General features: G+C 72.1%; 42 protein-coding genes and 1 pseudogene (2 of these 43 cut by a window edge). 13 read left to right on the top strand and 30 right to left on the bottom strand.

The window, feature by feature from the left end; all coding sequences use genetic code 11:
* Nucleotides 1-931 carry the 5' portion of a type VII secretion integral membrane protein EccD gene (gene eccD / locus ACZ7DL_RS31150; protein WP_470779269.1) on the bottom strand. Its footprint begins 569 nt before the window's first position, so 931 of the gene's 1,500 nt are visible here — the first part of the coding sequence; it begins with the start codon at nt 929-931; its stop codon lies beyond the left edge, outside the window.
* A 300-nt stretch (nt 932-1,231) separates the two neighbouring features.
* On the opposite strand from eccD, the gene eccCa reads away from it, so the two are divergent.
* Nucleotides 1,232-5,197 carry a type VII secretion protein EccCa gene (eccCa, locus tag ACZ7DL_RS31145; protein ID WP_470779241.1) on the top strand — a complete coding sequence of 1,322 codons (3,966 nt, stop codon included), beginning with the start codon at nt 1,232-1,234 and terminating at the stop codon, nt 5,195-5,197.
* A gap of 75 nt (nt 5,198-5,272) precedes the next feature.
* Nucleotides 5,273-5,623 (top strand): hypothetical protein, encoded by a 351-nt coding sequence (locus ACZ7DL_RS31140; RefSeq protein ID WP_470779239.1) that lies wholly within the window; start codon nt 5,273-5,275, stop codon nt 5,621-5,623.
* 1,025 nt (nt 5,624-6,648) lie between these two features.
* Here the strand turns inward: ACZ7DL_RS31140 and ACZ7DL_RS31135 are convergent.
* From ACZ7DL_RS31135 to ACZ7DL_RS31115, 5 genes are all read right to left on the bottom strand, one after another.
* Nucleotides 6,649-6,951, bottom strand: coding sequence for a WXG100 family type VII secretion target (locus tag ACZ7DL_RS31135; protein WP_470779237.1), 303 nt, complete (start codon nt 6,949-6,951; stop codon nt 6,649-6,651).
* Between the two features lie 37 nt (nt 6,952-6,988).
* Entirely contained in the window at nt 6,989-7,330 is a 342-nt protein-coding gene (locus ACZ7DL_RS31130) for a WXG100 family type VII secretion target (RefSeq protein WP_470779235.1), read from the bottom strand.
* 112 nt (nt 7,331-7,442) lie between these two features.
* A complete protein-coding gene (locus ACZ7DL_RS31125) occupies nt 7,443-8,576 on the bottom strand; it encodes a S8 family serine peptidase (RefSeq protein ID WP_470779233.1) in 1,134 nt (377 codons plus the stop codon).
* A 162-nt stretch (nt 8,577-8,738) separates the two neighbouring features.
* The gene (locus ACZ7DL_RS31120; protein WP_470779231.1) at nt 8,739-10,562 is read right to left on the bottom strand and encodes a hypothetical protein; all 1,824 of its coding nucleotides are present in this window, start codon (nt 10,560-10,562) and stop codon (nt 8,739-8,741) included.
* Complete coding sequence (locus ACZ7DL_RS31115) at nt 10,559-11,023, bottom strand: hypothetical protein (RefSeq protein WP_470779229.1); 465 nt, start codon at nt 11,021-11,023, stop codon at nt 10,559-10,561. Before ACZ7DL_RS31115 ends, ACZ7DL_RS31120 begins: the two co-directional genes overlap by 4 nt.
* Nucleotides 11,024-11,533: 510 nt before the next feature.
* On the opposite strand from ACZ7DL_RS31115, the pseudogene ACZ7DL_RS31110 reads away from it, so the two are divergent.
* Nucleotides 11,534-11,870 (top strand): annotated as a pseudogene (locus tag ACZ7DL_RS31110) (hypothetical protein); the annotation flags it as partial.
* A gap of 55 nt (nt 11,871-11,925) precedes the next feature.
* Here the strand turns inward: ACZ7DL_RS31110 and ACZ7DL_RS31105 are convergent.
* From ACZ7DL_RS31105 to eccB, 4 genes are all read right to left on the bottom strand, one after another.
* Complete coding sequence (locus tag ACZ7DL_RS31105) at nt 11,926-12,129, bottom strand: hypothetical protein (protein ID WP_470779227.1); 204 nt, start codon at nt 12,127-12,129, stop codon at nt 11,926-11,928.
* 105 nt (nt 12,130-12,234) lie between these two features.
* Nucleotides 12,235-12,525: a hypothetical protein gene (locus ACZ7DL_RS31100; RefSeq protein ID WP_470779226.1), complete on the bottom strand. Its 291-nt coding sequence runs from the start codon at nt 12,523-12,525 to the stop codon at nt 12,235-12,237.
* Entirely contained in the window at nt 12,513-13,766 is a 1,254-nt protein-coding gene (mycP, locus tag ACZ7DL_RS31095) for a type VII secretion-associated serine protease mycosin (protein ID WP_470779225.1), read from the bottom strand. The genes ACZ7DL_RS31100 and mycP overlap by 13 nt, the downstream gene beginning before the upstream one ends.
* Nucleotides 13,767-13,798: 32 nt before the next feature.
* Nucleotides 13,799-15,328: a type VII secretion protein EccB gene (gene eccB / locus ACZ7DL_RS31090; RefSeq protein WP_470779224.1), complete on the bottom strand. Its 1,530-nt coding sequence runs from the start codon at nt 15,326-15,328 to the stop codon at nt 13,799-13,801.
* Between the two features lie 197 nt (nt 15,329-15,525).
* Between eccB and eccE the strand changes: the two genes are divergently transcribed.
* The 3 genes from eccE (at nt 15,526) to ACZ7DL_RS31075 (ending at nt 21,748) form a co-directional block, all read left to right on the top strand.
* A complete protein-coding gene (gene eccE, locus ACZ7DL_RS31085) occupies nt 15,526-16,863 on the top strand; it encodes a type VII secretion protein EccE (protein ID WP_470779222.1) in 1,338 nt (445 codons plus the stop codon).
* A 20-nt stretch (nt 16,864-16,883) separates the two neighbouring features.
* Entirely contained in the window at nt 16,884-17,648 is a 765-nt protein-coding gene (locus ACZ7DL_RS31080) for a hypothetical protein (protein ID WP_470779267.1), read from the top strand.
* A 281-nt stretch (nt 17,649-17,929) separates the two neighbouring features.
* A complete protein-coding gene (locus ACZ7DL_RS31075; protein ID WP_470779220.1) occupies nt 17,930-21,748 on the top strand; it encodes an SCO5717 family growth-regulating ATPase in 3,819 nt (1,272 codons plus the stop codon).
* A gap of 99 nt (nt 21,749-21,847) precedes the next feature.
* On the opposite strand, the gene ACZ7DL_RS31070 is transcribed toward ACZ7DL_RS31075, so the two are convergent.
* The 9 genes from ACZ7DL_RS31070 to rimP all read right to left on the bottom strand — a co-directional run bounded on the left by ACZ7DL_RS31070 (nt 21,848) and on the right by rimP (nt 34,785).
* Entirely contained in the window at nt 21,848-22,795 is a 948-nt protein-coding gene (locus tag ACZ7DL_RS31070; protein WP_470779211.1) for a bifunctional riboflavin kinase/FAD synthetase, read from the bottom strand.
* A 164-nt stretch (nt 22,796-22,959) separates the two neighbouring features.
* Nucleotides 22,960-27,342, bottom strand: coding sequence for a trypsin-like peptidase domain-containing protein (locus tag ACZ7DL_RS31065; protein WP_470779209.1), 4,383 nt, complete (start codon nt 27,340-27,342; stop codon nt 22,960-22,962).
* 313 nt (nt 27,343-27,655) lie between these two features.
* Nucleotides 27,656-28,561 (bottom strand): tRNA pseudouridine(55) synthase TruB, encoded by a 906-nt coding sequence (gene truB, locus ACZ7DL_RS31060; protein WP_470779207.1) that lies wholly within the window; start codon nt 28,559-28,561, stop codon nt 27,656-27,658.
* A complete protein-coding gene (gene rbfA / locus ACZ7DL_RS31055) occupies nt 28,558-29,016 on the bottom strand; it encodes a 30S ribosome-binding factor RbfA (protein WP_470779205.1) in 459 nt (152 codons plus the stop codon). The genes truB and rbfA overlap by 4 nt, the downstream gene beginning before the upstream one ends.
* 40 nt (nt 29,017-29,056) lie before the next feature.
* The gene (locus ACZ7DL_RS31050; protein WP_360739639.1) at nt 29,057-29,350 is read right to left on the bottom strand and encodes a DUF503 domain-containing protein; all 294 of its coding nucleotides are present in this window, start codon (nt 29,348-29,350) and stop codon (nt 29,057-29,059) included.
* A gap of 305 nt (nt 29,351-29,655) precedes the next feature.
* Nucleotides 29,656-32,751 carry a translation initiation factor IF-2 gene (gene infB, locus ACZ7DL_RS31045; protein ID WP_470779202.1) on the bottom strand — a complete coding sequence of 1,032 codons (3,096 nt, stop codon included), beginning with the start codon at nt 32,749-32,751 and terminating at the stop codon, nt 29,656-29,658.
* Between the two features lie 145 nt (nt 32,752-32,896).
* Nucleotides 32,897-33,193, bottom strand: coding sequence for a YlxR family protein (locus ACZ7DL_RS31040; RefSeq protein ID WP_470779200.1), 297 nt, complete (start codon nt 33,191-33,193; stop codon nt 32,897-32,899).
* 90 nt (nt 33,194-33,283) lie between these two features.
* The gene (gene nusA, locus ACZ7DL_RS31035; RefSeq protein WP_470779197.1) at nt 33,284-34,270 is read right to left on the bottom strand and encodes a transcription termination factor NusA; all 987 of its coding nucleotides are present in this window, start codon (nt 34,268-34,270) and stop codon (nt 33,284-33,286) included.
* A 2-nt stretch (nt 34,271-34,272) separates the two neighbouring features.
* Nucleotides 34,273-34,785 (bottom strand): ribosome maturation factor RimP, encoded by a 513-nt coding sequence (gene rimP, locus ACZ7DL_RS31030; protein ID WP_470779195.1) that lies wholly within the window; start codon nt 34,783-34,785, stop codon nt 34,273-34,275.
* Between the two features lie 373 nt (nt 34,786-35,158).
* Between rimP and ACZ7DL_RS31025 the strand changes: the two genes are divergently transcribed.
* The 4 genes from ACZ7DL_RS31025 (at nt 35,159) to ACZ7DL_RS31010 (ending at nt 37,997) form a co-directional block, all read left to right on the top strand.
* Nucleotides 35,159-35,656: a hypothetical protein gene (locus tag ACZ7DL_RS31025; RefSeq protein ID WP_470779193.1), complete on the top strand. Its 498-nt coding sequence runs from the start codon at nt 35,159-35,161 to the stop codon at nt 35,654-35,656.
* Nucleotides 35,653-36,153, top strand: a complete 501-nt coding sequence (locus tag ACZ7DL_RS31020) for a DUF4439 domain-containing protein (protein ID WP_470779191.1) — start codon at nt 35,653-35,655, stop codon at nt 36,151-36,153. The genes ACZ7DL_RS31025 and ACZ7DL_RS31020 overlap by 4 nt, the downstream gene beginning before the upstream one ends.
* Nucleotides 36,154-36,283: 130 nt before the next feature.
* Nucleotides 36,284-37,183, top strand: coding sequence for an aminoglycoside phosphotransferase family protein (locus tag ACZ7DL_RS31015; protein WP_470779188.1), 900 nt, complete (start codon nt 36,284-36,286; stop codon nt 37,181-37,183).
* An 85-nt stretch (nt 37,184-37,268) separates the two neighbouring features.
* Nucleotides 37,269-37,997, top strand: a complete 729-nt coding sequence (locus ACZ7DL_RS31010) for a hypothetical protein (RefSeq protein WP_470779185.1) — start codon at nt 37,269-37,271, stop codon at nt 37,995-37,997.
* Nucleotides 37,998-38,055: 58 nt separating this feature from the next.
* Here the strand turns inward: ACZ7DL_RS31010 and ACZ7DL_RS31005 are convergent, their stop codons facing one another.
* The 6 genes from ACZ7DL_RS31005 to dxr form a co-directional block, all read right to left on the bottom strand.
* Complete coding sequence (locus tag ACZ7DL_RS31005; protein WP_470779182.1) at nt 38,056-39,759, bottom strand: proline--tRNA ligase; 1,704 nt, start codon at nt 39,757-39,759, stop codon at nt 38,056-38,058.
* Nucleotides 39,760-39,833: 74 nt separating this feature from the next.
* Entirely contained in the window at nt 39,834-40,364 is a 531-nt protein-coding gene (locus ACZ7DL_RS31000; protein WP_470779180.1) for a GNAT family N-acetyltransferase, read from the bottom strand.
* A 23-nt stretch (nt 40,365-40,387) separates the two neighbouring features.
* Nucleotides 40,388-41,236 (bottom strand): GNAT family N-acetyltransferase, encoded by an 849-nt coding sequence (locus tag ACZ7DL_RS30995; protein ID WP_470779178.1) that lies wholly within the window; start codon nt 41,234-41,236, stop codon nt 40,388-40,390.
* Between the two features lie 192 nt (nt 41,237-41,428).
* Nucleotides 41,429-42,586, bottom strand: a complete 1,158-nt coding sequence (ispG, locus tag ACZ7DL_RS30990) for a flavodoxin-dependent (E)-4-hydroxy-3-methylbut-2-enyl-diphosphate synthase (protein ID WP_470779176.1) — start codon at nt 42,584-42,586, stop codon at nt 41,429-41,431.
* 171 nt (nt 42,587-42,757) lie between these two features.
* Nucleotides 42,758-44,059 (bottom strand): M50 family metallopeptidase, encoded by a 1,302-nt coding sequence (locus tag ACZ7DL_RS30985; RefSeq protein ID WP_470779174.1) that lies wholly within the window; start codon nt 44,057-44,059, stop codon nt 42,758-42,760.
* On the bottom strand, nt 44,056-45,327 hold the full coding sequence (dxr, locus tag ACZ7DL_RS30980; protein WP_470779172.1) for a 1-deoxy-D-xylulose-5-phosphate reductoisomerase: 1,272 nt from the start codon (nt 45,325-45,327) through the stop codon (nt 44,056-44,058). Before dxr ends, ACZ7DL_RS30985 begins: the two co-directional genes overlap by 4 nt.
* 176 nt (nt 45,328-45,503) lie before the next feature.
* Between dxr and ACZ7DL_RS30975 the strand changes: the two genes are divergently transcribed.
* Nucleotides 45,504-45,962: a lamin tail domain-containing protein gene (locus ACZ7DL_RS30975; RefSeq protein WP_470779170.1), complete on the top strand. Its 459-nt coding sequence runs from the start codon at nt 45,504-45,506 to the stop codon at nt 45,960-45,962.
* Here ACZ7DL_RS30975 and ACZ7DL_RS30970 read toward each other — a convergent pair.
* Complete coding sequence (locus tag ACZ7DL_RS30970; protein ID WP_470779168.1) at nt 45,959-47,896, bottom strand: acyl-CoA dehydrogenase family protein; 1,938 nt, start codon at nt 47,894-47,896, stop codon at nt 45,959-45,961. The genes ACZ7DL_RS30975 and ACZ7DL_RS30970 overlap by 4 nt on opposite strands.
* A 274-nt stretch (nt 47,897-48,170) precedes the next feature.
* On the opposite strand from ACZ7DL_RS30970, the gene ACZ7DL_RS30965 reads away from it, so the two are divergent.
* Together ACZ7DL_RS30965 and ACZ7DL_RS30960 are read left to right on the top strand one after the other, a co-directional pair.
* Entirely contained in the window at nt 48,171-49,220 is a 1,050-nt protein-coding gene (locus ACZ7DL_RS30965; protein ID WP_470779166.1) for a LacI family DNA-binding transcriptional regulator, read from the top strand.
* Nucleotides 49,221-49,336: 116 nt separating this feature from the next.
* On the top strand, nt 49,337-51,376 hold the full coding sequence (locus tag ACZ7DL_RS30960; RefSeq protein WP_470779164.1) for a glycoside hydrolase family 31 protein: 2,040 nt from the start codon (nt 49,337-49,339) through the stop codon (nt 51,374-51,376).
* Between the two features lie 42 nt (nt 51,377-51,418).
* On the opposite strand, the gene ACZ7DL_RS30955 is transcribed toward ACZ7DL_RS30960, so the two are convergent.
* The 4 genes in view from ACZ7DL_RS30955 to ACZ7DL_RS30940 are tightly spaced (at most 35 nt apart) and all read right to left on the bottom strand, a layout consistent with a single transcriptional unit that may run on beyond the window.
* Nucleotides 51,419-52,132, bottom strand: coding sequence for a glycoside hydrolase family 12 protein (locus ACZ7DL_RS30955; protein WP_470779162.1), 714 nt, complete (start codon nt 52,130-52,132; stop codon nt 51,419-51,421).
* A 35-nt stretch (nt 52,133-52,167) separates the two neighbouring features.
* Nucleotides 52,168-54,363, bottom strand: coding sequence for a glycosyl hydrolase family 95 catalytic domain-containing protein (locus tag ACZ7DL_RS30950; protein ID WP_470779159.1), 2,196 nt, complete (start codon nt 54,361-54,363; stop codon nt 52,168-52,170).
* A complete protein-coding gene (locus tag ACZ7DL_RS30945; RefSeq protein WP_470779157.1) occupies nt 54,360-56,330 on the bottom strand; it encodes a beta-galactosidase in 1,971 nt (656 codons plus the stop codon). Before ACZ7DL_RS30945 ends, ACZ7DL_RS30950 begins: the two co-directional genes overlap by 4 nt.
* Nucleotides 56,327-57,671, bottom strand: partial view of a WD40/YVTN/BNR-like repeat-containing protein gene (locus ACZ7DL_RS30940; protein WP_470779155.1) — the 3' portion only. 860 nt of this gene lie beyond the right edge of the window; only the last 1,345 of its 2,205 coding nucleotides appear in the window; its start codon lies beyond the right edge, outside the window — the gene reads right to left on this strand; its stop codon occupies nt 56,327-56,329. The genes ACZ7DL_RS30945 and ACZ7DL_RS30940 overlap by 4 nt, the downstream gene beginning before the upstream one ends.

Genomic DNA, 57,671 nt, shown 5'->3' with positions numbered 1-57,671 from the left:
CGCTGCTGGGATTCTCGAAGCCGATCGGCAGCCGGGCGAAACGCATGGACATGCTGGGCAGGAAGGCCAGGGCGCCGACGGCGACGGGGGCGCACAGGCCGGCCATCTCGGTCGGGGCCCAGTTGGTGAGGGTCGCGACGAAGACGACGACGAGCGCGATCGCGGAGGCGAACACGAAGGCGACGAAGGGGCCGTCGCCGTGCGGTGAGCTCAGGGCGAGGACCAGGGCGGCGACCAGGACGGCCGCGCACGCCAGCAGGAACTGGAGTCTGCCGATACCCTCGCCGCCGCTCAGCGGAAGCAGTCCGCTGCCCGCGACGCCGATGTTGGGCAGCGCGCCGAGGCCCAGGGCGACGGCCGAGCCGCGGTCGTCGTAGACGCGGGCACGGACCGCGGAGAGCACGACCAGGAGGATGCCGGTGACGGCGGCGAGTATGCCGGCCAGGCCGTGCATGTCGTGGCGCGGGTCGGCGGTCCAGGCGACGAACGCGAGCAGCGCGGGCAGCACACCGCCGCCGACGAGGCCCGCGGCCCGGGTCAGGTCGCCGCTCCACAGCGCGTGCTGCTTGGTCACGGCGGAGGCGACGGCCTCGGCGACGTCGTCGAAGACGGCCGGCGGCAGGGACTCCGCGAACGGGCGCAGGGTGAGGAGCTCGCCGTCGAGAATGCGCTGGGCGGCGAAGGAGCGGGCGCTGTCCAGCACGGTGCCGTCGGTGCGGACGAGGTGGTAGCCGACCGGGGCGCCCGACTCGGGACTCTGCTGGGAGAGCCGGAGGATTTCCGGATAGAGGTCGGCGACCGGAACGTCGTCGGGCAGTGCCACGTCGATACGGCTGTCCGGCGCGACGATGGTGACCCGGCAGAAGCCGAGTCCGGTGCCGGACCCGGAAGGGGCTCCCGTCCCGGGTCCGCCGGTGGCGGCGGCCGTCATGCTCACCTGCTGCTCCCCCTCAGTGGTGGTGGTGCGTCTATGTCGTGAAGGTCCCGTGCCGATTTGCCCGGTGCTCGGAGACACGGGTGCCGTACAGCCGGGTTCCGGGGTCTTCCCGCCCCTTGATTGAGGGGTTTGTCCCGGTATCCCCAGCCCGCTCGGCGTGTGCTCACCCGAACATCCGGCACCCTACCGCTCACCCGCCTCACGCGAACTCAGTAGGATCACGCGGCGGCCTACGCTCGCCGGACACGGGGCGGCGGGCGGAATGCCTGGGTCGGGCAAGGGAATTGGTGAGCGGTGAGCCAGATTGTCGTCAAGCGCCCCCCTAGGGCGCTGCCGTCCGAAGTGCCCACGGAAGAGGTCGCTGTCCAGCCACCTCCCGAATTGCCCCGGGGGCACCAGGAGAGCGTGCTGATGCAGCTCCTGCCCACCCTGGGCATGGGCGGCTCGGTGGTCTTCTTCTTCACGAACGGCCAGCCGTTCATGAAGATCATGGGAATGATCATGATCGCCTCGACGGTGGCGATGTCCATCGCGATGGTGGTCCGCTTCCGCCGCGGCTCCCAGGGCCAGCTGGCCGACATGCGCCGCGACTATCTCAGCTATCTGTCCCAGGCGCGCAGGTCCGCCGTGGCGACGGCGAAGGCGCAGCGGGACGCGCAGTACTACCTGCACCCCTCGCCCGAGCAGCTCTGGGCGCTCGTCGCCGAGGGCAGCCGCGTGTGGGAGCGGCGGCCCGGTGACGAGGACTTCGCGCACGTGCGCATCGGCCTGGGCCCGCAGCCACTGGCCACCCCGCTCGTCGCCCCGGAGACCGGACCCGTCGAACAGCTGGAGCCGCTGACCGCGGGCGCCATGCAGCGGTTCCTCGCCGCGCACAACACCGTCGGCGACCTGCCCATGGCCGTGTCGCTGCGCGCCTTCTACCACGTCACCGTCAGCGGTGAACCGCAGTCCGTACGGGCCTCGGCCCGCGCCCTGGTCGGCTCGCTGGCCTCGCTGCACTCCCCGCAGGACCTGGTCATCGCGGTGGCCGCGGGCCGGGAGGCGCTGCCGCACTGGGACTGGGCGAAGTGGCTGCCGCACACACAGGCAGCAGGTGCGGTGGACGGCGCCGGTGCACGCCGGCTGATCGGCACCGACCCGCGCGAGCTGGAGGACCTGCTGGCCACCCGGCTGACCGGGCGGCCGCGCTTCCACCCCGCCGCGGCACCGCTGCTGGACGAGCCGCACATCGTGCTGGTGCTGGACGACCTGTCCCTGCTGCCGGACTCGGTGCTCGCCAACCCCGAGGGGCTCCAGGGCGTCACGGTGGTCGAGGTGGTGCCGGGCGAGCTGAACACGGCCGGCGGCGACCTCTCCATCGTCGTACAGCCCGGCCTGCTGCGCCTGGAGTCCGGGCACGGCGAGGTGTACGAGGGCAGCCCGGACGCCCTCTCCTACGAGTCCGCCGAGGCGCTGGCCCGGCAGCTGGCGCCGCTGCGCGTGGTCTCGGGCGGCGACGACGACGAACCGCTGCTCGCCAACCTGGAGTTCACCGACCTGCTGGGCCTCGGCGACGCGGCGTCCGTCGACACCAAGCGGACCTGGCGCCCGCGCGCGCTCGCCGAACGGCTGCGGGTGCCGATCGGTGTCGGCGAGGACGGCCGGGCCGTGATGCTGGACCTGAAGGAGGCCGCGCAGGAGGGCATGGGCCCGCACGGCCTGTGCGTCGGCGCCACCGGTTCCGGCAAGTCGGAGCTGCTGCGCACCCTGGTGCTGGGCCTCGCGGTCACCCACTCCTCGGAGACCCTGAACTTCGTTCTCGCGGACTTCAAGGGCGGCGCCACCTTCGCCGGCATGGCACAGATGCCGCACGTGGCGGCCGTCATCACCAACCTCGCCGACGACCTGACCCTGGTCGACCGCATGGGCGACTCGATCCGCGGCGAGCTGAACCGCCGCCAGGAGCTGCTGCGGGACGCGGGCAACTACGCCAACATCCACGACTACGAGAAGGCGCGCGCGGCGGGCGCCCCCCTCCAGCCGATCCCGTCTCTCGTCCTGGTGATCGACGAGTTCAGCGAGCTGCTGACCGCCAAGCCGGACTTCATCGAGATGTTCGTGCAGATCGGCCGTATCGGCCGTTCGCTGGGCGTGCACCTGCTGCTCGCCTCGCAGCGCCTGGAGGAGGGCCGGCTGCGCGGTCTGGAGACGTACCTCTCCTACCGGATCGGTCTGCGCACCTTCTCCGCGGCCGAGTCCCGCGCCGCGCTCGGCGTCCCCGACGCCTACGAGCTGCCCAACGTCCCCGGTTCCGGCTTCCTGAAGTACGGCACGGACGAGATGGTCCGCTTCAAGGCGGCGTACGTCTCCGGCGTGTACCGCTCGGGGGCGCAGCGGGCCGCCCTGCCCGGCGGGCAGTTGCCGGTGGACCGGCGGCCGGTGCTGTTCACGGCCACCGAGGTGCCGGTCCGGTACACCGCCATCCCGCAGCAGCGCACGCAGTCCGAGCCCGAGGTGGACGAGGCACTGGCCGACACCGTCCTCGACGTGATCGTGCGCCGGCTGGAGGCCCAGGGCCCGGCGGCCCACCAGGTGTGGCTGCCGCCGCTGGAGAGCCCGCCGTCGCTGGACGCGCTGCTGCCGGGGCTGGCAGCGGTGCAGGGCCGCGGTCTGACCCAGCCCGGCTACGAGGGCGCGGGCCACCTGGTCGTCCCGGTCGGTCTGGTCGACAAGCCGTACGAGCAGCGCCGCGACCGGCTGATGCTGGACTTCTCGGGCGCCGCGGGCCACATGCAGATCATCGGTGGTCCACAGTCCGGCAAGTCCACGCTCCTGCGCTCCCTCATCTGCTCCTTCGCGCTCACTCACACGCCGTACGAGGTGCAGTTCTACGGCCTCGACTTCGGTGGCGGCGGTATGGCCGCGGTGGGCGGCCTGCCGCACGTCGGCGGTGTCGCCTCGCGCCTGGACCCCGAGCGGGTGCGCCGTACGGTCTCCGAGGTGTACGGCGTCCTGACCCGACGCGAGGAGTACTTCCGCACGGCGGGCATCGCCTCGATCGCCGACTACCGCGCACGGCGCGCCCGCGGCGAGATCTCGGTCACGGACCAGCCCTGGGGTGACGTCTTCCTGCTCATCGACGGCTGGGGCAACTTCCGTGCGGACTACGAGGCCCTGGAGACGGCGGTCCTGGACATCGCCGCCCGCGGCCTCGGCTACGGCATCCACGTCATCGTCACGGCGTCCCGTTCGATGGAGGTCCGGGCGAACCTCAAGGACCACCTGATGAACCGCCTGGAGCTGCGGCTGGGTGACGTGATGGACTCGGAGATCGACCGCAAGGTGGCGGCGAACGTCCCCGCCGGCGTCCCCGGCCGCGGCCTCTCCCCGCAGAAACTGCACTTCATGGCCGCGGTCCCGCGGATCGACGGCCTCACCTCCGACACCGACCTGGCCGAGGCCACGGCCGCGCTCACCACCGAGGTCGGCCGCCACTGGCAGGCGCCGGGCGCCCCCCAGGTACGGCTGCTGCCGCGCCAGCTGGAGGCGGTCAAGCTGCCGCCGGGCGACCGCTTCCCGCAGCGGGGCGTCGCCTTCGCCCTGGACGAGGACAACCTGGAGCCGGTGTTCGTCGACTTCGACCAGGACCCGTTCTTCCTCATCTTCGGCGAGAGCGAGTCCGGCAAGTCCAACCTGCTGCGGCTGCTGCTCAAGCAGCTGTCGCTGCGGTACGGCGGCGACGAGGCGAAGTTCTTCGTGGTGGACAACCGCCGCTCGCTGCTGGACATCACGCCCGCCTCCCATCTGGCGGAGTACATCCCGATGTCCAGCCAGATGGACCACCACATGGCGGCCCTGGCCGATCTCATGCAGCGCCGCACGCCGACGGCCGACGTCACGCCGCAGCAGCTGCGGGACCGGAGCTGGTGGCGGGGCCCGCAGGTCTTCGTCGTCATCGACGACTACGACCTGGTCTCCACGTCCAGCGGCAACCCGCTCAGCGGCCTGACGGAGATGCTGCCCTTCGCCCGGGACGTCGGCGTCCGCTTCATCATCGCCCGCTCCTCCGCCGGTGCGGGCCGCGCCTCCTACGAGCCGTTCATGCAGCGCATGAAGGAACTCGGCGCCCAGGGCATCGTCCTGGCCGGCGACCCGGCCGAGGGCGACATCCTCAACGGCGTCCGCCCGCGGCCGATGCCGGCGGGGCGGGGCGTCTTCGTGTCCCGGAAGCGGGGGAAGCCGTTGGTTCAGACGGGGTTGGTGGATGTGGAGTACTGAGGCAGATCGACGCCGGTAGCCTGCCGAGACTCCGCCCCCTGGGCTGTGCACCGGGAGAGCGGGGAGGAGCCGCGCGTGGCATGGGACGAGTGGGAGCAACTGAAGGCAGCGGCCGTGGGGGGTCGGGCGACACAGATGCGCCTCGACCAACTGGCTCCCGGCGGTGGAGGTCCGCTCGGTGACCTCACCGTCCACCAGAAGGACCTCGCCGCTATCGGTTCCGCCGCACACGATCTGTTTCGGGACTTCGGTCGCTTCAGCGACCATGCCCGCATCTCCTCCATGAAGGCGGCCGGAGGACTCAAGAGCGAAGGCCTCGCCATCGGAGCCGCCCTCGATCACGTCGCCGAGCGCTGGGTCGGCCGCGCTCCCCACGGGCTAGCCGAACCGCTCTCCGGACCACAACCCTGGTCGCGGCCCCCGTGATGCTCGCGGCGACCGGCTGTCAGGGCGGGGAGGTGAAGTCCGGGAGCCCATCGGCCGGGCAGCCCGCGCGGGCGTCGTGCGACGAGGTTCTGAACGCCCGGACCAAGGCGGCCATGCTCCGGCTCGCCCACATCCCCGCATCGGCGAAGACCGATTACCTGGGCGACCCCCAGCGGACGGCCGACCAACTGGCCGGGCAGTACTCGACGGGCAAGGCCGATCAGAAGAACTTCGCTTTCTGTGGCGCCTACAAGAGCGCGTCCGGAGTCGACTCCGTAAGGGTGCAGTTCTCGTTCACCCAAGAACTTCCCCGGAAAGGCGAAGCCGCGCCGACGTTCGAGGAATACCGCATGGGCAAAGCAGCCCTCGTCGGCACCAGGGCCGCTGTGCTCTACTTCGAGTGCTCCAGTGCGAAGTTCGAGGGCACCGCCCAACTGGTGCGGGCGGAGGTGCGCAGCCGATACGTGGTCACGGAAGCACCCGCCGCGGCAAAGGAGGACAACCTCCGCATCTTGCACGACTCCAGCCGCGCACTGTCCGGCCTGCTGCGGTGCAAGGCGGGCTCCGGCATCACCGGATCGTTCACCATGCCGCCGGCGGCATATTGCGGGTCGCCGCCACCAACTCGCCCATGCTGTCCGGCACGGTCTCCCGGGCCTGGGGCCTGGCATGAGGTCTGCCGTCACCGAGTGGTCAGCACACCGGGAGCGCCGACAAGGTGTCCCGATTCCGACGAAGGCCCGGTTACCGGCCGACGTTCTGGAGGTGCACGGTGTGCCTTCCGTCCGAGTCGTCGATCGACGGTGGTCCGCGAGCGCTTCGGCAGCGACACAGTCCAGCGGATCTTCGCATCGGAGCGGCCCACCGCGCGCGGCCGGTGTTCCTTCATCGAGGATGCGGCCGCCGGTGACGTACCGGTGAAGGTCAGGTCTTCTGTTCCGGCTCCGGGCATGACAGGGGGGTGGGCACCTCCCGTGCGTGCCCACCCCGGTGTTGCTTCCTGCCCGTCGGCTCTGGTGCGAGCCTTACATGTAGTAGCTGGCGGCCTTCTTGTCGCCACCCTGGTAGTCACCGCCTGCCGCGTGCACGACGCGACCGATCGCGAGCAGGGCCTCGTGGATGCCCGTGGCCTCGCGGTCCCAGGCAGCCTGCTGCTCGGTGTACGCGGTGTGGGCCTCGCCCTCCCACATGCTGGCTACGCCGGCGACCTTCTGCTTGATGGCCTCGAGGCTCTCCTCGAGCCGCTTGGCGTGGTTCGCCAGCTGCGTGGCGGTGTGGTCGAGGTCGTGGTACGAGACTTCGAGGTCACCGATGTTCTGACCGCTCATGATTTCTCCGTTGCTGAGAGTTGTGGCCTGGCCGGGATCAGTAGCTGGACAGCGCGGAGTGCGAGCCGCCGTAGTTCACGTCGATGCTCTGAACCTGCGCGCGCACCTCGTCTTCGGTGCCGTCCTTGATCTTCCGGGTGGCGCTCATGGCCTCGATGAACTTGGCGAGGATCTTGCCGATGCGGACCATGCGCTCGTTGATCTCGGTCTGCTTGGCGTTGAACGCGCCGGCACCGATGCCCTTCCAGTGACCCTCGAGGCTGTCGATGATGCTCTGCAGCTCCTTGAGCTGACCCTTGATGCCCTCGAAACGGTGCAGAAGCTCCTTTTCGAGGGCGATGATGTCCTTGTCGCTTACTTTCTGACGCCCTGTCGCCATTGCGATGCCTTTCTTTGTGAACTGACCTTGCCATCCGCTGGCTCAAGCGCCGGCGCTGCTGGCAAGCGGACTTCTGCTCACTCGGCGAATGAACAGGTATGCGGGAGACCGCTCAGGCGTTACGGCGTGCGCGCAGCACGGCGAAACCGGCGCCTCCGATGACTAGTACGGCGGCTACGGCGCCGATGATCACCCAGGTCTGGGTGTTGCTGCCGGACTCGGTGTCCTTCGCGGCGGCGGAGGTGGGGCCGCTGGAGGAGCCGGCGTCCTTGGCCGGCTTGCCGGAGGGGCTCTTGGCCGAAGGGGTGGGCTTCGCCGCTGTGCCGTCGTTGTTCTCGTCGGCGAGGGGGTCCACGTTGGCCGGCCCGGGGTTGATGTCCTTGTCGACGAGTACCCGCCGGGGGCGGATGCCGCCGTAGCCGAGGTATTTACTGGGCTTGCTCTTCGGCCAGGAGCGCCCGGCGGTGTCGATGAGGGTCCGCAGGACCTGGTTGCCCGTCCAGTCCGGGTGAGCGGACCAGATCAGGGCGGCGGATGCGGAGGCGATGGCCGATGCGGGGCTGGTGCCCTGGGTGTCGCAGTACTCGGTGAACGTGCCGTCGCACCAGGACGGAATGTTCAAGCCCGGAGCTGCGAGGTCCACGTAGTTCCCGTACGAGGAGAATTTGCCCACGGTTCCGGCTTTGTCGACCGCGGCGACGCCGATCGCGCCGGGGTAAGCGGCCGGGTAGGACGGCATGTTCCCCTTGTTTCCCTCGTTGCCAGCCGACACGAAAATCAACTTGCCTTTGGACGCCGCGTACTTCATAGCGGCTTTCACTCCGTCGTCAGGGACGATGCCCCCGAGGGACATGTTGATGATCTTTGCATCACTGCCTGCAGCTGCTCGTATCGCCTCAGCTTCGTCGGGTGTCTTGCTGATTTCGTCAGCACCCTTCAAGCCCGCCGAATTAATACGAAAAGGAATGATCTTGACATCCGGAGCAAGACCTTTAATCCCGCCGCCGGCTCCCGTACCCGCGATGATCTCGGCCATGGAAGTGCCGTGCCCCGAGTTGTCATGAGTGACGTGATAGGCCACGGACTTAGGCACTTCATCGACCAGCACTTGGCCTTTGAGAGTTGAAGTTGCCGGATTGACTCCACTGTCAATCACGGCAACTTTCACCCCCTTGCCCGTGCTGATCTTCCACATCTCCTGGGCACCCATCGCATCCAGGTACCACTCCTTCGACTGCACGTCCACAGCGGCAGCTTCGGGAGCGAGCGTTGCCGACGTGACGGCCAGCGCGCCGAGTGCCGAACACACAGCAGCCAGCCGTCTCGTGTTACGCCTCGTCAGGAGGGCAGTCTTCATGCCGCGCCGGCGGGTACCTGGCTTCATGACTCTGAATGTCCTCGTTCGGGTTCAGTCGCTCTTCTGTGGCGCGTCGCGCCGCTGCTGCGACGGGTGGCGCTGTTCCTTCTCGGCAGTGCCGCCGGTACGGCCGGCCTCACCACCCGGGCCCTGACGGCTGCCCAACGCACCGCGGCCGAGCCCCGCCCTGCCGGACTCCGAGTCCTTCGCGGAGTTGCGGGGCGCGCCGATGACGCCCTCGGGGTTGCTCGCCGAGCGCAGCACCGCCTGACCCGCGTCGGGTTCCGCCTTCGCCATAGGGGCACCGACGACTCCCCGCTGCCCGACAGCGCCCCTCGACGGCGTAGAGGAGACCGGCTCCTCGGCGCCGACGACCGTGCCGCGTGGCATACGCGGGTTGGGGCCGGTACTGGTCGAACGACCCGGGACAGGCTTGCCGCCCACGACGCCGTTGCGGACCGGACCGGTGGTACCGGTTGTTCCGGCACGTCCGCCAGTCGTGTTGGGCGTTTGCGGCGTTCCACCGGTGACAGGGCGCCCCATCGGCGAGCGCCCGGGCTGACCGGTCCCCCGTACGCCCGGCTGACCCGCCGGAGTCGCGCGCCCCGTGGCACGAGCGGGCTGCCCCACCGGACCCTGCGACACTCGGCCACCTGGGACGGAACGCCCTGCCTGACCCGTCGGGCCCTGCGGCACTCGACCGCCCGAGACGGTACGTCCCGGCTGCCCCGTGGGTCCCTGCGGCACTCGACCGCTTCCGGTTCCCAAAGGCCCGGTACGCCCCTGCCCGGTCACGGGGAACCTGCTGGTCGGCCCATAGCCGGGAGTGCGACCGGTGGTCGGCGCGATGGGAGGGCCCATCGGTCCCGGAGGGAGCGGGGTCGTCTGCCCCCCGCCGGCAGTCGGCAGAGTGGGCGCCGGAGAACTGGGCGGGGCGGCAGGCGTCTGAGGAGGCAGCGTGGTCGTCGTATTGATTTCCGTGCCGACGTCGCGACCCGAGGGCGCGCCGGGCTCGTGGACTTCCTTGAGAGGCGGCACGGGCGCGTGTCCCGTGGCCCCTGTGCCGCCCGACGTAACCGTGCTGGAGTGGCCTTCTCCGAGATCCCCTCGGACCGCAGCCGTCGACGCCGACGCCGACGACGGCCCCGAACCGTACCGGCGACTTTGGTCGTCACCGCCAAACGTCTGCGGTACCCCCACGTTGGTGATCGGCTTGAGCGGTTTCGGCTCCTCCTGCTTGCTCAGGTCCGTCGCCGCAACCTTGTAGTACGAGGCCAACCGGTTCATCTGGTTGATGGCCTCTTGCCGGTTCTTCTCGACCTTCACCGCGACCGCGTAGTCCGGGTCGCCGTCGACCTGCTTGGTCTTGGGCAACTCCGTGGGCTTCTTCTGCTCGTCCGCGGGCCGGGTGTCCCTCGGCGGCATCGAGACTCGGGCGGAGGCGAGACCGGTGGCCGCCACAGAGATGTGGGTGCCTGCCTGATCGGCGTAGCCCGCAAGGTCATGGGTGTACGTGAGGAGGAGCTTCGTCCAGTTGTGGAACTCCTCGGCCCCCTCGCCCTCCCAATCGACCCCGACGTGTTGCTCCAAGTCCTTCGCGGCCTTACGGATGGCCTTGCCGGCGTCGAACAGGGCCTTGCTGGTCAGTTCAAGGTCCTCAGGCTTGGCATGCTCGACCAGGTCGATCATGTCGTTGAGGCCGTGTTCCTCGAAGTTCGTCGATCCGACGAGATTGACACGAAACCCACCGAAGAACGGCATGTTCGCCAGCACGTCCTGCGCGGTCGTGATGGGCTTGACCTCGCGGTCGACCGTCTTGTCGACCTGCTGTACGTCGGACTTGTACTCCGGCTGCTTCTTCCAGTCGTCGCTCACTGGAAACCCGTCCCCGTCGACTTGTTGTTACCGCGCGGCTTGTCGTTGTGGTCCGAACCCTGCTTGTGAGCAGTGCCGGCCTTCTTCACTTCCTCCTCGTACTGCGCGCCGAGCTGCATCCTGATCTTGTGGAACCGACGCCAGACCTCTTCCTCGGTACCGTCGTAGGTGACATCAGCCGCATGCGACGCGAGCTTCAGAGCCTCGATGTGCAGACCCAGAGTCTTCGAAAGGTGGACAAGGCGCGAGTGCACCGTCTCGTACGCCGTGTGCAGGTCATTCGCCTCGTCGAACCGAGCCTTCGTGCCACCGAACGACGCACGGCTGAGCTGTTGCTGCGCGATCTTCGACGGACCGCCCTCGCCGCCCTCGAAGTCGGCCAGCGCGTCGTCGAGTTTGCCCTTGAACTCCTTCAGCGCGTCGATGCCGCGCCTCATACCCGAGCCGCCACCACCGCTCACCGCGACCCCTTCCCCGTTTCCCCGTTTGGTACAGCTGGACAGACCAGGCGGCGCACGGCCGCATCATCCGATCTATCGCTGACCACTGTAGTCACTGTGCACAGGGCGGCCAACTGAACTCTTCGACAGTTCAGTTGCGATGCTGTCCCGAAGTGACCGACTCACGACCGCCCGAGACCGACAATGCGGTCAATAGCGGCAGATGGTGTCGGGTATCTACGCAGAAGCTTCACACGTACGGACGGAGGGGATGCTGGAGGCACCCTTGAGGGGAACTTTGCAACCACACAACGTCACCCCCTGGGAGTTGAACCGGCGTTACCGAACAGTTCGGGCCGGGCCTCGGCGCAAGTTCGGCCGGCAAAGGGCTCGCCGGTCGACCGGCGAGCGCACCCCTGCCGAATTTTCATATCCGACACATCACGCATAGCGGACATGGCGCAAATTCTCCTCAGCACCGGTTGCTAGCTTGACTCGGCACCGGAGCAACCACGGGCGAAGGGTTCTTCCATGGCATGGGACGAATGGGAACAGCTGAAGGTGCAGGCCGCCGAGGGGGCGTCGGCGCACATGCAGCTCAACCATGTCGACGGGGGCGGTGGCACGTACGGCCCCTATGTCATCCCCAGCGAGACCGGTGACCTCAAGGTGGGCCACGGCGACCTGGTGAAGATCGGCAGCGCCGCCCACCACCTCTACGACCAGCTCTGGGACAAGGCCCGCGTGGCGACACCCAGCAGCGACAGCGCGGCCGGCGACCTCTCCCAGCAGGGCTTCGCTCGGCACCGGGCTCCAGCACGTCTCGAACCGCCGGGAAGAGCAGCTGAAGTCCCCGATGGACGCCTGCGACTCGGCGACTTCGAGCGGCGGCCCCGTAAGCCTGTGCGGCGTGGGCTCGTCCCTCAGCACTCGTCCTTCCGGCTCGTCACGCTGAACACATACGCCCGTTCCGGGTACGACTTGCCGGCGATCCCCGGTGCCTCGTAGTCGCCGCTCTTGTCGCGTCTCACCGTGACGTGCAGGCAGAACGCCGAAGGAGTTCCGTCGGCCGTGATGGTGTAGTACGCCTCGTCGGACGCATCCGGGTCGGTAAGGGTGGCGTTCACATCCCAGTCGGGGGCGTCGTCGCCGCCGTGTGCGGCTACTTCGACCTCGATCTTCAGGGCGTACTCGCCGTTGAAGTCGGCGGGAACGCCTTCGTGGGGGCCGGCCTAGGCGACGTCGCCGCCCAGGGCGTCCGTTGCGCCGCTGACCGCTCTGGTCAGTTCTTCGCCGCTCCACGCCGCGTCGTCGGTGAAGGCGATGCTCTGGAAGCCGTAGTAGATGCCGAACGCGGCCATGACGAGGAGGGTGGTCCGGGCCACCGCGAAGGCGGAGTCGGGGACGTCCGGGGCCGAGGGGTTGAGGGCCTCCCGCCAGGCGCGTCCGCGGTCCGACTTGACGCAGGCCATGACTATGAGGACTGCGGAGAGGGCGAACAGGAGGACTGTCATGGACTCCATGCCCGGCTCTCCACCGTCCGGCGCCTGCGCCGGGCGTCCCTGAGTGCCACTGCTCCCCCGCTCAGCCCCGCCACCAGTACCGCCACGCCGACCGCGACGTATGTGGCGATGCGGGCCCTGCGTTCCTCGGGGGTCTCGCCGAGGGTGAGTTTCGCGGGGGTGGGGGCCTCCGCGTGGGTGAGGCCCGCGTCGGGGTGGGGGGACTCGATCGGGTGATCGTCCTCCGTGAGGGCGCGGACCGGGTCCACCACGCCCCAGCCGACCAGGCGGTCGTGGCCCGCGATGGAGCGTTCCGCGGTCTGTTCGATCTGGGCCGCCACCTCCTGCGGTGTCCAGTCGGGGTGCTTGGCCTTGATCAGTGCGGCCACGCCGGCCACGTAGGGGGCGGAGAAGCTGGTGCCGTTGTCCGAGCAGTGGCCGCCCTTCGGGACCGTGGAGATCATGTCCACCCCCGGGGCCGCCACGCCGACGAAGTCGCCCGACTGGGAGAAGGCCGCGCGTTCGTTGTTGCGGTCGGAGGCGCCCACGGCGAGGACGCCGGGGTAGGACGCGGGATACGTCTTCTTCGAGTTGCCGCCCACGCCGTCGTTGCCCGCCGAGGCGACCACGACGATGCCGGCGTCCAGCGCCTCGTCGACCGCGCGCTGAAGGTCCTTGTCCGGGACTACGGCGTTGGCCGTGTCCTGGGAGATGTTGATGACGGCGGCTTTCTTCGTGACCGCGTGCCGGATGGCCTGGGCGAGGGTGAGGGCCGTGCCGTGGCCGTCCGCGTCGTTCTGTTTGATCGGGATGATCGTGGCCTCGGGGGCGAGGCCGACGAAGCCCGTGCCCTTCATGGGGCGGGCCGCGATGATGCCCGCCACGCGGGTGCCGTGGCCGACCGTGTCGGTCGTGCCCTTGGCGTTGCCACGGTCGATGGGCTCGCCCTTCTTGTCCTTGCGGGGCAGGAAGTTGGCGCCCAGGGAGGCGTCGACGGCTCGGGTGAGCTGCGGGTTGGCCGTGTCGACGCCCGTGTCGATGACGGCGACGCGGACGTCCTTGCCCTTCGACTCGCTCCACAGCTCGTCGAGGTTGACGCGCTGGAGCGACCAGGGCGTGCCCGTGTACTTGTGGTTCGTCTTGGAGAACGTGCACTCGTCGGAGCCCGGGGCCGCCGTGGCCGCCGGTGCCGCCAGCAGGGTGGTGGCCATGGCCAGGGCCGTCGTCGCCACGGCCGTGCGGGCGCGGAGCGCGGGCGTCATCGTCGTACCCCTCAGGAGCATTGTCGTACCCCTCAGGAGCCCTGCGGCTGGCGGGCCGCCGCGGTCGACAGGCGGGGGCCGGTGGGCAGGAACTTCGACCAGGGCGCGGGGATGGGGGCGGGGTTGAGGTCGGCGTAGCCGAGGCGGGTCTGCGCCAGCTTGGCCTCCTGCTGGAGCTGCTTGCGCTGCTTGGCCGACGTGCCGATGCCCTTGTCGTCCGTGGCGCTGTCGTCGTTGGACTGGAGGGCGTAGCGCAGGCCGGTGTCGGTGACCAGGAACACGCCGCCGACCTTGGTCTCCGTGCCCTGGAACTGGCGGTAGAGCTGGCCGGAGCCGGCGGTGACGTACGCGCTGGAGGAGCCGGTGGGCAGCACCGCGGGGAAGTCGGTGCCGGCCCAGGTGGTCAGCGTGGTCTCGCCGTTGTCGGGGTCGACGTGGTGGAGGACGTTGCAGATGGTGTTGCGGCTGCCGTCGGCCGTGGAGGGGCTGTTGACCGCGCTGGGCTTCTCGGTGGGCCACTTGTGGTCGGCGGCGAACGGTTCGCCCCGGCTGATGGCGCCCGCGCTGACCTCCTGGGGGTGTCCGGCCTGGCCCAGCTTCACGAGGTCCTTGCTGGCCAGGAGGAGCTGGGCGACGAAGTCGGAGACGGGGGCGACCCGGCGGGGCAAGACGACGAAGTACTGCTCCTGGTTGTTGACCGGTGCCCTGAGCACCATGCCGACGCGGTTGGCCTGCTCGTCGAGCTGGCCGGGGGCGTTGGCGGCGGCGCCCGGGGCGCCCGTGATCGGCGGGAAGCTGATCTCGTCGCCCTCGTGCAGCGTCTCGATCCACTCCTTGGTCACCCGCTGCGGGGTGCGGTCCGCGCCCACGAGGGTCTGGAGCAGCAGGCTGTCGGAGGTGTCCACCGGGTACACCCGGCCGTGTGCGTCGACCACGTACTGCTTCTTGTCCGGGGTGGTGACGTAGAGGAGTTCGCCGCCGTGCAGCTTCTCCTTGGTGCCCTGGAGCTTGCCCTGGTCGCGCTCGGCCAGGACGAAGGCGGCCTTCTGGATGGAGCTGCCGCTGCCGCTCGGGCGTTCGCAGACGGCCCACTGCTTGGCCGCGCCGGCCTCCTTGCCGGAGGGCAGCCGGTCGGGGGCGTAGGGGATGCCGATGGTGACGCCGTGCGGGATCTTGCCGTTGTCGAGGATCGACTCGTCGACGGTGACGACGTCGACATCGCTCTGGGTGTCCAGGACGAGTTTGGCGGACGCCATGTTGAGGACCGGGTGGAGCTGGACCTTGCCCTTGGTCTTCAGGACGACGTACCGGGTGGTGGACTTGCTGGCGATGATCACCTTCTGTCCGGGGTCGTCCCAGCCCTGCGGTGCCGTCGGCTTGAACATGCCCCAGGCACCGAAGGCGGCCAGGACGACCACACCGACGATCGCGCCGGGCACGATGGCGCGCAGCGGCCGGGGTGCTCCCTCGTCGGAGGCATCCGGTGACGACTGCACGAACGACGCGAGCATGCGTCGCTTCGCGAAGGTGTAGGCGTTGAGTTGGTCCCGCCGAGATGCCATCTGTGCCCGTTTCTCCCCGTGTCTCACGCGGAGCGCGCTCGGGGACCACGCTCCCCCGCCCTCCGTTGTCGGACCCGGCCCCTACTATGCCTGGTACGGAGCGAGTCTCGTGGAGCGGGTAGGGTACCTGGGCCCTCAAGGGCCTTGTTCAGTGGCCTGGTTCCAGCGAGTTGTGAACAAATCGGGGGGATGGAGTGATGGCTTCCGGAACGCGGACGCGAGCGCGCGGCCGGTCGGCGGCACGAGATCGCGCGGCCGGCTCCGGGACGCCGCCGCGCAGGACGTCCGCCCAGCGCGGCGCGGAGCGGCAGCAGGTCACGCTCGGTCTCAGGCAACGGCCGGGCCGGGCAGGCTCGTTCCGTTTGCAACGGCTCGTGCTGGTGGAGCTGGCGGCGGCCGTGCTGCTCGTCGGCTGGGCCGTCGGTATGGCGGCCCTCGTGCCGGCCGCGGTGGTCGCGCTGGCGCTGGTCCTGCTGGCCTTCGTACGGCGGCGGGGCCGGTCCCTGCCCGAGTGGCTGGGCACCGCGCGGGAGCTGCGGGCGCGGCAGAAGCGGGCCGCGACCACCCCGATACCGCCGGGCACGGAGCCCGGACTGGTCCCGGCGGTCGAGTGCGAGCCGGCCTTGCGTACGTACTCGTACGGCGCGCGGGACCGGCGCCCGGTCGGGATGGTCGGGGACGGCACCTTCGTCACCGCCGTGCTCCAGGTGGAGGCCGACGCGACCGCGCTGCGGGCCGAGCGCAGCCGGCAGCCACTGCCGCTGGGCCTGGTGCGGGACGCGCTGGAGGTGGACGACATCCGCCTGGAGTCGGCCCAGATCGTGCTGCACACGCAGCCGGCCCCGGCGCTGCACCTGCCCCAGCAGTCCGTGGCCGTCTCCAACTACCTCCCGCTTCAGGAACAGACGGGCGCCCCGGCCGTGCGCATCACCTGGATCGCCCTCAAGCTCGACCCCGAGCTGTGCGCGGAGGCCGTGGCCGCGCGCGGCGGCGGGCTGCCGGGCGCACAGAAGTGCGTCGTGCGGGCCGCGGACCATCTGGCGAGCCGGCTGACCGGTGCCGGGTTCCGGGCGCGGCTGCTGGACGAGGAGGAGCTGGTCGCCGCCCTCGCCACCTCGGCCTGCGCCAACCCGCTGGTCACCGCCGAGGCGGGGCGCAGTGAAACCCGGGAGCGGCGCACGGAGGAGTCCGGGCGCAGCTGGCGCTGCGACAACCGGCGGCACACGACGTACTGGGTGCGGCGCTGGCCCTCACTGGGCGGCGACCGGGGCGAGTCCCTGCCGCAGTTCGTGGCCCGGGTCACGGCGATACCGGCCCTGGCGACGACCTTCAGTCTGACGCTCGCGCGTGGGGAGCGGCAGGAGGTGTCGCTGTGCGGGCACCTGCGGGTGACCGGGCGCAGCGACGACGAACTCGTGGCGGCGCGACGGGCCCTGGAGGGCGCGGCCCGGCAGTCCGGGGCGGGCCTGGCCCGCCTCGACCGTGAGCAACTGCCCGGCATGCTGGCCACTCTGCCGCTCGGAGGTGCGCGGTGACGACGATTCCGACGACCCCCATGGCACCGGGTACGACGACACGAGGGGCGCAGGAGCCGTCCGGGCCTCGGCTGATGACCGAGCGGCTGCGGCACGGGCTCGGTCTGATCGGGGCCCGGCACGGCCGGCACGGGCTGTCCGCGCAGGAACTGGACGCGCTCGCCCTGCCCATCGGGGACGACGGGGTGGTGGCCGGTGTCGACGCCGAGGGGCAGCCGGCCGTGCTGGGCATCAACCGGCCCACGCCGTACGACGTCGTCCTGATCGGCGGCCTGTGGACGGCGCAGGTGCTGGCGTTGCGTTCGGCGGCCACCGGTGCCCGGGTCGCCGTGGAGACCGGGCGGCCGCAGGCCTGGATGCAGATGGTGCATGCCATGGGCGGCGGGCAGAACGGGCTGTCCGTGTACGACGTCGGACGGGTGCCGCCGCAGGGTGCCTCCGCCGGTACGCCCGTGCTGGTGGTGCGGGACTGCGGTATGCGGCCCCCGCGCGGCCGGGTGGTGTCCGGGCCCTGGCAGTCGGTGCTGACGCTGCTGCCGTATCTCAGCCCGGTCGCGCCCCGGCTGCTGCGGCAGGCGCGGCTCACCGGTATCCAGCGGGTCTCGCCGGACGAGGCGGCCGAACTGGGGCGCACCATGGGACTGTCGCGGACCGAGGTGGAGTCGCTGCCGGCACTGCCCGACGGCGTCACCCTGTGGTGCACGGACCGTGACCGGCAGTATGTGCTGACGCAACCCACCGATGCCGAGATCGGATTGTTGGGCACACCGCGACGGATGGACTGAACCGACCTTATCCGTCCCTTTTGTTCAGGCCGTGCTGTGCGGCGCGCTCCTTCTCGGTGACCTCGTGGACGGGCGCCGAGAGGTGGGCGGGCCTGCCGAGGGGTGGCTCGTGGTGATTAGGCTGGGAGCGGGCGCGATGGCAGGACCCGTGGACCGGGCGTCGGAGTCCCGGGGGAAGGGCCGGTGAATCGGACTGCCCCGAAGACTACGGACGATTCGGTACGACACGACATGGTCGCCCCGGCACGGCATGAGGGTGCTCGACCACACCAGGAGGAACTGTGAGCAGCGATCGGGACGGGATGCGCGGGGGCTGGGACACACCCGGCGATGACCAGCCCGACGCGGAGGCCATCGAGACCACCGGCGAGTTCACCATCGACTACGCTCCCCCCGCCTGGTACACGCAGAACGCGTCCGGCACGTCGGGCGGCTCCGGTGGCGTGAGCGGTTTCGCCGGGTCGAACGGCTCCGGTGCTGCCGGTGACCCGGGTGCTCCGGCCGCGTCCGGGCCGACGCCGTTCCCGACGGGGTCGCCGGTACCGGGCCCGACGCCGCCCCCGCCGGGCGCCCAGCCGACAGGCACCCCTCCGCAGGGCACGCCGTTCACTCCGCAGCAGGGGACTCCGTACGCACCGCCCGCCCCGCCCGCTCCGCAGGGCGCTCCGTACGCACCGTCGGCGCCCGCAGAGGGCGCGCCGTTCGCTCCGGCCGCGCAGCCCGCTCCGCCGGTCGGCAACCCCGTGCCGATGCCGAGGCTGCCCGACGGGTTCGAGCTTCAGCAGCCGCAGCCACCTGCTTCGCAGGAAGCGCCGGCCGCTTCCGCCGCGGTCGAACCGGAGACGCAGAACGGGGACCTGGAGAGCGGGGCGACCATGCGGTTCTCCGCCGTCGCCCTGAAGCGCCAGATGGCCGAGATCGCCGAGCGCGCGGCTGCCACCACGAAGCCGGCCGAGACCGCCGACGAGGGCTCCAGGTCCGCCGACGAGGGCTCCGCGGCAAGCGCGGCTGCGGCGGGCGAGGACGGCGCGGGGGCCGCTGCTCCCGAGAGCACCTCGGACGCCGAGGGCTCCGCCGGTTCCGCGGGAGCCGTTGCCGCCGAGGGTGGCTCGGCCGAGGTGGCCGCCGACGGCGCGGGCGCCGACGATGGCACGCCGGCTGCCTCCGTGCTGCCGGGCAGCCCCGCCGAGAGCGCCGAGGAGTCAGGTGAGACGGCTGCCGGGCAGGAGGGTTTGGTGGCGGACGCCGCCGGCCCGGAAGGCTTCGCCTCCGGCGGGAACGAGGAGCCGGGCGAAGGCGGTCCGGACAAGGCGGGTCGGAGCGAGGCCGCGTCCGAGGACAAGGCCGTGTCCGAGGACAAGGCCGTGTCCGAGGACAAGGCCGTGCCCCAGGGCAGGGCTGCGTCCGAAGGCGGGGAGACGGCCGCCGCAGAGGAGGGGGCGGCCGACGTCGTCCACTCCGACGTGCGGGACGGCTCCGCCGACGGCGGCCGGTCCGACGCGCAGGTGGCTTCCGCCGGCGCCGCGCAGCCCGGTGCGTCCGAGGCTGCGGACGCCGCGGCCGTGAACGCCGCGGCCGTGGACGCCGTGGCAGCCGGTGCCGTGGCGCAGGAAAGCGAGCCTCAGCCGGGCGCGTCGCAGGGCGGCGGCTCGGACACCGGTGCGGCGCAGACCGGCGGTTCGGACACCGGTGCGCAGCAGGCCGGCGCTCCCCAGCCCGCCGTATCGCCCGCTCCCCCGGCCCCCCAGGCCCCGCACGGCGCCCAGCCCGGCTGGACCCCGCCGCCCGGGCCACAGAGCGGGGTGCCGCCGCTGCCGCCCTCGTACCAGCCCGCCCACCCGGCAGCCGGGACCCAGTGGCCCGCACAGCCCGCGCCGCAGCAGCCCGCACAGCCCGGCCCCATGCCCGGTCAGCAGCCGCAGCCGCAGCCGCAGGCCGCGCAGGGTCCGGTCGGCGTGCCCGGTCAGCAGCCGCCGTTCCAGCCGCAGGCCCCGCAGCCGGCACCCGCCGCGTGGAACCAGCCGAACCAGCCGAACCAGCCGGGCCGGCCCGGCGCCCCCACCGCGCCGGGCCCCGCACCGGCGGCAACCCCGCAGCCGGCTCCCAACGGCCCCACGCCGCCGAACGGCTACGGCTTCCCCCAGCCCGGCACCCCGAACCCCCAGGCTCAGCCCGGTGGTTACGGCTTCCCGCAGCCCGGCGGCCCCCAGCCGACCCCCAGCGGTCCGACCCCGCCCAGCGGGTACGGCTTCCCGCAGCCCGCTGCCCCGCAGCCGGCTCCCAACGGCCCGACTCCGCCCAGCGGTTACGGCTTCCCGCAGCCGGGCGCGCCCACCCCTCCGGCACAGCCCAACGGCTACGGCTTCCCCCAGCCCGGCGCCCCCAACGCCTCGGCCCAGCCCGGCGGTTACGGCTTCCCGCAGGCCCCGCAGAACCCGGACTCCGCCCCCGCCCCCGACGCGCCGCAGGCGCCGCAGGCCCCCGTCGACCCCCGGTCCGGGGCCGCGTGGCCGCAGCCTGTGCAGCATGACCAGCGGCAGCCGACCAACCCCGGTGCCGCGCCGCTCGGTTACACCGCGGCCGTGGAGCTGTCCTCGGACCGGCTGCTCAACAACAAGCGGCAGAAGGCGAAGAGCGGGCGGCCCGCGGCGGCGGGCGGCCGGTTCAAGATCGGTGGCAAGAAGGAGGAGGCCGAGCGCCAGCGCAAGCTGGAGCTGATCCGTACGCCGGTGCTGTCCTGCTACCGGATCGCGGTCATCAGCCTCAAGGGCGGTGTCGGCAAGACGACCACGACCACCGCGCTCGGCTCCACCCTCGCCACCGAGCGGCAGGACAAGATCCTCGCCATCGACGCCAACCCGGACGCCGGTACGCTCGGGCGGCGGGTGCGCCGGGAGACCGGGGCCACCATCCGTGACCTCGTCCAGGCGATCCCGTTCCTCAACTCGTACATGGACATCCGCCGGTTCACCTCCCAGGCGCCCTCCGGTCTGGAGATCATCGCCAACGACGTGGACCCGGCCGTCTCGACCACGTTCAACGACGAGGACTACCGGCGGGCGATCGACGTGCTCGGCCGGCAGTACCCGGTCATCCTGACCGACTCGGGCACCGGTCTGCTGTACAGCGCCATGCGCGGGGTGCTCGACCTAGCCGACCAGCTCATCATCATCTCCACGCCGTCCGTGGACGGGGCGAGCAGCGCCAGTACGACGTTGGACTGGCTGTCCGCGCACGGCTACGCGGACCTGGTCTCCCGGTCCCTCACCGTGATCTCCGGGGTCCGCGAGACCGGCAAGATGATCAAGGTCGAGGACATCGTGGCGCACTTCGAGACGCGGACACGCGGAGTCGTGGTCGTGCCCTTCGACGAGCATCTGGCCGCCGGTGCCGAGGTCGACCTCGACATGATGCGGCCGAAGACGCGCGAGGCGTACTTCAACCTCGCCGCGATGATCGCCGAGGACTTCACCCGCCACCAGCAGGCGCAGGGGCTGTGGACGAGCGACGGCAACCCGCCGCCGGTGGCCGCCCCGCCCATGCCGGGCCAGCCGCTGCCGGTCGAGCTGTACGGCACCGGCCAGCCGTACCCGCAGGCTCCGGGCCAGGAATATCCCCAGGCCCCGGGTCAGGGATACCCGCAAGCCCAGGGCCAGGGATATCCGCAGGCCCCGCAGGCTCCGGGCCAGGAATATCCCCAGGTCCCGGGTCAGGGATACCCGCAAGCCCAGGGCCAGGGATATCCGCAGGCCCCGCAGGCTCCGGGCCAGGAATATCCCCAGGTCCCAGGCCAGGGATACCCGCAAGCCCAGGGCCAGGGATCCCCTCAGGCCCCGCAGGTCCCGGGTCAGGGATACCCGCAGGCCCCGCAGGTCCCGGGTCAGGGATACCCGCAGGCGCCGGGTCAGCCGTACGCCCCCGGCCAGCAGCCCTTCCCGGCGCAGCAGGGCCAGCCGGGCCAGCAGCCCTATCCGGCGCCGCCCGGCTACCCGCAGCAGCCGGGGCAGCCCCAGCCGCAGGCCCAGCCGCAGGCCCAGCCGCAGCCGCAGGCCCAGCCGCCGCACGGCCAGCAGCCGCCGCAGGCTCCGCCTCAGCAGTAGGACCGCGAGACGCGAAAGGGCGGCCGGTGCTCACCGCACCGGCCGCCCTTTCCGTCGGAACAACTGGAACACAGCTGAAACAGCTGAGACAGGGAACGACTACTCCTCCGCCGCCACGATCTCCCGGCAGCGCTTCACATCCGCGGCCATCTGCTCCAGCAGGGCCTCCAGCGACTCGAACTTCGCCTGGCCGCGCACGTACGCGAGGAAGTCGACGGCGACGTGCAGGCCGTACAGGTCGAGGCCGACGCGGTCGATGGCGTACGCCTCCACCGTGCGCTCGGTGCCGTCGAACTGCGGGTTCGTGCCGACGGAGATCGCGGCCGGCATGACCTCGCCCTGGGCGTGCAGATAGCCGGCGTAGACGCCGTCGGCGGGGATGGCGGTGTGCGGGAGGGTCTCGACGTTGGCCGTCGGGAAGCCCAGTTCCCGGCCGCGCTGGGCACCGCGGACGACCACGCCCTCCACGCGGTGCGGACGGCCGAGGATCTCGCGGGCGCCCGCGAGATCGCCCTCGGCGACCAGGCGGCGGGTCAGCGTGGAGGAGAACGGATCCCCGCCGCCGGCCGCGCCGGTGACGTACAGGTCGACGACATCGACCTCGAAGTCGTAGATCTTGCCCTGTTCGGTGAGGAACTCGACGTTGCCGGCCGCCTTGTGGCCGAAGCGGAAGTTCGGGCCCTCCACGACCGCCTTGGCGTGCAGCTTGTCGACCAGCACCTTGACGACGAAGTCGGCGGGCGACAGCTTCGAGAACTCGGTGGTGAAGGGGAGGATGAGGACCGCGTCGACGCCCAGCTCGGCCATCAGTTCGGCGCGGCGGTGGTGCGGGGCGAGCAACGGCGGGTGGCTGCCGGGGCGGACGACCTCGCTGGGGTGCGGGTCGAAGGTGACCACGACGGCCGGTACGCCCAGTTGCCGGGCGCGGTCGACGGCGTGCTTGATGATCAGCTGGTGGCCGCGGTGGACGCCGTCGTAGGAACCGATGGTGACGACGCTGCGCCCCCAGTCCTGGGGGATGTCCTCCAAGCCACGCCAGCGCTGCACTGTGACCGCTCCTCGAACCCTTGTCCGTGTCCTGCCTTGACCTCGTGGTGCAGGTCTAAGGGTGCCATGCCGGGTGCTCCGCGCCAGCATCGGCATGGGGGCTGTGACGGGGCGCACGTTCCGCTGTGCTGGTCGCCCGCGGGCGCGTGTGCTCGGCACCGCGTTCAGGCCGGTACGCGTACGCCCGCCAGGTTCTCCAGCATGCGTCGGGTGCTGGGGCCGACCACGGCGGCCCAGTCGTCCGGGGTGTCGGTGAGCCAGCGGGCCATGCGTGCGGCGAAGCCGGGGACGTGCCGGCCCAGGTCGACCAGTCCGCGGTCGAAGCGGGTGGCGCCCTCGGGCGTGCGGACGAGGAGCAGACCGGTGCGGTGGACGAGGCCGCGGACCTCTTCCTCCCGGCCGTCGCCGTGCGCCGCGGCCGCGTGCAGGACGGCGTCCAGGACGGACGGTTCCTGCTCCCGGGCGAGCAGGAACTCCAGCAGCTCGCGGCGGAGCGGGCGGGAGGCGGGGGCGCCGGGGGCGGCGAGGACGGTGGCGAGGGCGGCCCGGGCCTGTTCGGGGCCGCCGTCGAGCAGGCCGGTGATCAGGGGCAGCAGGACCGAGCGGGCGGTGGGGCCCTGTTCGAGGCGGCGGTCGACGTACCCGGCGACGTGCCCGGCGGTCTCCGGGCGCAGCCGCACCGCCTCCTGGACGAGGGCGGCGACCCGGGGGGCCAGGGCCGGGGTGGTGACGTCGGCGAGGCTGCGCAGGGCCGCACCGGTGTCCGGGCCGCCCGCGTCGGGGGCGCGCAGGCGGGCCCGGAACGCCTCCAGGACCGGCTCGGGATGCGTGGTCAGGGCCGGGACCAGGGCGCTCGGCGGGAACTGCGGGTCGCCGTCGGTGAAGTGGCGCAGGGCCGCGGGCAGGTGCCGGTCGCGGGTGTGCGGGTCGCGGACCAGCAGGGCCAGGGCGCCGCCGTGCAGGGTGCAGTCGGCGGGGCGGGCGAGCAGGGCGAGCGCGGTGTAGCGCAGCAGTTCGCGGTCCGCTTCGGCACGGACGTGCGGGGCCGCGCGCAGCCCGAAGGCCACCGCCGCGACCCGGCGGGCGGGGTGCTCGTCGTGCGCCCAGCGGTCGACGGCCCGGCAGACGGCCGACGGCTCCTCTTCCGCGAGGACGGTGAGCAGTTCCTCGGCACGCCGGTGCGCACAGGCGACCAGCACCTCGGTGAGCTGGTCCAGGGCGCCGTGCCGGTGGGTGTGCAGCAGCGCCTGCGCGGCGGTGGCCACGGTGGCGTGCGGGGTCGCGGGCAGCGACCGCTCGTCGGCGAACCAGCGCGCGAGCAGGGGCTGTACGACGGCGGGGGCGGCGGCGAGCAGTGCGGCGACGGCGTCCAGGTAGCGGTCTCCGGTCGCGGGCGGCGCCGGGTCCGCCAGCACGAGCCGGCGCAGCAGGTCGAGGCGCTCGGCGTCGGAGACGGGCAGCGTGGTCCAGAAGGCGGGGCCGAACTCGGCCGGTACGGGGCGCTGAGCGCGGCGCCAGGCCACGATGCGGTCGGCGAGCAGGTGCAGGACCTCGGTGTACGGCGCCGCGTCCGGGACCTGGGCCAGGGTCCGGGCGAGCAGCCGGGCGGCCCACCAGGAGCCGGGGTCACGCTCCAGCGCGTCGACCAACTCACGCAGCTGCCGGGCGAGTTGCCGGGGACCGTACTGGCGGCCGAGCAGCAGCAGGGACTGTACGACGGGGCCGACGCGGTGGTGCGGCACCGGGGCGGGGCGGGGCTCACGCGCCACGCCGGCGCGGTGCACCAAGGCTCGCAGGGCCTCGTCCAGGTCCAGGTGCATGCCCTGGATCCAGTCGGCCAGCTCCTCGTGGGCGAAACGGTAGCCGCCGCCGGCCGGCACGAGGAGACCCTCGGTGAGCACGGCGGAGGCCCAGCCGGTACCACCGCCGAGCCGGGCCGGGGCGCATCCCCAGGGGAACAGCGCCTCGAACGACTCCCGGTCCAGCTCGCCCTGCCCCGGTCCGAGGCTGCGCCGGGCGGCCTCGTGCACCTGCCCGGCCACCCGCGCCGCGAGCCGTCGTACGGCCGTACCGCGCAGGCCGCCGGCGGCGGCGAGGCGGACCGCGACGCGCAGGCACATCAGGTCGAGGTAGGCGGCGAAGACGTCGTGCCGGTCCACGGGGCCGTCGGCCGGGGCGTCCGGGACGGCCGCCCTGATCTCGGACAGCAGTCGTAGCGTGAGTGGATGCCGGGCGTCGGGCTCGACCACGGCACCGTCCGGAATCCCGTACCGAGCACGGGCCCGCCGCCCCTCGTCGTCAGTGAGATCCCCGATCCGCACACAGGGAGGAAGCGGGTCGGCGGGGGTCCGGGGCCCCTGGCCGGGCCGGTTGGGGGCGGCGAACGGGGCGTCGGACGGAGTCGCGTGGGGCGATGGCGTGCCGGGGGCGAGTGTGGGGTCGGGTGGGGCCGCGGGGGCGATCGTGGGGTGCAGCGGCTGGGCGCCGTCGGTCAGGGCGGTGGGGGCGGCCAGGGTGCGCAGGGTGTGGACGGTGTCTGCCGAGGCGGCGGAATCGGCAGGGACGCCTTCAGCCGGGACGCTGTCGGTCAGACCGGCCGGGACGCGCAGGGTGTGGGCCCTGCCAGCCAAGGCGGTGAGATCGGCGGAAGCGCCCTGGGCCTGGACGCCGTCGGGCAGGGCGGCCGGGACGCGCAAGGTGTGGGCCCTGCCAGCCAAGGCGGCGGAATCAGCGGGAGCGCCCTGGGCCTGGGCGCTGTCGGGCAGGGCGGCCGGGACGGCCGGGCTGCGGAACGGCTCGGCATCGCCGCCCGAACCACGCTCGGTGTCGCGCGCCGAAGCGCGCTCGGCACCACCCGCCGAACCACGCTCGGCACCGTCCGCCGAACCACGCTCGGCGCCGTCGGCCGATGCGCAGGGCACCGTCCCGCGGCCCACCACGGCGTGCAGCGCATCGCCGGAACCGGCCGGGGCGAAGGCGGACAGCGCAGCGCCGGGCAGGATGCAGTCCGGGTCGGTGGCGCAGTCGGGGTCGGTGGCGCAGTCCGGGTCGGTGGCGCAGTCGGGGTCGGTGGCGCAGTCCGGGTCGGTGGCGCAGTCCCGGACGGTGTCATCGGCCGCTGTCCCACGACCGGTCGGCGTGCACAGCGGCCCACTCCCGTCCCCCGGCACCGCGGACCCCGCCGGGACGTGGAGCAACTCCCTCGGGAAGGCGGCTCCCGCCCTTTCCCAGTGTTCCTCGCGGCAGGCCACCGTCAGACGGGCGCCGGTCTCGTGCAGCCAGTTCGCCGTGCCCTGGGTCCATGCGGCCAGGCGGCGGGCGAGGACGGGGGGCATTTCCTCGGGGCCGTCGAGGAGGAGCAGGAGCGGGCGGCCGGCCCGGGCGGCGACGCGGGCCAGGTGTTCGGGGGTGACGTCGCCGAGGTCCTCGGGGTCGACGGAGCGGGCGGCGGCGACGATCCGGGCGGCCCGCGCGAGGCTGCGGCGGGCGGCGTCGGCCACGGAGTCGTCGGTGTCCTCGAGATCGGCGCCGCGCAGCCACAGCGTGGGTGCGGGCCGCTCACCCCGGGCCCGGCGCGCGGCGAGCACCGCGAGTTCCGTCGTACGGCCGCTACCCGGGGCGCCGACGAGCCCGAGCACGGGCCGGTCGCCGTCGGTGAAGGCCGCCGACTCCCGGGCCACGTCCACGCGTTCGACCGGATCGAGGGCGTCCGGGTGGCCGGTGAGGACGCCCGGGGGGCCGTCCTGGCCCACCGAGGTGGTGGTCAACTGGAGGATGCCGGCCAGGTTGAGGTCGGCGCCGTAGGACGGCACGGTGGCCGCGTTCCGCGCGAGCAGGCCCGCGAGCGCGCCGTCGGCGGGCCGCAGCGGCACCGCGAAGCCCGCGTCGCGCTGGGCGGTGTGCAGGGCGGTGCCGAGGACGCCGAGGACAGCGCCGGTACCGGCGTCCAGTACCGGTCCGCCGGCCGCACCGCTCCCGAGCCGGAGCGCGTCCCGGCCGGCCGTGCCGATCGCCAGTTCCAGCGCGTCGTCCAGCAGGTGGAAACGGTCCGTGGCGGTGTACGTCACCTGGGTGGCGGCCAGCACCCGCGCCTCCCGCCAGCAGCCGGCGACGACCTGGACGTAGGTGCCGGCGTCGATCCGGTCCCGCACGGTCAGCGGCAACGGGTCCACGCCCAGCCCCTCGGTACGTACCAGGGCGAGGTCCAGGGCGGGCAGCGGAGTGACGTCGTCCGCGTCCACCACACAGGTGCGGTCGCCTGCGGCGTGCAGCACCAGCCGGGGCAGGCCGTCGACGGCCTCGTGGCTGGTGAGCAGGGTGCCCTGATGATCGGCGAGGAATCCGAGGCCGCGGGGGCGGCCGGCCAGGTCCCGGATCCGGACCAGGGCGGCGTCGGCGCGATCGGTGTCCGCGCGCCGGCCGGGACCGGCGGCCTCGCGCGCACCCTCGTCCGGCCCCGATCCGCCGTACATACGCTCGCCGTACGCACGCGGCTCATCCCGGTGCTCCCGGCGCCCGCCTCCGGTGCGCGGGCCCCGTCCCGCCATGGCCGTACCTCCCCGCCCGTCACCGTGCCCTGTCTTCGACGGTAGGCGCGTGATGATCGGCGGGACAGATCTCGCGGTGAACGCGCCCCCTTCCGCTCCCCCGGTTCACTCCGAGCGCCTGCCCGGTCGGGTGAATAGGCGGATGCTGCTGGATAACCCTAGGGGTGGGGGAACCGAGGGGGGACCGTGGAGCGGCGGCATTGGCCCGGCACCGTGGCCGGCCGCCGCTCCACGGCAGGACAGGCACACCGGCACACAAGCAGGCGGACAAGCAGACGGGCAGACCGGCGACCGGCGCAGACTCGGCGCGAACTCAGCCGAAGACGGCCAGGCTCTTCGCCTTGCCCCGGTGCTCCTCGACGAGCGCGAGGAAACGGCCCTCGGGGTCGAACACGGCCACCGGACCGGCACCCGCGTACGCGTCGGGCATCTCCAGGCGGACGCCGTTCAGCAGCAGCCGGGACCGCTTGGCGTCGACCTGCCACTGCGGGAACGCCGCGGCCGCGGCCTCGGCGATCGGCATCACGGTCAGCTCCTGCTGGAGCTGGTCCAGCGTCTTCGCCGCGTCCAGCTTGTACGGCCCGACGCGGGTCCGGCGCAGCGCGGTGAGGTGGCCGCCCACTCCCAGGCCGGCGCCCAGGTCGCGGGCGAGGGCGCGGATGTAGGTGCCGGAGGAGCAGACGACGGACACGATCAGGTCCAGGACCGGGGTGCCGTCGGCGGCGACGGCGTCCCGGACGTCGTACACCGTGAACGACGAGACGGTCACCGGCCGGGCGGGGATCTCGAAGTCCTCGCCCTCGCGGGCCCGCTTGTACGACCGTACGCCGTCGATCTTGATGGCGCTGACCTTGGACGGCACCTGCATGATGTCGCCGGTGAGCTTGGCGATGCCGGCGTCGATGGCGTCGCGGGTCACCTTGGAGGCGTCGGTGGACGAGGTGATCTCGCCCTCGGCGTCGTCGGTGAGGGTGTTCTGGCCCAGGCGGACGGTGCCCAGGTACTCCTTCTCGGTGAGCGCGAGGTGCCCGAGAAGCTTGGTGGCGCGCTCGACGCCGAGGACCAGGACACCGGTCGCCATCGGGTCGAGGGTGCCGGCGTGGCCGACGCGGCGGGTCCTCGCGATCCCGCGCATCTTGGCGACCACGTCGTGCGAAGTGAAGCCCGACGGCTTGTCGACGATGACGAGGCCGTCGGGCGTGGTGTGCTTCTGGGTCATTCCGCGGCGTCGCCGTCCGTGTCGGTGTCCTCGTCGGCCGGCTTCTTGTAGGGGTCCGCGCCGGCGGCGTACGTGGCGCCCGTGGCCGCCTCGCGCACCTTCTCGTCGGACTGCCGGGCCTTGTCGAGGAGGTCCTCGATGGTCCGGGCGGTGTCCGGCAGGGCGTCCGCGACGAAGGTCAGGGTCGGGGTGAACTTCACCCCGGCCGCACGGCCCACCTCGGAGCGCAGGATGCCCTTGGCGCTCTCCAGGCCCGCGGCGGCGGCCTGCCGCTCCCCCTCGTCGCCGTAGACCGTGTAGAAGACGGTCGCCTCCCGCAGGTCACCCGTGACCCGGGTGTCCGTGATGGTGACGTGCGAGCCGAGCCGCGGGTCCTTGATCCCGCGTTGCAGCTTCTGGGCCACCACCTCCCGGATGAGGTCCGCCAGCCTTTTAGCCCGCGCGTTGTCGGCCACTGGTCCGTCTCCCGTTCTTTCTCTTGCTTGAGTTCTGTGGTCAGTCGTCGTCGCCGTGGAAGCGCCGTCGTACGGACAGCAGCTCCACCTCGGGGCGGGCGGCGACCAGCCGTTCGCACCGGTCCAGCACGTCGGTGAGGTGCGCCGCGTCGCCGGAGACCATGGCAAGGCCGATGATCGCTCGCCGGTGGAGGTCCATGTGGTCCACCTCGGCCGCGCTCACCGCGTACTTCCGCTGGAGTTCGGCGACGATCGGGCGGACGACGGAGCGCTTCTCCTTCAGCGAGTGGACGTCGCCGAGGAGGAGGTCGAAGGACAGAGTCCCCACGTACATGTTCTCAGCCGGGTTTGCCCGCCGGTACGGGATCGATGGTCCCGGGTCCGTGTGGCCGGGGACATCAAGAACCGTACCGCGTACCTGCCGCCGGCTCGACAGGGTTTCCGCACCGTGGGTCACGGCTCCAGGCCGAGGGCTCCGCCCCGGACCCACTCCTGTCCGCCCGCCCTTCAGCCGACCGAGTCGGGTGGTGGGTGGTCAGAGGTCGGGGTCCGGGGCGGAGCCCCTGGCCTGGCCGCAGCAACGGCAAGCTGGCCGACAGGACCGAGATCCTGCCGGCCAGCTTCAGGCACCGTCGGCTGTTACGCCCGCGGCTTCTCGCGCATCTCGTACGTCGCGATGACGTCGTCGACCTTGATGTCGTTGAAGTTTCCGAGGTTGATACCACCCTCGAAGCCTTCGCGGATCTCGGTGACGTCGTCCTTGAAGCGACGCAGACCGGAGATGGTGAGGTTCTCCGCGACCACCTTGCCGTCGCGGATGAGGCGCGCCTTGGTGTTGCGCTTGACCTCGCCCGAGCGGACCAGGACACCGGCGATGTTGCCCAGCTTGGACGACTTGAAGACCTCGCGGATCTCCGCCGTGCCGAGCTCGACCTCTTCGTACTCCGGCTTGAGCATGCCCTTGAGGGCCGCCTCGATCTCCTCGATCGCCTGGTAGATGACCGAGTAGTAGCGGACGTCCACACCCTCGCGCTCGGCCATCTGCGCGGCACGGCCGGCCGCACGGACGTTGAAGCCGATCACGATGGCGTCGGAGCCCATCGCCAGGTCGATGTCCGACTCCGTGACCGCACCGACACCGCGGTGCAGGACGCGGATGTCGACCTCTTCGCCGACGTCCAGCTGGAGCAGGGACGACTCGAGGGCCTCGACGGAACCGGAAGCGTCACCCTTGATGATCAGGTTCAGCTGCTGGACCTCGCCGGCCTTGAGCACCTTGTCCAGGTCCTCGAGCGAGACGCGGCGCGTGCGCTTGGCGAAGGCCGCGTTGCGCTCACGGGCGGCACGCTTCTCGGCGATCTGACGGGCCGTACGGTCCTCGTCGACCACCAGGAAGTTGTCACCCGCACCCGGGACGTTGGTCAGGCCCAGGACCTGGACCGGCGTCGACGGGCCGGCCTCGGCGACGTTGTTGCCGTTGTCGTCGAGCATGGCGCGCACGCGACCGTAGGCGTCGCCCACGACCATCGTGTCGCCGACCCGCAGCGTGCCTCGCTGGACGAGGACCGTCGCCACGGCACCACGGCCGCGGTCGAGACGGGACTCGATCGAGATGCCCTGCGCGTCCTGGTTCGGGTTGGCCCGCAGGTCGAGCGAGGCGTCGGCCGTGAGGATCACGGCCTCCAGCAGCGAGTCGATGTGCAGACCCTGCTTGGCTGAGATGTCGACGAACATCGTGTCGCCGCCGTACTCCTCGGCCACCAGGCCGTACTCGGTCAGCTGACCGCGCACCTTGGTCGGGTCGGCACCCTCGACGTCGATCTTGTTGACCGCGACCACGATCGGCACGTCGGCCGCCTTGGCGTGGTTGAGCGCCTCGACCGTCTGCGGCATGACGCCGTCGTTGGCCGCGACGACCAGGATCGCGATGTCGGTCGACTTCGCACCACGGGCACGCATGGCGGTGAACGCCTCGTGACCCGGGGTGTCGATGAAGGTGATCTTGCGCTCTTCGTCGTTGACCTCGGTCGCGACCTGGTAGGCACCGATGTGCTGGGTGATGCCGCCGGCCTCGCCCGCGATGACGTTCGTCTTGCGGATCGCGTCGAGCAGTCGGGTCTTACCGTGGTCGACGTGACCCATGACGGTGACGACCGGCGGACGGACCACCAGGTCCTCCTCGTCGCCCTCGTCCTCGCCGAACTCGATGTCGAAGGACTCGAGCAGCTCGCGGTCCTCCTCCTCGGGGCTGACGATCTGAACCGTGTAGTTCATCTCGCCGGCGAGGAGCTGCAGGGTCTCGTCGGAGACGGACTGCGTGGCCGTGACCATCTCGCCGAGGTTCATCATGACCGCGACGAGGGACGCCGGGTTGGCGTTGATCTTCTCCGCGAAGTCCGTGAGCGACGCGCCGCGGGAGAGACGGATGGTCTCGCCGTTGCCGCGCGGCAGCATCACGCCGCCGACGCTCGGGGCCTGCATGGCCTCGTACTCCTGGCGCCTCTGCCGCTTCGACTTGCGGCCACGACGCGCGGGACCACCGGGACGACCGAAGGCACCCTGCGTGCCACCGCGGCCACCGGGGCCGCCGGGACGGCCACCGAAGCCGGGACGGCCACCGCCGCCACCGCCGGGACCACCCGGACGGCCGGCGAAACCGCCGCCACCGCCACCGGGACCAGCGGGACGACCGGCGAAGCCGCCACCGCCGCCACCGGGACGACCGGCGAAGCCGCCGCCACCCGGACGACCGCCGCCGCCACCGGGACGACCGCCGGCACCGGGACCGCGGCCGCCGGGGCCACCGCCGCCCGGACGCGGGCCGGCAGCGGGACGCTGCGGCATCATGCCGGGGTTCGGGCGCGGACCGGCCGGGCCGGGACGCGGACCACCCTGCGGGCGGGGCATGCCGCCCGGGGTCGGCCGGGGACCGCCGGGAGTCTGCGGACGCGGACCGCCGCCCTGGGCGCCGGGCGCCTGCGGACGGGGAGCGCCGCCGGGACCACCGGGGCCGGGACGCGGACCGCCCTGCGGGCGCGGAGCCTGCGGACGGGCCATGCCGGCGTTGCCGCCGGAGGTGAACGGGTTGTTACCCGGGCGCGGACCGGCCGGACGGGCACCCGGACGCGGGGCCTGACCACCGGGGCGCTGACCACCCTGGCCCGGACGGGCCGCCTGGCCCTGACCGGAAGCGGGACGACCGCCGGGCTTCGGGGCACCCGGACGGGCGCCGGGACGCGGACCCTGGGCGGCCGGAGCCTGCGGGGTCTGCGCGGCCGGAGCCTGCGGGGCCTGCGGGGCCGGGGCAGCCGGCGGAGCGGTGAACTCCGGGGCGGCCGGGGCCGGACGCGGCGCGGGCTTGGGACCCGGCACCGGACGCGGGCCGGGGGCCGGCGCCGACGGGGCCGAGGGGGCCGACGGGGCGGCCGGCTGCTGGGCAGCGGGCGCCGTCGGGGGCTTGGGAGCCGCCGGCCTCGGGGCCGGGGCAGCCGGACGTGCCGCCTGCGCCGGAGAGGGCGCGGCGGGCCTGGGGGAAGCCTTGCGCGGGGCGGGCTTCGCGGCGGACTTGCCGCTGCCACCGCCCTGGAAGGCGTCAGTCAGCTTGCGTACAACCGGCGCTTCGATGGTCGAAGACGCCGAACGGACGAATTCACCGAGTTCCTGGAGCTTGGCCATGACGACCTTGCTCTCGACACCGAACTCCTTGGCGAGTTCGTAGACCCGGACCTTAGCCACTTCGCTCCTTTGAGGTCCGGGTTGAAGCCGGACCGTCGCTAGTTCATGGGCGTACTCATCGCGTACTCATCGAGTGCTCATCGCAATCTCGACCTGCTTTCGACTCGCGAGGTACCAGACCGCACGGGGTTCCGTACGGCATGTCTTACGGCGTTGCCTGCTCGGCAACTGTTGTCTGCTCGACGTATCGACGCAACGCCTTTGTGTCGAGCGCTCCCGGGGCGCGCAGTGCCCGCGGGAACGCCCGGCGGCGTACCGCCTGGTCGAAACAGACCAGGGCGGGGTGCACATACGCACCCCGGCCGGGCAGCGTACCGCGAGGATCGGGGACGCAGGCGTCCTCGCTCTTCACGATCCGCAAGAGATCGTTCTTGGCCGCCCGCTCCCGGCACCCCACACAGGTGCGTTCAGGGCATGCTCGGGTGTGCGTCCGGCCAGACACAGTTAAGTCTACCTCCCCGTACCGACCTCACCCCTTTGGGGCAAAAATCGAACGGCTGTTGTCGTGATCTCAGCGAACTGCGGCTGGGATTTATTCCCCGGCCTGCTCGGTGTCGGGCCGGATGTCGATCCGCCAGCCGGTGAGCCGGGCCGCGAGGCGGGCGTTCTGGCCCTCCTTGCCGATGGCCAGCGACAGCTGGTAGTCCGGCACGGTCACCCGGGCGGAGCGGGCGGCCAGGTCCACGACCTCCACCTTGCTCACCCGAGCGGGTGACAGCGCGTTGGCGACCATCTCCGCCGGGTCGTCCGACCAGTCGACGATGTCGATCTTCTCGCCGTTCAGCTCGCCCATCACGTTGCGCACCCGGCCGCCCATGGGACCGATGCACGCGCCCTTGGCGTTCAGGCCCGAACGGGTGGAACGAACCGCGATCTTGGTGCGGTGACCGGCCTCACGGGCGATCGCGGCGATCTCCACCGACCCGTCGGCGATCTCCGGCACCTCCAGGGCGAAGAGCTTCTTCACCAGGTTGGGGTGCGTACGCGAGAGGGTCACGGACGGGCCCCGGACGCCCTTGGCCACGCGGACGACGTACGACCTGAGCCGCATGCCGTGCGGGTAGGTCTCGCCGGGCACCTGCTCCTGCACCGGCAGGATGGCCTCCAGCTTGCCGATGTCCACGAGCACGTTCTTCGGGTCGCGGCCCTGCTGGACCACGCCGGTGACGATGTCGCCCTCACGGCCGGCGTACTCGCCGAGCGTCGCGTCGTCCTCGGCGTCGCGCAGCCGCTGAAGAATCACCTGCTTGGCGGTGGTGGCGGCGATACGGCCGAAGCCGGACGGGGTGTCGTCGAACTCGCGGGACTCCTGCCCCTCCGCGAGGTCCTCGGGGTCCTCCTTCGCCCACACGGTCACATGCCCGGTCTCCCGGTTGAGCTCCACGCGCGCGTGTCGGCGGCTTCCCTCGGTGCGGTGGTAGGCGATGAGGAGGGCCGACTCGATCGCCTCGACCAGCAGGTCGAAGGAGATCTCCTTCTCCCGAACCAAGCCCCGCAGGGCACTCATGTCGATGTCCACGGCTACGCCTCCTCCTCTTCCTTCATGTCCTTCTTGCTGTCCTTGCGGTTGAACTCGACCTGCACGCGCGCCTTCTCGATCTCCGGGAAGCCGAGTCTGCGGGTGGTCGCCTTGCGGCCCTTCACCCCGGGCACCTCGACGTCGATGCCCTCCTCGTCGACCGTCAGGATCCGGGCGAGCAGCTCGCCGTCCTCCGTGAGCTGGAACTTCACGAGCCGGTCGGTGGCGCGCACGAAGTGCCGGTGCTCGGTGAGGAGGCGCTCCGCGCCGGGGGTGCCGACCTCCAGGTCGTACGCCGCGTCGCCCATCGCGTTCGTCTCGTCCAGCTTCGCCGAGAGCGCACGGCTCACATCGGCGATCGAGTCCAGGTCCGCTCCCGTGTCGGAGTCGACGACGACGCGCAGCACACGCTTGCGTCCGACGGAGTCCACGGCGATCTCTTCGAGATCCAGCCCCTGGGAGGTGACGAGCGGTTCCAGCAGCTCTCGCAGCCTCTCGCTCTGGGTGGTGCTCATCCGGGTGACTCCTCGGCCGCGTGTGCTGTTGTGGGATGGGTCGCGTCTGGTCAAAGGGTATCCGGTCGCACGGAGTGTTGCGTCCTGCCGTCCGGTGGTGGGGCCGGCGCCATCGCGGCGGTGGGGATGGGCGTCATCGCGGCGGTGGGGCCGGGCGCCATCGGGCTCGGGGGGCCGTGGTGCATGGGCGAGTGCGGGTCCGTCGTGGCTTGTCGCGCCCGCGCGGCGGTAGCCGCACATCGATACGGCCCCGCGCCCCTCGGGTGGGTCCACGAGCCGGTGACATGCGTGCGGCGGGTTCGCGGGTACCGTGATCAGCGGCGGGCCGGCGTTCCCGCCCGTGTGTTCGTACGAGCCCCCGAGGACGTCCGCAGTGCCGTATCCCCCGCCTCCGCGCGCCCGTTCGGGGCCGCGCAGAAGATCCCTGCTCGCCTCGGCCGCCGGCGCCGCCCTGCTGACGGGTTGCTCGGACGGGCCGGACTCCGGCGGCACCGGCCCGTCGGCCACCGCCCGGGGACGCGCGCGTGCGGCGCGGGACAGCCGGGGGCTGCTGGAGCGCTACGACGCCGTGCTCGCCGCGCATCCCTCGCTGGCCGAGCGGCTGCGCCCGCTGCGGGCGCAGGTCGCGGCGCACGCGGCGGCCTTCGCGGACGGTACGACGCCCGCACCCACGCGGTCCTCGGCCTCACCGGCTCCCGTCCCGGCCACCGAGAAGGACGCCGTGGCCGGGCTGGCGGCCGCCGAGCGTGCCCTCGCCGACCAGCGCGCCAAGGACCTGCTGAAGGCGCCGGGCGAGCTGGCGCGGCTGCTGGCGTCGGTGGCGGCGGCCGGGGCCGCGCACGCGTACCTGCTGACGGAGGGGGCCAGGTGAGCGACGTGACCGAGCGGGACGAGCCGGCTGAAGTGACCGCGCTCCAGGCGGCGCTGGCGGCGGAGCACGCGGCCGTGTACGGATACGGGGTCGTCGGCGGGCGCGTCGGCGAGCGGCGCCGGGCCGAGGCACGGGCGGCGTACGACGCCCACCGGGCGCGCCGGGACGCGCTGGTGCGCGCGGTGCGCGACCTGGGCGGCACACCGGTCGCCGCGAGCGCCGCGTACGCGCTGCCGTTCCCGGTCCAGGACGGGTCGGCGGCGGTGCGGCTGGCCGCGCGGCTGGAGGAGCGGATGGCCGGGGTGTACGCGGATCTGGTGCGGGCGGCGACCGGCGCGCGGCGGGCCGACGCGGCCGGGGCGCTGCGGGAGGCCGCGGTGCGGGCGGTGCGCTGGAGCGGGGAGAGCGTAGCCTTCCCTGGGCTCGCCGAGCGGTCCGGCGAGCAGGCGGGCGAGGCCGGTCCGGCCCCGTCGGCCAGCGCGTCGGCGTCGCGCTAGCCGCCGCGACGGCAGGCCCGCCATCGGGGCGCGCACGACAGGGCCGTACGGCGGACCGGCCGTACGGCACCACCTGAGGACAGGTCAGACAGGACCAGACAGGACCAGACGGGAAGGGAACGACTCGCGCATGGCTTTCGAAGCGCCGCAGCGCCTGGTGCGGGCGCTCGGTGAGACGGCACCGGCCGGGGACGACTGGCTGGCGCGGCTGCCCGAGACGGCCGAGCGGGCCGTCGCCCGGCGCGAGTTGACCGTCGAGCGGGTGCAAGTGCCCGGCGGGCGAAGCAGCCTGGTGGTGCTGGTGCGGCGGGCGGACGGCACCCCAGCCGTGCTGAAGCTGGCCCCGCCCCGGGCCCGCCCGGAGAGCGAGCGGGCGGCGCTGGCGCACTGGGCCGGGCTGGGCGCCGTACAGCTGCTGGAGACGGAACCCGACGACGGGGTGCTGCTGCTGGAGCGGCTGCATCCGGATGTGTCGGTGCGCTCGCTGCCGGAGGCGAAGGCGCTGCTGGAGGCGGCGGGGACGCTGCGCAGGCTGTGGGTCGAGCCGCCGGCCGGGAACGTCCTGGAGACCGTCGCCGAGCGCACCGGCCGGCAGGCGGTGGCGATACGGGCCGGCGCCGAGGCCGACCCGGAGGCGGCGCCACTGGTCGACGCGGCGCTCGCCGCCCGCGAGGAGCTGCTGGCCGCGCCGCCCGAGCACCTGCTGCTGCACGGCACGTTCCGGCAGAGCAAGGTGCTCGCCGGGGAGCGGACGCCCTGGCTCGCGGTGGGCCCGGACCCGGTGGTCGGCGAGAGCGCCTTCGACCTGGCGCGGCTGGTGCGGGACCGGGTGGAGGACCTGATCGCGGCGCCGTCCGGGCCGGCCATCACCCGGCGCCGGATCAAGCGGCTCGCGGAGTCCCTGGAGGTGGACCAGGAACGGCTGCGCGGCTGGACGCTGTTCCGGGCGGTGGAGTCCGGGATCCGGGCCCGGCGGGTCGGCCGGGAGAGGGATGCCGAGCTGCTGCTGGAGTTCGCGAGCTGGCTCTAGTCGGCGGCGCAAGAGCACGCGTACGCATACCGCTGAGTAGCCGCGCCCGTACCGGACGGGGAGCGCGGCCGGACAGACTCACCCGGTGAGAAGAACCGGACGGACAGCGCTGCTCGTGGGGCTGGCGCTGACCGGGTTGCTGGCGTCGGGCTGTTCCGCCGCCGACCCGGACACCGACGAACGCCACCGGCTGGCGACGTCGGCGGCGGCGCGGCAGAAGCGGGCGCAGGCGGAAGAGGACATCCGTGAGCGGGTGGCGGCGTTCGCGGCGCGGCCCTCGCTGGAGCCGGTGTTCCTGCGCTTCAGCGACTTCTGCCACGGGCCGCGGCCGTCGAACCTTTTCGAACAGCCCGATGACCCCGAGGTGGTGCACTGCCGGATGGACGCCGTCGCCTACTACGGGGCACCCCGCGGGATCACGGCGACCCTGAAGGACATCGGCCGGGCGCATCTGGGCGACTGGGGCGGCCTGACGGGCGGGGGGCCGGACACCGGTGGGATCGGCGGGCTGCGGTACGCGCTGGAGTACCAGCGGTCCAAGGGCCGGCAGGCCGACGGGCTGCGCCTGCCCAAGCCCGAGCTCAACGATCCGTCGTTCACCGTCGAGTGGGACGACCCGTGGGACCCGGCGTGGCGCATCGAGGAACCCATGCCGTGCCCCTCGCCCGCCCCGGACGGGCGGTGCCTGACGGAGCCCGCCGGTGCGACGGTGGCCCAGGCCCGCACCCGCCACGGGACCGTCTTCTCGGTCGCCTTCAGGAGCCGGGAGTACTGGACGGTCTCCCGCAAGGACTGGGAGGCCGGCCGGGGCTGACCGCCTCGGGTGAGCGGCAGCACGCCGGGGCGCTCCGCCGCTCACCGGTCACCCTGGGTCAGGCGGTGAGGCGCGCGATCGCGTCCTCGACCGTCAGCTCCTCGCGCTCGCCGGTCTTGCGGTCCTTCAGTTCCAGCACACCCTCGCCGGCCCGCCGGCCGGCGACCAGGATCTGCGGGACGCCGATCAGTTCGGCGTCGGTGAACTTCACGCCCGGGGAGACCCCGGCCCGGTCGTCCACCAGGACGCGGACGCCCGCGGCGGCCAGCTTCTCGGCGACGTCCAGCGCCAGCTCGGTCTGGAGCGCCTTGCCGGCGGCCACGACGTGCACGTCGGCCGGGGCGACCTCCTTGGACCACACCAAGCCCTTGTCGTCGGCGGTCTGCTCGGCGAGCGCGGCGACGGCGCGGGAGACGCCGATGCCGTAGGAGCCCATGGTGACGCGGACCGGCTTGCCGTTCTGGCCGAGGACGTCGAGCTTGAGGGCGTCGGTGTACTTGCGGCCCAGCTGGAAGATGTGGCCGATCTCGATGGCGCGGTCCAGCTTCAGGCCGGTGCCGCACTTGGGGCAGGGGTCGCCCTCCTGGACCACCACGACGTCCACGTACGCGTCGACCTCGAAGTCCCGGCCGGCGACGACGTTCTTGGCGTGCGTGTGCTCCTTGTTGGCGCCGGTGATCCAGGCGGTGCCGGGGGCCACGCGCGGGTCGGCGATGTACTTCACCTTCTCGCCCAGGCCCTGCGGGCCGACGTAGCCGCGGACCAGGTCGGGGCGGCCGGCGAAGTCCGCCTCGGTGACCAGTTCGACGGCGGCCGGGGCGAAGTGCGCCTCGACCTTGTCGAGGTCCACCTCACGGTCGCCGGGCACGCCGACGGCGACGATCTCGCCGTCCACCTTGACCAGCAGGTTCTTCAGCGTGGCGGAGGCCGGGACGCCGAGCGAGGCGGCCAGCGTCTCGATGGTCGGGGTGTCCGGGGTGGGGATCTCCTCCAGCGCGGGCACCGCCGAGCCGTCGGCCGGCCTCAGCTCGTAGGTGATCGCCTCCGTGTTGGCGGCGAAGTCGCAGTTCGGGCAGTCGGCGAAGGTGTCCTCGCCGGCCTCGGCGGGGGCCAGGAACTCCTCGGACTTGGAGCCGCCCATCGCGCCCGCGGTCGCGGCACAGATGCGGTAGTCGAGGCCGAGACGCTCGAAGACGCGCTGGTAGGCCGCGCGGTGCAGGGCATAGGACTGGGCGAGGCCCTCGTCCTCCAGGTCGAAGGAGTACGAGTCCTTCATGAGGAACTCGCGGCCGCGCAGGATGCCGGCCCGGGGGCGGGCCTCGTCGCGGAACTTGGTCTGGATCTGGTAGAGGATCACCGGCATGTCCTTGTAGGACGTGCACTGGTCCTTGACCAGGAGGGTGAAGATCTCCTCGTGGGTGGGGCCGAGGAGGTAGTCGCCGCCCTTGCGGTCCTTCAGCCGGAACAGCTCCTGTCCGTACTCGTCCCAGCGGCCGGTGGCCTCGTAGGGCTCGCGCGGCAGCAGGGCGGGCAGGGAGACCTCCTGGGCGCCGATGGCGTCCATCTCCTCGCGGACGATCCGCTCCACGTTGGCGAGGACCTTCTTGCCGAGGGGCAGCCAGCTCCAGATGCCGGCGGCCGTGCGGCGGACGTAGCCGGCGCGGACGAGGAGCTTGTGGCTGAGGACCTCGGCGTCCGCCGGGTCGTCGCGCAGCGTCTTCGCCATCAACTGGGACATGCGCTGGACCGGTGCTTTCGCCATGGTTCTCGTACTCCTGCCGGGAAAACGGTGATGGCAAGGAGGTTAGCCGGGCGAGCTGTGCCGGTGGAAATCGGTTAACGCCTGCGCAGGGGCAGCGGGGCACCCATCACGGCGTACGGCCTCGGGGCGCTCGGGAAGTGGACCTGGCGGGCGAGGTCGACGTAGCCGAGGGAGTGGTAGAGGCCGCGGGCAGGGCTGTCGGTGTCGATCGCGGAGAGGATCGAGCGGGGCTCGGCGGCGGTGTCGGTGATGGTGGTGATCAGGCGCCGGCCGATGCCGCGGTTCTGGTGGTCGGGGTGGACGTGCAGCTCGGTGATGACGAAGGAGTCGTCGAGCCAGAAGTCGTTGCCGCCCGCCCGCAGGTAGGGCTCGACGACGGTGGACCACCAGTGGGTGCGGCTGTTGGGCATGCCGTAGACGAACCCGACGAGGCGTCCGCCGGCGGTCGCCCCGAAGGCCCTGGCGCCGGTGTACTGCATGTGACGCAGGACGATCTGGCGGCGCACGGCGACCTCGTCCTGCCCCAGGCCGAACGCGAGGGCCTGGACGGCGAGGGCCTCGTCGACGTGGGCTGTGAGGTCCAGGGTGCCGATCACGAGGTCCATGCCGGGAGCGTACAGGGCACGCTTCAGAAGAGAATGCTCATGAAGGCGCCGACCTCCCGGAGCCCCACCCTCCGGTACGTCCGTCGCGCCGCCGTGTTGAAGTCGTTCACGTACAGGCTGACCACGGGGGCCACGTCGGCCAGGGCGTAGCGCAGGACCGCCGCCATTCCGGGGGCGGCCAGGCCCCGGCCGCGGTACTCGGGGGCCACCCACACCCCCTGGATCTGGCAGGCCTGGGGCGTGGCCGCGCCGATCTCCGCCTTGAACACGACCCGGCCCTGGTCGTCGACGCGGGCGAAGGAGCGGCCGGAGCCGACGAGTTCGGCGACCCGGGCCTGATAGAGCAGGCCGCCGTCGCCGGCCATCGGGGAGACGCCGACCTCCTCGGTGAACATCGCCACGCACGCCGGCATGATCGTCTCCATCTCGTCCTTGCGGACGCGGCGGACGTACGGGTCGGGGGCGATGTCGGCGGGCATCCGGTCGGTGACCATCAGCGGCTGGTGGGCGCGGACCTCGCGGGCCGGGCCCCAGTGCGGCTCCAGCAGCCGCCACAGCTCGGCGGTCGAGTCGGCGGGGCCGACGATGGAGGAGCAGCGGCGGCCGGCCCGGCGGGCGCGGTCGGCGAAGGCGCGGACGGCGCGCGGGGTGGCGCAGATGGGGACGAGGTTGGCGCCCGCGTAGCACAGGGACGTGAGCATGCCGTCCTCGTACCAGCCCCACATCTCGCCGCCGAGCCGCCAGGGGTCGAGGCCGGCGATCTGGACGCGGGAGGTCACGAAGGCGTTCGCGACCGGCTCGCGGTCGAGCACGGCGAGCGCTGCGTCCAGGTCACTCGGTTCGAGCACCCGTGAGGTGGTCTGGGTCAACACGTGCGGGGCCTCACCCTGGGGTTCTGCTGATCCCCGCACTATAGCTGCGCTGCCTGGCCGTGCGCCTTCCAGCTCGGGGGCTTACGGGTTCCGGCGGCCGCGGGTCGTCCGTGGTTCTCGCGCCCCGCGGCGGAGCCGCATGTCGATTCAGCCCCGCGCCCCTTCGGGGCGCTCCCACCGGTGCCGGAAAGCTCAGCCCGCCACCGACACCGACGGCTCGCCGGACGTCACGCCGTCCTTCTCCATCTGCTCGGCCAGCTTCATGGCCTCCTCGATGAGGGTTTCCACGATCTTGGACTCGGGGACGGTCTTGATGACCTCGCCCTTGACGAAGATCTGGCCCTTGCCGTTGCCGGAGGCGACGCCGAGGTCGGCCTCGCGGGCCTCGCCGGGGCCGTTGACGACGCAGCCCATGACGGCGACGCGCAGCGGGACATCCATGCCGGTCAGGCCGGCGGTGACCTCTTCGGCGAGCTTGTAGACGTCGACCTGGGCGCGGCCGCAGGACGGGCAGGAGACGATCTCCAGGCCGCGCTGGCGCAGGTTCAGCGACTCCAGGATCTGGATGCCGACCTTGACCTCCTCGGCGGGCGGGGCCGACAGGGAGACGCGGATGGTGTCGCCGATGCCCTGGGAGAGCAGGGCACCGAAGGCGACGGCCGACTTGATCGTGCCCTGGAAGGCCGGGCCGGCCTCGGTGACGCCGAGGTGGAGGGGGTAGTCGCACTGCTCGGCGAGCTGGCGGTAGGCCTCGATCATCACGACCGGGTCATTGTGCTTGACGGAGATCTTGATGTCGTGGAAGTCGTGCTCCTCGAAGAGGGAGGCTTCCCAGAGGGCGGACTCGACGAGGGCCTCGGGGGTGGCCTTGCCGTACTTCTGGAGCAGGCGCCGGTCGAGGGAGCCGGCGTTGACGCCGATGCGGATCGGGGTGCCGTGGTCCTTGGCGGCGCGCGCGATCTCCTTGACCTTGTCGTCGAACTGCTTGATGTTGCCGGGGTTGACGCGGACGGCGGCGCAGCCGGCCTCGATGGCGGCGAAGACGTACTTGGGCTGGAAGTGGATGTCCGCGATCACCGGGATCTGGGACTTCTTCGCGATGGTGGCGAGGGCGTCGGCGTCGTCCTGGGTGGGGCAGGCCACGCGGACGATCTGGCAGCCGGACGCGGTCAGCTCGGCGATCTGCTGGAGGGTGGCGCCGATGTCGGACGTACGGGTCGTGGTCATCGACTGGACCGAGACCGGCGCGTCTCCACCGACCGCCACGCTTCCGACCTGGATCTGCCGGCTCTTCCGGCGCTCGGCGAGCTTGGTCGGAACGGACGGCATGCCGAGAGAAATCGCAGTCATCTGCTGTGCAACCCCAAGTCGTGGATCAAGGTCCGGTCCCGTGCTACGGCGGGCTCCAGGCTTCGAGATTACGGCACCGGCGCGGGCGTCAGCACATCCGACCCGGTAATCCCACTCGATCGAAGGCGGCCCGGAACGACATGCGCCCGGGCCGCCTCGAACTCCATGTGGCTAGGAGATTTTCACCGGGTTGACCACGTCGGCGATCAGCACCAGGACGGTGAAGCAGACGAAGATCCCGGCCACCACGTACGCCACCGGCATCAGCTTGGCGACGTCGAACGGACCGGGGTCGGGCCGCCGCAGCACCCGGGCCACGTTCCGCCGCAGCGACTCCCACAGGGCGCCCGCGATGTGCCCGCCGTCGAGCGGGAGCAGCGGGAGCATGTTGAACAGGAAGAGGGAGAGGTTGAAGCCGGCGAGGACGAACACGAACATGGCCACCTGCTGCGAGGCGGGAATGTCCAGGGTGGCGATCTCGCCGGTGACCCGGGCCGCGCCGACGATGCCCACCGGGGAGTCCGGCTCGCGCGGGCCGTCGCCGAAGGCCGCGTCCCACAGGGCCGGGATCTTGCCGGGCAGGGCGACGAGGGAGTCGACGGCGTCGCCGACCCGGTTGTTCATCCAGGTCACGGAGTCGTCGAGGTCCAGCCGTACGACGCCGTGGGCGGCGCTGAAGCCGAGGAAGCCGGCCTTGACGTAGCCCTTGGCGTAGTAGCCGCTGGAGTCCTTCCTGGGGACCAGGTTCTCGGCGATCCTGGCGTGCAGGGTCAGCTCCCGGCCCTTGCGGTCCACGACGATCGGCACGTTCTTGCCGGCGCTGTCGCGGATGAGGTCGGAGAGCGTGTCCCAGTCCTTGGTCGGCTTGCCGTCGAAGGAGACGATCTTGTCGCCGGCCTTCATGCCGGCCTGCGCGGCCGGGGACGCCGGGTCGGACTTCTTGCAGGTGTCGCGGTTCTCGCTCTGGGCGATGACGCAGGGCGAGACGGACTCGACGGAGGTGGTCTGCTGCTGGACACCGAAGCCCATCAGGTAGACGAAGAACAGGCCGATCGCGAGCACCAGGTTCATGAAGGGGCCCGCGAACATGACGATGACGCGCTTCCACGGCTTGCGTGTGTAGAACATGCGCGTCTCGTCGCCCGGCCTGAGCTCCTCGAAGGCCGCCGAGCGCGCGTCCTCGATCATGCCGCGCCACGGCGAGGTGGAGCGGGCGGCGACCCGGCCCTGGTCGTCGGGCGGGAACATCCCGATCATGCGGATGTAGCCGCCGAGCGGGATGGCCTTGATGCCGTACTCGGTCTCGCCCTTCGTCCGCGACCAGATGGTCGGGCCGAAGCCGACCATGTACTGCGGGACGCGGATGCCGAAGAGCTTGGCCGTGGACAGGTGCCCCAGCTCGTGCCACGCGATCGAGACGAGCAGGCCGACCGCGAAGACCACTATGCCGAGGATGAACATCAAGGTCGTCATGCACGCGCCTCCGCGGTCGCCGTCGTGGCTGTGAGTTCGCGGGCCCGGGCTCGTGCCCAGGTCTCCGCTTCGAGGACGTCCGACACGGTCAGTGAGGTTCCCGTGACCGGGGTGCCGTGTTCCTCGACCACCCGGGTGACGGTCTCCATGATCCCGTTGAAGGGCAGCGCGCCGTCCAGGAAGGCCGCGACGCACTCCTCGTTGGCGGCATTGAACACCGCCGGGGCCGTGCCCGCGAGCTGCCCCACGTGCCGGGCGAGGTTCACCGAGGGGAAGGCCTCGTCGTCCAGCGGGAAGAACTCCCACGTGGAGGCCGTGCTCCAGTCGAAGGCGGGCGCCGCGTCCGGGACGCGTTCGGGCCAGCCCAGACCGATGGCGATCGGCCCGCGCATGTCGGGGGGTGTCGCCTGGGCGATCGTGGATCCGTCGGTGAACTCGACCATCGAGTGGACATACGACTGGGGATGCACGACCACCTCAATGCGGTCGAAGGGAATGTCGTAGAGGAGGTGGGCCTCGATGACTTCCAGTCCCTTGTTGACGAGGGTCGCCGAGTTGACCGTGATCACCGGGCCCATCGCCCAGGTGGGGTGGGCGAGGGCGTCCTCGACGGTGACGTGTGCCAGCTCGGCCCGGGTCCGGCCGCGGAAGGGGCCGCCGGAGGCGGTGACGACGAGCTTGCGGACGTCGGCGCGGGTGCCGGCGGCGAGCGCCTGGAAGAGGGCCGCGTGCTCGGAGTCGACCGGGATGATCTGGCCCGGCTTGGCGAGCGCGGTGACCAGCGGGCCGCCGACGATCAGCGACTCCTTGTTGGCGAGCGCGAGGGTGCGGCCGGCTTCCAGGGCGGCGAGGGTCGGGGCGAGGCCGATGGAGCCGGTGATGCCGTTGAGCACGGTGTGGCATTCGGAGGCGGCGACCTGGGTGGCCGCGTCGGGTCCGGCGAGGATCTCGGGCAGCGGCTCCGCGCCGCCGTACTCGGCGGCGAGCGCCTCGCGTAGCGCGGGTACGACGTCCTCGCGGGCGACCGCCACGGTCCGCACCCGCAGCCGGTGCGCCTGCTCGGCGAGGAGGGCGACCCGGCCGCCGTTCGCGGAGAGGGCGGTGACCCGGAAGCGGTCGGGGTTGCGCAGCACGAGGTCGATGGCCTGGGTGCCGATGGATCCGGTGGAGCCGAGGATCACCACGTCCTTGGGGCCGTCCCCGGGGGCGGGGTCGTAGACGAGGTGCGGGTCGGCGAGGGGCGCCGGACGGGCGGGACTGTCGGTCATCCCCCCATTGTCGCCGCAAGCGGCGACGGTCCGGACAGGGTGTCCCTCGCGCGGGTGGGTTAACAGCTTTCGTCGCCGGATGGAGTGGTTTTCCCTTTGTGAAGTCACCGTGAAGATCATGTGATAACTATTCATTCCTCACGACTTCGCGGACGACATCCTGGGGGGATCTCTCCATGCGTATTGCGCGCGTACGCGCCGCCCTGCCCGCCCTCGCCGGCGCCGCCCTGCTCACCGGCACCCTGCTCAGCACCCCGGCCGAGGCGGCCGGGGGTGTGCGGATCCACCACGTGTGGTTCGACAGCCCCGGCGCGGACAACCGCTCCAACAAGAGCCTGAACGCCGAGTGGGTGCAGCTCAAGAACACGAGCGGTTCGGCGATCTCGCTCAAGGGCTGGGTACTGAAGGACGCCGCCGACCACAAGTACGTCTTCCCGAACGTCAAGATCGGCGCCGGGAAGTACCTGAAGGTCCACACCGGCAGCGGCTCGGACACCGCGTCGGACAAGTACCAGGACCGCCGTGCCTACGTCTGGAACAACGACAAGGACACGGCCACGCTGACCAAGGCGAGCGGCACCAAGGCCGACACCTGCTCCTGGACGACGCGGGACCCGAGCGACACGTACTGCTAGCTCCCGAACGGGCGGCGGGCGTTCTCCCGCTCGCTGGGGCCCGGGGTCGCGTCGGCGATCCACGGGCCCTCCCCCGACGGGTCGAGGACGCCCTCCTCCAGCCAGGTGTAGGCGCCGCCGAGGACGCCCTCGACCACCTTGCGGTCCAGGTCGTCGGTGTTGTTCCACAGCCGGGCGAAGAGCTCCTCCACCCTGATGCGGGACTGACGGCAGAAGGCGTCGGCGAGCTGGTACGCCTCGCGGCCGTGGCTGCCCTCGCCGCGCAGCCGCTCGGCGCGGACGCAGGCCGCGCTCATCGCGAACAGCTCGGCGCCGATGTCCACGATCCGGCCGAGGAAGCCCTGCTTGGTCTCCATCCGCCCCTGCCAGCGGGACATGGCGTAGAAGGTGGACCGGGCCAGCTTGCGGGCGGTGCGCTCGACGTAGCGCAGATGGCCGGACAGATCGACACCGTGCCTGAACTCCCCGTACGACATGGGAAGTTGGCCCGGGCCCGCGACCAGCTTCGGCAGCCACTTGGCGTAGAAGACGCCCGCGCCCACACCGGCCTTCGCCTTGTCGGACAGGGACTTGTCCGGGTCGATGAGGTCACCGGCGACCGACAGATGGGCGTCCACGGCCTCGCGCGCGATCAGCAGGTGCATGATCTCCGTCGAGCCCTCGAAGATGCGGTTGATGCGCAGGTCGCGCAGGATCTGCTCGGCCGGCACCGGGCGTTCGCCGCGCGCCCGCAGCGACTCGGCCGTCTCGTACCCGCGCCCGCCGCGGATCTGGACCAGTTCGTCGGCCATCAGCCAGGCCATCTCGGAGCCGTAGAGCTTGGCGAGGGCGGCCTCGATGCGGATGTCGTTGCGGTCCTCGTCGGCCATCTGCGAGGACAGGTCGAGGACGGCCTCCAGGGCGAAGGTGGTGGCGGCGATGAAGCTGATCTTGGAACCGACGGCCTCGTGCAACGCGACCGGCTTGCCCCACTGCTCACGCTCCGCCGCCCACTCGCGGGCGATCTTCAGACACCACTTGCCGGCGCCGGCGCACATCGCGGGCAGCGACAGCCGGCCGGTGTTGAGGGTGGTGAGCGCGATCTTCAGCCCGGCGCCCTCGGGGCCGATGCGGTTGGCGGCGGGGACCCGGACCCGGTGGAAGCGGGTGACGCCGTTCTCGATGCCGCGCAGGCCCATGAAGGCGTTGCGGTTCTCGACGGTGATGCCCTCGGCGGTCCCCTCCACCACGAACGCGGTGATGCCGCCCTTGTGGCCCTCGGACTTCGGCACCCGCGCCATGACCACGAGCAGGTCGGCGACCACCCCGTTGGTGGTCCACAGTTTCACCCCGTCGAGGACGTAGGTGTCGCCGTCGGGTACGGCCGTGGTGGCGAGGCGGGCCGGGTCGGAGCCGACGTCCGGCTCGGTGAGCAGGAAGGCGGAGATGTCGGTGCGGGCGCAGCGGGGCAGGAAGGCGTCCTTCTGCTCCTGGGTGCCGAAGAGCTTCAGTGGCTGCGGCACGCCGATCGACTGGTGGGCGGAGAGCAGCGCGCCGACGGCGGGGCTGACGGAGCCGACCAGGGCGAGTGCCTTGTTGTAGTACAGCTGGGTGAGGCCGAGGCCGCCGTACTTGGGGTCGATCTTCATGCCGAGGGCGCCGAGTTCCTTCAAGCCCGCCACGACCTCGTCGGGGATGCGGGCCTCGCGCTCGATGCGGGCCGGGTCGACGACCGTCTCGCAGAAGGCGCGCAGCTTCGTCAGGAACTCCTCGCCGCGCCGGACGGACTCCTCGTCGGGGAGGGGGTGGGGGTGGATGAGGTCGAGCCGGAAGCGCCCGAGGAACAGCTCCTTGGCGAAGCTGGGCTTGTGCCAGTCCTGCTGCCGGGCGGCCTCCGCCACCTGACGGGCCTCGCGCTCGGTGACGGTGGTGCGTGGGGTGGTGGTGGCGGACATTGAGGCTCACCTCGCCGCAAAGAGGGACGACTGGGACCGTTCGTTACCGACCAGTGCTACTGGATCGTTGGTACCCGAAACGGGCCGACCCCACCACCCCTCGCGCGTCCGAACGGCCGATACGGTTCCTGGCAGCACCCCACCAAAGAAGTATCGAAGCGCTTCGACAGCCTATGGACACCCACCCGCGCTGAAGCTAGTGTCAATTGCACCCTCACTTGCCCTTGTCCGCTACGCGCACTGTCGAAGCGCTTCACAAAGCTTGGAGAGCTGGATGGTCACCCTCGCCGAGGTCGCCCAGCACGCCGGAGTCTCGGCGAGCACGGTGAGCTATGTCCTCAGCGGCAAGCGGTCCATCTCCGCGACCACCCGGCAGCGGGTCGAGCAGAGCATCCGGGAGCTCGGCTACCACCCGAACGCGGGCGCCCGCGCCCTGGCCGGCAAACGGTCGAACATCATCGCGCTGATGATCCCGCTGCGCACCGACATGTATGTGCCGGTGATGATGGAGATCGCCATCGCGGTGGCCACCACGGCCCGGACCCACGGCTACGACGTCCTGCTGCTCACCGGCGAGGAGGGCCCCGAGGCGGTGCGCCGGGTCACCGGCAGCGGCCTGGCCGACGCCATGATCCTGATGGACGTCGAACTGGAGGACGAGCGGCTGCCGCTGCTGCGGCGTGGGGGTGCCCCCGCTCGAGCGACGTCGAGAGCGGGGGACGACCAGCCCTCCGTCCTGATCGGTCTGCCCGCCGACGCCACCGGTCTGACCTGCGTGGATCTGGACTGGACGGCGACCGGTGCACTGTGTGTGGAGCACCTGGCGGGGCTCGGCCACCGCGACATCGCTGTCATCGGCGAGGCCCCCGCAGTCTATGAGCGGCACACCGGTTTCGCCGAGCGCACGCTCGACGGGCTGCGCTCCCGGGCCCGGGAGACGGGCCTGCGGGTGCTGCACCGGCCGTGCGAGGGCGGGTACGACGCGATGGCCCGCACCCTCGCCCGGATCTTCGACGAGCGCCCGGGGACGACCGGGTTCGTGGTGCAGAACGAGTCGGCGGTGGAGCCGCTGCTCGCGCTGCTGCGCCAGCAGGGCCGTGCCGTGCCCGAGGACGTGTCCGTGGTCGCGATCTGCCCCGACCAGGTCGCCGTCCAGGCGTCGGTGCGGCTGACCTCGGTCGCCATCCCGGCCCAGGAGATGGGCCGGCACGCCGTGGAGCACCTGGTGGCCCAGCTGGACGGGCGGGGCGGCGGCGAGGTCGTGCTGCTCGCGCCCGAGCTGACGGTACGGGCGAGTTCGGGACCGGCGCCGGCCGCGTCCTGACGCGCCCTCGCACCCTTTCTCCCCACCGCACCGACGTACTTCTCCGTGCCCCGCGCCGCCGGGGCACGGCTCTGCCTGCCTTGTCCCTGCCCGCACTCCTCTCATCAGGAGCCGCCGTGAATCAGCCTGCCGCCGCGCAGCCCAAGGTCAGTCTCGCGCAGTCCTCCCCCACCGTCGGCACGTTCCGGGAGCGGGACGGGGCGCTGGAGTGGAGCGGCCGTCAGGAGACGGTGCGGATCGAGCCGTGGGGTCCCGACGCGGTCCGGGTACGGGCCCGGCTGGGCGGCCCGGTGCTCGACGGGCTGCCGGGCGCGCTGCTCGCCGGCCGGCCGCCCGCCGGGTCCACGATCGCCCTCGATGCCGCGGAAGGGCGCCTGACCGTCGGCGCGCTGACCGTCGAGGTGACCGCCGAGGGCCTGATCCGTTTCCTGCGCACGGCCGACGGCAGCGAGCTGCTAGCCGAGGACCGCGCCCATTTCTGGTGGCCGGGCCCGCGCCTGTACACGGCGGTCGGAGGCGGCCGGCACCGTCTGGAGCAGCGGTTCGCCGCCTACGAGGGCGAGAAGCTGTACGGCCTGGGCCAGCACCAGCACGGCCGGCTGGACCAGAAGGGCCTGGTGCTGGACCTGGTGCAGCGCAACGCCGAGGTGAGCGTCCCCGTGCTGGTGTCCAGCCGGGGCTACACGATGCTGTGGAACAACCCGGCGATCGGCCGGGTGGAGCTGGCCGGCAACGGCACCCGGTGGGTGGCGGACTCCGCCCGGCAGATCGACTACTGGATCACGGCGGGCACTCCGGCCGACGGCCAGCGCGCCTACACGGCGGTGACCGGGCGTTCGCCGATGCTGCCGGAGTGGGCGGCGGGCTTCTGGCAGTGCAAGCTGCGCTACCGCACCCAGGACGAACTCCTCGCCGTGGCACGGGAGTACAAGCGCCGTAGCCTGCCCCTGTCGGCGATCGTCTGCGACTTCTTCCACTGGACCCACCTGGGCGAGTGGAAGTTCGACCCGAAGGAGTGGCCGGACCCGGCGGCGATGGTCGAGGAGCTGGCGGAGCTGGGCGTCAAGCTGGTCGTGTCGGTGTGGCCGTCGGTGTCCCCGCTCTCCGAGAACCACGCGGTGATGGAGCAGCGCGGCTGGTTCATCGGCACCCAGTACGGCCCGCTGGCGCACGCCGACTGGCCGGACAAGGAGGTCGCCTCCACCGTCCAGGTGGCGTTCTACGACGCCACGAACCCCGAGGCCCGGGACTTCGTGTGGTCCCGCGTCCGGGACAACTACCTGACCCCGTACGGCATCACGGCGTTCTGGCTGGACGCCTGCGAGCCCGAGCTGAAGCCCGGATTCCAGGACAACCTGCGCTACTGGGCGGGCCCGGGCCTGGAGGTCGGCAACCTCTACCCGGCCGAGAACGCCCGCGCCTTCTACGAGGGCCTGCGGGCCCAGGGCGAGGAGGTCATCACCCTCAACCGCTCGGCGTGGGCGGGCAGCCAGCGCTACGGGGCCGCGCTGTGGTCCGGTGACATCGGCACCGACTTCGCGACGCTGCGCCGGCAGATCGCGGCCGGCCTCAACACCGCGCTGTCCGGCATCCCCTGGTGGAACACCGACATCGGCGGCTTCCACGGCGGCGACCCGGACGACCCGGCCTACCGGGAGGTGATGGTCCGCTGGTTCCAGTTCGGCGCGCTGTCCCCGCTGATGCGGCTGCACGGCTTCCGCGACCCGGGCATGCCGCTGGGCCCCGAGATGACCGGCGGCCCGAACGAGGTGTGGTCCTACGGCGAGGAGGCCGGAGCGATCCTGGAGCGGTATCTGCGCCTGCGCGAGCGGCTGCGGCCGTACATCCTCACGGTCATGCGGGAGGCCCACGAGGAGGGGCTGCCGGTGCTGCGCCCGCTGTTCCTGGAGTTCCCGGACGACCAGGCCGCCTGGCCGGTGGACGACGCCTACCTCTTCGGCCGGGACCTGCTGGTGGCCCCGGTGCTGACGGCGGGGGCGACGGCCCGGACGGTGTACCTGCCGGCGGGGGCGCGCTGGACGGACGCCTGGACGGGTGTGACGTACGAGGGCGGTACGGCCGTGACGGTGGACGCTCCGCTGGAGCGCATCCCGCTGTTCCTGCGGGACGGCGCGGAGCTGCCCATCAGGCAGTGACGGGGAGGGGCCGGCCCCGCGAGGGAGCCGGCCCCTGGTCTCTCAGCCGCTGCTGACGGTCAGGTTGTTGGTGGTGAAGTTCAGGCCGCCGGACGACGAGGTGATCTCGTAGCCGAACTGGACGTCCCCGATGGTCTCGTTGCCGAACCAGCCCTTGGTGTCCTTGATCCACTTCAGGATCGGGAGGATGTTGACCGTGCCGGAGCCGGAGTTGGAGGTGCGGACGAAGGAGAAGACCTCGTTCGCGCCGTTGTTGCCCTTGTAGACGGTCCAGGTGTGACCGCCCAGCGTCACGGTGCCCTGCGAGGTGCCGAGGGGGCCGACGGCTCCGGTCTTGTTGACCCAGAGCATGATCTCGTAGTCGTAGTCCGTGTCCCAGATGTCGTACGACGTGTTGTACGCGCCGGACGACGGGACCGTGACGTTGTAGCTGCTGGTGAGCGAGCCGAGGGAGGTGATCGGCTTGTTGATCACCTTCTTGGCGTTGGGGTAGGACTTGATGCCGCCGGTGTTCGGGTGGTTCGCCCAGACGCCCCAGTTCGTGCCGGAGTTGGCCCATATGCACTGGCTGCCGGCGCCGGAGCCCCAGATGTTGTTGTAGAGGGTGTAGCCGTTCAGGGTGGTGTTGCCCCACTGGTCGCAGGAGTTCCAGACGGCGGCGGAGGCGGGCGCCGAGGCGAGGCCGACGGTGGCGCCCAGGGCGAGGGCGGGGGCCAGCAGCGCCTTGGCGACGCGGCGCAGCGTGTGTGATGCCATGGTGTCCCTTCCATGGGTGGGGGGAGTTTCTCCGGTCACCGCGCCCCCAGGGTGAGGACGCGGTCTTCTCCGGCGACGAGGTCGAGCGGCTCCGCGCCGGAGGAAGTCCGCAGTTCGACGCGGTGGGTGCGGCCGGGCCGTACGACGGCCCGGGCACCGTCCGGGCCCCAGGCGAGGTCGACCCGGGCGCCGAACCGGGTGCGCACCCCGCGCAGCTCGCCGCTCGGCCAGCTGTCCGGGACGGCGGGCAGCAGGACCAGGCGGTCCGGGGTGGACTGGACGAGCATCTCGATGAGCACGCCGGGCAGGGTGTGCGCGGCGTCCGCGTTGTAGACGTTCCGGTGCGGGTAGTGGGCGCTCATCAGGGAGGTGTGGAAGAAGTCGCCGGCCAGCACCCGGGCGAGGGCGTCACCGGCGCGGCCGGCGTCCCCGAGCCGGGCGGCGGCCAGGGCGTGGTGCAGATGGCCGTGGGCGGAGTCGTTCTCGGCGCCGCGCAGGGCGAGGGCCCGGTGGGCGGCGGCGGCCAGGCGCGGTGTGTCGTAGGGGGTGATCTCGTCCAGCGGCCAGAGGTCGTACAGATGGCTGAGGTGGCGGTGGTCGTAGGTGTCGTCGAGTCCGGGCCAGGCCCATTCGGCGAGGGCGCCGTCGGCGTTGATCCGGTGCGGCGGCAGCCGGTCCGCCAAGGCCCGCCACCGGTCGGCGTGTTCGGGGTGGTAGCGGGCTGCGGTGCGCAGGGTGTGACGGGCGGCGGAGAGGTCCATGGCCGCGTTGATCGCGCCCCAGCTGCCGTTCGCGGGGCGGTTCTCGGGAGAGTAGGAGGGCACGACGACCAGGTGGCCGTCCGCGTCGGTGCGGGTGAGGAAGTCCTCGTAGAAGAGGGCCGCCTCGGCGAGCGCGGCGGCGGTGCGCGGATCCCGCCCGCCGTGGATCTCGTCGTGGTCGACCAGCGGTTTGAGCAGCCAGTCGGCGCCCGCGGTCCACAGGTGCAGTGGGTATTCGCGGCTGAAGTGGTACGTCAGCCCGGACTCGCCGTCGGTGTGCGAGGGCGCGACGGCGCCCCGGGTGCCGAAGATCGCGCGGGCGTTGGCCCGCCAGTCGGGCAGCTGCCGCTCGACCAGCGTGGCCAGCGCCTCGGTGACCTCGGGCAGGGCGGCGGCGGGGGCGGCGGCGGTCTGGAGGTTGAGATTGGCGTTCGTGGTGAACGCCCCGGACCAGGCGGTGTTCCAGTCGCCGGTCCACAGTCCGGTGAGCCGGGGCGGGTTGAAGCCGCTGCTGGACAGCAGGTGGTAGCGGCCGGCGGCGAAGAGCCGCTCCAGCAGGGCCGGGCTGAGCGGGCGCCGGAGCAGCTCCGAGCCGGGCAGGGCGCGCTCGGCCGGGTCGGCGCCGAGGTCGAGACCGACCCGCAGGTAGGCGGTGCGGTGCCGGTCCAGATGGCGGGCGAGGAGGGTGTCGTACGGCCGCTCGGTGCCGTCGAGCAGGCTCTGGAGCAGCCGGGCCTCCGCCACCACGTCCGCCTCGCCGGTGTGCCGGCGCACCCGGGTCAGCAGCAGTACCGAGCGGGCACCGGTGACCCGGACACCGGGTGGGACGAGTTCCGTCCGGCCGCCGGCGACGGCGACGAGGGTGACGCCGGTGTAGGCGCGGTCGCTGTCCGGGTACCGGGCGCGCAGGCTCAGCAGGGCACCCTCGGGGGTGAGCAGCGCGCCGTGGCCGACCCGCAGCCCGGCCGGCGCGCCCGGCAGCCGGTGGTCCAGGCGGACGTCCAGATCGCCCGCGGTCATCTCGTGCACGATCACGTCGTCCGCGCGGGAGACGAAGACGCGGCTGCCGGCGTCGGCGCGGACCGCCGCGACCTCGCCGCTGGTGAAGTCGACGGCCCGGCGCAGGTCCCGCCCGCCGCCCGCGCCGGGACACCGGACGCGTACCTGGAAGGCCGGGTGGAAGGGCTGCACCCACTGGAGCGGGCGGCCGTCGGTGAAGCGCTCGGCGGCGGTGAGGTCACCGGCGAGCAACCGGTCCTGGAGCGCGGGGAGTGCGGCGGCCAGCCGGGGCGGCCGGGCGTGCTCGCCGCCGCCCGGCCGGACCAGGGCGTGGTGCGTGACGACGACCCGCTCGTCGTTCGGATCTCCGAACGCAAGGGCGCCGTGGTGGCCGTTCCCGCTGAGGAAGGCGTCCTCCCAGCGGGTGGCCGGGGCCGGCTCCCAGGTGCCGTGGACCGGGGTTCGGCTCATGACCGCAGCACCGCCACTCCGTACCGGCCGAGGGTGACCGTGTCCGTGACGGCGGCTGTGCCGAGCAGCTCGCGGTGGGTCCCCGGGACCCGGACGGTGACCGGCTCCCGCCCGTGGTTCAGCAGGAACAGCAGCTCGCCCCGGCGCACCGCCTCCACGCCCGCCGGGAGCCCCTCCAGCACCGGCCGCACCCCCGCGTCGGCGGCGATGTCGGCCAGCAGGGCACGCAGCGCCTCGGGCTCGGGGAGCGTGGAGACGTACCACGCGCGGCCCCGGTGCAGCACGGCGGGCAGTCCGTCCAGCTCACCGCCCTGGTACGGCACGCTCTCGGCGGCCCCCGGCACCGGCTCGATCTCCTCCGACCACAGCGTGCCGCGAAAGCCCTCGCACGCCACGGTCTCCCCCGCCTGAAGCGGCCACCACTCGTGCAGGGTGCGGATGCCGAACAGCTCGCGCAGCCGGGCGTCCATGCCGCCGGCCCGGACCCGGTCGTCCGCGTCGGCGACGCCGCTGAGGAAGCCGCAGACCAGGGTGCCGCCGCCGCGGACGTACGCGAGGAGGTTGTCGACGGCGGTCTCGGTGAGCAGGTACAGCTGCGGGGCCACGACGAGCCGGTAGCCGGACAGGTCGTGTTCCGGGTGGGCGAAGTCGGTGGTGAGGTGGGCCTCCCACAGCGCCCGGTGCCAGGCGGTGAGCACCTCCGGCAGGTCCACCAGGGTCGACAGCCGGCCCTCGTGATCGCCGGCCCACCAGGAGTGCCAGTCGTGCAGAATCGCGACTTCGGCCGTGACGTGACCTCCCGTCACCTGGCCTTCCAGCCGGGCGAGTTGCCCGCCGATCTCCTTGACCTCCTGGAAGGTCCGGCCCTCCTCCCCCGCGTGCGAGACCATCCCGGAGTGGAACTTCTCGGCGCCCTGCCGGGACTGGCGCCACTGGAAGTAGCAGACGGCGTCGGCACCGCGGGCGACGGCCTGGAAGGACCACAGGCGGTTGAGGCCGCGCGGTTTGGGGTGGTTCACCCCGCGCCAGTTGACCGGCCCGGCCGCCTGCTCCATCAGCATCCACGGCCCGCGCGCCTGCGAGCGGGTCAGGTCCTGCACCAGCGCGCCGCGCTGCGCGCCCAGCGGGTCGCGCGGGTCGGGGTAGAGGTCGACGGAGACGACGTCCTCCTCCTCGGCCCAGCGCCAGCCGTCCTGCCCGACCCACAGCGGCATGAAGTTGGTGGTCACGGGGAGGTGCGGGGTGTGCCGGCGGACGATGTCCCGCTCGGTGGTGAAGCACTCCAGGAGCATGTCGGAGGTGAACCGCCGGAAGTCCAGCACCTGGCCGGGGTTCTTCAGATAGTGGACGTGGCGGGGCGGCAGGATGCCGTCCCAGGTGTCGTAGCCCTGGCTCCAGAAGGCGGTGCCCCAGGCGGAGTTGAGCGCGTCCAGGGTGCCGTACTTCGCGCGCAGCCAGCGGCGGAAGGCGGCGGCGGCCTCGTCGCCGTAGTCGAAGGTGCAGTACTCGTTGTTGATGTGCCACATGGTGAGGGCGGGGTGGCTGCCGTAGCGGGCGGCCAGGTCCTCGGTGATGGCGGCGGCGTAGCGGCGGTAGGTGGCGCTGGAGTGCGAGAAGTGCTGCCGGCCGCCCCACCGTTCGACGCGGCCGTCGGCGTCCCGGGGCAGGGTGTCCGGGTGCAGCCGGCCCATCCAGGGCGGCGGGGAGGAGGTGGGCGTGGCGAGGACGACCCCGATGCCGTGGTCGTGCAGGAGGTCCATCAGCCGGTCCAGCCAGCCGAACTCCCGGGCGCCCGGCTGGGGTTCGAGCTTCGACCAGGAGAAGACACCGAGCGTGACGGAGTTGACCCGGGCCTGCTTCATCAGCCGGACGTCGTCCCGCCAGGTCTCCTCCGGCCACTGCTCGGGGTTGTAGTCGCCGCCGAAGAGGACGCGCCCCCGGGTGGCGTCGGCGAGGCCCGGCTTCATACCGGCTCCCCGTACTGGATGCCCCGCCCGTTGGTGGCGAGGTAGACACGCCCGTGGATCCGCGGGTCACCGGTGACGGCCTGCCCGGTCCAGCCCCAGCGGTGGGCGTCGTCGTCGATACGGACCCAGGTCCTGCCCTGGTCGTCGGAGCGCAGGACGGCGACACCGGAGTCCGCGACCGCCCCCACCTGGTAGATCGCCGGCCCGTCGGCGCCGGGGGCGGCCTTGCCGAAGCCGAGGGTGTACGAGGCGCGCACACCGGCGACCCTGCTGAAGCCCACCCCGCCGTCGGTGGACCGGTACAGCCCGTTCTCCTTGGTGCTCAGCCACAGGTCGCCCGTCCGCCCGGGGGCCGCGGCCAACTGGAACCGGCTGTCACCGGACGGCAGCCGGGCGGCGCGGGCGGCGAAGGTGCGACCGCCGTCGGTGCTGGCGTACAGGGTGCCCGTGTCGGTGTCGTAGGCGTAGAAGACGGCCGGGTCGACGGGGTCGGCGAGCGGGGTGGCTCCCTTGGGGAAGGAGGACACCTCGGTCCAGCCGGCGCCCCCGTCCGCCGACCGGTGGGCGGGGTACCTGGTCCCGTCCCAGTGCACGAAGGTCCACAGCAGCACGCCGCCGTCGGCGCCGACGGCGATCGGGCCGGGGGCGTCCTCGGCGAGGGCGGGCTGGGCCGGGAAGGGCGCCCAGGTGCGTCCGCCGTCGGCCGAGAAGGCGCCGTTCCCGTGGTCGCCCCACCCGGTGCGCACGACGTACGACGGTTTCGCCGCGGCGAGCGCGAGTCCGGTCGCCGTACCGAAGACGGGGTTCGTGGCCATGCCGCGGGACGGGGAGGCGGTGAGCCGCTCGTGGTACAGCACCCCGATGTCGCCGTTCCCGCTGATCAGATGGGCCTGCCCGGTCGGCGGTGAGATCAGCTGCCGTACGGAGGTCTCCTCCAGGCCGCGGATCCTGGGTGCCCAGTGGACGAGGTCACGGGTGCCGTAGACGGTGGCGCCGGTGCCGTAGAGGATGTGCTCCGGGTCGTACGGGTCGACGGCGACGGCCTGGATCCACCAGCCGAACTTGGGCCTGTCCTCGCCCCAGGCGAGATAGGGGGTCTCGGAGACGTCGAGGACGGCGGAGTCCTTCAGGGAGACCCAGCTGCGGCCGCCGTCGGTGGTGCGGTACAGGGTGTCCACCGCGGACCAGCGGTTGTTGGTGGAGACGACGACCGTGCCGGGGCGGCCGCCGGCCACCGCGATCCCGCCGTAGCCGAAGGTGTCGGTGCCGCCCGGGGCGACCGGGGTGACGTCGGTCCAGGTACCGGTGGCGGTGTTCAGCTTGTGCACGCTTCCGTCGGAC

This window comes from Streptomyces sp. NPDC036984 (genome assembly GCF_055607665.1).
The sequence above is the reverse complement of the archived record's forward strand: the minus strand, read 5'-3'. Positions and strand labels throughout refer to the sequence as shown.

Bases quoted from the DNA above. Each gene is read 5' to 3' on its own strand.
- ACZ7DL_RS30945 (WP_470779157.1), bottom strand. From the start codon at position 56,330: ATGAAGCCGGGCCTCGCCGACGCCACCCGGGGGCGCGTCCTCTTCGGC.
- ACZ7DL_RS30970 (WP_470779168.1), bottom strand. From the start codon at position 47,896: ATGTCCGCCACCACCACCCCACGCACCACCGTCACCGAGCGCGAGGCC.
- rimP (WP_470779195.1), bottom strand. From the start codon at position 34,785: ATGAGCACCACCCAGAGCGAGAGGCTGCGAGAGCTGCTGGAACCGCTC.
- ACZ7DL_RS30950 (WP_470779159.1), bottom strand. From the start codon at position 54,363: ATGAGCCGAACCCCGGTCCACGGCACCTGGGAGCCGGCCCCGGCCACC.
- eccE (WP_470779222.1), top strand. From the start codon at position 15,526: ATGGCTTCCGGAACGCGGACGCGAGCGCGCGGCCGGTCGGCGGCACGA.
- ACZ7DL_RS30975 (WP_470779170.1), top strand. From the start codon at position 45,504: ATGCGTATTGCGCGCGTACGCGCCGCCCTGCCCGCCCTCGCCGGCGCC.
- ACZ7DL_RS31065 (WP_470779209.1), bottom strand. From the start codon at position 27,342: ATGGCGGGACGGGGCCCGCGCACCGGAGGCGGGCGCCGGGAGCACCGG.
- ACZ7DL_RS30955 (WP_470779162.1), bottom strand. From the start codon at position 52,132: ATGGCATCACACACGCTGCGCCGCGTCGCCAAGGCGCTGCTGGCCCCC.
- truB (WP_470779207.1), bottom strand. From the start codon at position 28,561: ATGACCCAGAAGCACACCACGCCCGACGGCCTCGTCATCGTCGACAAG.
- ACZ7DL_RS30965 (WP_470779166.1), top strand. From the start codon at position 48,171: ATGGTCACCCTCGCCGAGGTCGCCCAGCACGCCGGAGTCTCGGCGAGC.
- ACZ7DL_RS31005 (WP_470779182.1), bottom strand. From the start codon at position 39,759: ATGGCGAAAGCACCGGTCCAGCGCATGTCCCAGTTGATGGCGAAGACG.
- ACZ7DL_RS30985 (WP_470779174.1), bottom strand. From the start codon at position 44,059: ATGACGACCTTGATGTTCATCCTCGGCATAGTGGTCTTCGCGGTCGGC.
- ACZ7DL_RS31130 (WP_470779235.1), bottom strand. From the start codon at position 7,330: ATGGCGACAGGGCGTCAGAAAGTAAGCGACAAGGACATCATCGCCCTC.
- ACZ7DL_RS31050 (WP_360739639.1), bottom strand. From the start codon at position 29,350: ATGTACGTGGGGACTCTGTCCTTCGACCTCCTCCTCGGCGACGTCCAC.
- ACZ7DL_RS31000 (WP_470779180.1), bottom strand. From the start codon at position 40,364: ATGGACCTCGTGATCGGCACCCTGGACCTCACAGCCCACGTCGACGAG.
- ispG (WP_470779176.1), bottom strand. From the start codon at position 42,586: ATGACTGCGATTTCTCTCGGCATGCCGTCCGTTCCGACCAAGCTCGCC.
- eccB (WP_470779224.1), bottom strand. From the start codon at position 15,328: ATGGCATCTCGGCGGGACCAACTCAACGCCTACACCTTCGCGAAGCGA.
- mycP (WP_470779225.1), bottom strand. From the start codon at position 13,766: ATGACGCCCGCGCTCCGCGCCCGCACGGCCGTGGCGACGACGGCCCTG.
- dxr (WP_470779172.1), bottom strand. From the start codon at position 45,327: ATGACCGACAGTCCCGCCCGTCCGGCGCCCCTCGCCGACCCGCACCTC.
- ACZ7DL_RS31015 (WP_470779188.1), top strand. From the start codon at position 36,284: ATGGCTTTCGAAGCGCCGCAGCGCCTGGTGCGGGCGCTCGGTGAGACG.
- ACZ7DL_RS31100 (WP_470779226.1), bottom strand. From the start codon at position 12,525: ATGGAGTCCATGACAGTCCTCCTGTTCGCCCTCTCCGCAGTCCTCATA.
- ACZ7DL_RS31135 (WP_470779237.1), bottom strand. From the start codon at position 6,951: ATGAGCGGTCAGAACATCGGTGACCTCGAAGTCTCGTACCACGACCTC.
- ACZ7DL_RS31080 (WP_470779267.1), top strand. From the start codon at position 16,884: ATGGCACCGGGTACGACGACACGAGGGGCGCAGGAGCCGTCCGGGCCT.